Below are 56131 nucleotides of genomic sequence, written 5' to 3' on the forward strand. Positions count from 1 at the left end.
CTGCGCGGGACCAAGCGCGAGGACGTGGAGCGCGGCCAGGTTGTGACCCATGTGGGCAAAATCAAGCCTTACACCAAGTTCAAGGCGGAAGTGTATGTCCTGAGCAAAGAGGAAGGCGGACGCCACACCCCGTTCTTCACGGGCTACCGTCCCCAGTTTTACTTCCGGACGACGGACGTGACGGGCGTGGTGACCCTGCCTGAAGGCGTGGAAATGGTAATGCCCGGCGACAACGTGGCCATTGAGGCCGAACTGATTACGCCCATCGCCATGGAAAAGGAAGTGCGCTTCGCCATCCGTGAAGGCGGCCGCACCGTGGGCGCCGGCGTCGTTTCCGAAATTATAGAGTAGAGGATTACAGGTTTATACCATGTTAATGAATGACAAAATACGGATTCGGCTTAAGGCTTACGACCATAAGCTTCTGGACCAATCAGCCGCTGACATAGTCGATACCGCCAGACGCACTGGGGCCAAGGTTGTGGGGCCCATCCCGCTGCCCACGCGCATCAACAAGTACTGCGTTCTTCGTTCGCCCCACGTGGACAAGAAATCGCGGGAGCAATTCGAGGTAAGGACCCACAAAAGGCTGCTGGACATTCTGGAACCGACTCAGCAGACCGTGGATGCGCTTATGAAACTGGACCTCTCCCCCGGAGTGGATGTCGAAATCAAGGTGTGATTCGGGGTACGTCCATAGAAGAATATACTCTCCCGCCGGTCCCGGATCTCATGCCGGGGCGGCGTGGACAGATGTATTAAGTCAGGAAGTGACAGGCCATGAGCAAAGGATTATTGGGAAAAAAACTGGGGATGACCGGTCTTTTCTCGTCTAACGGGCGCCACATTCCGGTTACGGTGATAGAAGCCGGACCTTGCGTGGTCACCCAGATCAAGACCAAGGACAAAGACGGATACAACGCCCTGCAACTCGGTTTTGGGCCTAAGAAGGAAAGCCATACGAACAAGCCCGAGACCGGGCACTTTGAGAAAAGCGGCGGAACCGCTTATGTCATGGTCAAGGAATTCGCCGTTGACAATCCCGAAGACTTCGAACTGGGACAGGCCATCTCCACCGAGTTGTTCGCGGTGGGCGAAAAGATCGACGTCGCCGGCTTGTCCAAAGGGCGCGGTTTTGCAGGCGTCATGAAAAGACACGGCTTCGGCGGCGGCAGAATGACCCACGGCGGCCGCTGTAAACGCCGGCCTGGCTCCATCGGCTGCAGCGCCTGGCCTTCCAAGGTCATTAAAGGTAAAAAGCTGCCCGGCCATTACGGAGTGGAACGGAAAACCGTAAGGAATCTGGAAATTGTGGATATCCGGGCCGATCAAAATCTCATCCTCCTCAAGGGGGCGGTTCCCGGCGCCAAATCCGGCATGCTGGAGCTGAAGAAGTTGAAGTTCGGCGGCAAGTAAACCAACGGGGCTTGCATTTCTCAGTCCCTTCGCGTGAAAGCGATATGAGGCATAGTTATGGCAAAGGTAGAAGTTTGCAACATGAGCGGCGAAAAGGTTTCCGAAATTGACCTGGCCGACGAAATTTTTGGAGTGGAAGTAAAGGGCAGCGTGCTCCACGAAGTCGTGGTCATGCAGCTGGCCAACCGGCGCGCCGGCACGGTATGCGTCAAGAACCGCTCCGACGTTCGCGGCAGCACACGGAAGCTCTACCGCCAAAAAGGAACAGGCCGCGCAAGAAAAGGCGACATCAAGTCTCCGGTTCTGAGAGGCGGCGGCGTGGTTTTCGGCCCCCATCCCCGGGACTACTCCTATAAGGTGCCCAAGAAAGTGCGCAAAGCCGCCCTTAAAATGGCCCTTTCCTCCAAGCTGGCGGACAACAGCTTGAAGGTCGTGGACAACATGGATCTTCCGGAAATCAAGACAAAGGCCTTCGCTGAAGCCATGGCGGCCATGGGCGTAGACACCGCCCTCATCGTCACTACAGGCGAAGAAAAGAACCTGGAGCTTTCGGCCAGGAACGTGAAGGGCGTGAAAGTCATGCCCACCGCCGGTCTGAACGTATATGACATTCTGAAGTACGGCAATCTCATTCTCGCCCAAGGCGCCATCGAAGCCATTGAAGGGAGGTTGCTCTAATGAACGCATACGAGATCATCAGACGCCCGGTGGTGACGGAAAAAAGCACCATTCAAAAAGAAGAAAACAACCAGCTCACCTTTGAGGTGGACAAAAAAGCCAACAAGGTAGAGATCGCCCGGGCCATTGAAAAGATTTTCAAGGTCAAGGTGTTGGACGTGCGGACCTCCACGGTCAACGGCAAGTTCAAACGCCGCGGAAGAGTTCTGGGCAAACGCCGCGACTGGAAGAAGGCCATGGTCACCCTGGCCCCCGGCGCGCGCATTGATTTCTTCGACGGCGTATAGACAGGCAAGGTTTTAACTAGACAGGCATCTTGCCGCAATTTCGGTTGCGGCAAATTCAATTGGGAGGACGACCCATGGCGGTCAGAAAAACAAAACCCACTTCGCCCGGAAGGCGTTTTCAGGAATTCGGCACCTTTGAGGAAATCACCAAAAAGAAGCCCGAAAAAAGCCTGATCAAGGTGGTCAAGAAAAGCGGCGGCAGGAATGCCAACGGGCGCGTGACCTGCCGGCATCGCGGGGGAGGATCCCGCAGACAGCTCCGGATTGTGGACTTCAAGCGGAATAAAACCGGCATCCCCGCCAAGGTGGCCGCCATTGAATACGATCCCAATCGCGGCGCACGCCTCGCTCTTCTTCATTACGTGGACGGAGAGAAACGTTACATCATCGCCCCGGTCAACCTGACGGTGGGCGATGTGGTGGAAAGCGGACCCGAAGCCGACATCAAGCCCGGCAACGCGCTTCCCCTCAACAACATCCCTCTGGGCACCCAGATTCATAATGTCGAGTTGAAGGTCGGCAAAGGCGGACAGATCGTCCGCGGCGCCGGAACCTTTGCGCAATTGGTTGCCAAGGAAGGCAAGTACGCCCAGGTGCGCCTGCCCTCCGGCGAAGTTCGTCTGGTTCTGCTCAAGTGCATGGCCACCATCGGACAGGTCGGCAACGTGGAGCACGAAAACCTGGCCTTGGGTAAGGCCGGACGCAAGCGTTGGCTCGGCCGCAGGCCCAGCGTACGCGGCGTGGCAATGAACCCGGTTGACCATCCCATGGGCGGCGGCGAAGGCCGCTCCTCGGGCGGCCGGCATCCTTGCTCTCCCTGGGGCATGCCCACCAAGGGGTATAAGACCCGGAAGAACAAGACAACCGACAAGTTTATCGTAAGAAAGCGCAATAAACGCTAAATAGCATTCATTAGGAGTGGTTATGCCTCGGTCATTAAAAAAAGGGCCGTATATCGAGCCGAAGTTATTGAATAAGGTTATGGTTGCCCAGGAAAGCCGCAGCAAAAGGGTTATCCGCACCTGGTCCCGGCGTTCAACCATAATCCCGGAGATGGTGGGCCTGACCCTGGCTGTGCATAACGGCAAAAAATTTCTCCCGGTGTTCGTGACCGAAAATATGGTCGGCCACAAGCTGGGCGAATTTTCGCCGACAAGGACCTTCTACGGGCACGCCGGAGATAAAAAGACCCGGGGCAAGTAACAAGGCCCGGAAGAGGACTGATTAAAAATGCAAGTTAAAGCGACAGCAAAATACATGCGTGTTTCTCCTCAAAAGGTCCGCAAGGTCGCCGACGCAGTCAAGGGGAAACCGGTGGAAGCAGGGTTGAACGTATTGCAGTTCATGCCCCAGAAATCCGCAGCCATGATCGCCAAGGTCATCCGTTCAGCAGTGGCCAACGCCGAAGTGGGCGGAGTGGACGTGGACGACCTGGTCATCAAGGGCGTTACCGCCGATCAAGGGCCCACATTGAAGAGGTTCCGGGCCCGCGCTCAGGGCCGTGGGGCCAGAATCTTAAAACGCACCAGCCACATTACCGTGGTTTTAGAGCAATGATGCGCCGCATAAGGAGGAATACGTGGGCCAGAAGGTAAATCCCATAGGATTAAGGCTGGGAATCGTCAAGACGTGGGATTCCCGGTGGTATGCTGAAAAGGGAAAGTACGCAGAGTTCATCCGTGAGGATTTCAAACTGCGCAAGTTCCTTAAGAAGAAACTGCACCACGCCGGCATCTCCAAGATCGAAATCGAGCGCTCCGGCAGGCGTGTGCGTCTGCGCGTCTTTGCAGCCAGGCCCGGTATTGTCATCGGCAAAAAAGGTTCGGAAATCGAGCAGCTCAAGAAGGAACTGGAAAAGATGGTGGACAACGAAGTCCTCATCGACATCCAGGAGGTGAGGAAGCCGGAACTGGACGCTCAGCTTGTGGCTGAAAACGTGGCTATGCAGCTGGAACGCCGCGTGGCTTTCCGCCGGGCTATGAAGCGCGGCATCAGCTCCGCCATGCGCTTCGGCGCCCAGGGCGTGAAGATCATGGCCGCCGGCCGTTTGGGCGGCGCGGAAATGGCCCGCCGGGAATGGTACCGGGAAGGCCGTATGCCCCTGCACACGTTGAGAGCGGACATCGATTACGGATACACCGAAGCCAACACCACATACGGCGTGATTGGGGTCAAGGTTTTCATCTTCAAGGGCGAGATCCTGAAGAGCGACACGGAAGCCGCCAATCCTACTGCATAGTCGTTGGAATAGTTAACCCACGGCGCAACACTGCCGTGTGATAGGAGTATTTAGGTCATGCTTAGTCCTAAGAAAGTAAAACATCGCAAGGTGCAAAAAGGGCGCATGCAGGGAGTGGCCCGCAGGGGCGGCGTCCTGAATTTCGGGCAGTTCGGGCTCCAGGCGTTGGAATGCGGATACATTACCAACCGCCAGATCGAAGCCGCTCGTATCGCCATGACGCGCCACGTGAAGAGGGGCGGCAAAATCTGGATCCGAATCTTTCCGGACAAGCCCTTCACCAAAAAGCCCGCCGAAGTCCGGATGGGTAAAGGTAAAGGCGCCCCGGAAGGCTGGGTGGCCGTGATCAAGCCAGGCAAAATTCTGTACGAAATGGACGGCGTTTCCTACGAACTGGCTGCCGAGGCTCTGCGCCTTGCCGCGCATAAGCTGCCTATCAAGACCAAGATTGTGGCACGGAGCTAATCATGAAGGCAAAAGAAATTAGAGAAATGGGAGCGGATGAAATCCGCCGCAAAATAGATGACAGCACCCAGGAGATGTTCAATCTTCGGTTTCAGCATGCCACGGGCCAGTTGGAAAACACCGCCCGGCTGAATAAAGCCAAGAAGGAAGTCGCCCGGTTGAAGACTATTTTGAAGGAAGTGGAACAATAACCCTTTTCAGGCATACGGGTTTGCGGACTATGAAGGAACGAGGAAGTAAGAAAAGGATGGTGGGGACGGTTGTTAGCGACCGCATGGATAAAACGGTCGTAGTCCTGATCGAGAGAACCGTAAAGCACCCCCTCTACAAAAAATACATCAAGAGGCGCGCCCGTTACTCGGCCCATGACGAGTCCAATAGCTGCGGCATGGGAGACTTGGTTCAAATTACGGAATCCCGGCCGCTGTCCAAGACCAAACGGTGGCGAGTGACCCAGATTCTGGAAAAGGCGGTCTAGTTAAAGGGGTGATGAAATGATTCAGGCAGAAACCAGGCTAACGGTTGCTGACAACTCAGGGGCCAAAGTGCTCGGCTGCATCAAGGTTCTGGGCGGCTCCAAACGCCGGTACGCATCGGTGGGAGACATCATTGTGGTCTCCGTGAAGGAAGCCATTCCCAATTCCAAGGTGAAGAAGGGCGATGTTATGAAAGCCGTGATCGTTCGGACCAAGAAGGAAATCCGTCGTCCCGACGGAACCTACATCCGGTTTGACGACAACTCCGCGGTTTTGATCAATGCGACGAAAGAACCTATCGGCACCCGTATCTTCGGGCCCGTCGCCAGGGAGCTTCGTGCAAAAAGATTTATGAAAATCATTTCGCTGGCGCCGGAAGTGTTATAATTCGGTCAAGGGCGACGCAGGAGAGGCCAAGAAAATGAACAAGGCTTGCCCCATTAAAAAAGGCGACAGGGTCAAAGTCATTGCCGGCAGAGAAAAAGGCAAAGTAGGCAATGTGCTCAGGGTCCTGGCAGATAAAGAGAAGGTTATTGTCGAGAATTTGAATCTGGTCAAACGGCACCAAAAACCCGGCGGAATGACCAAGCAGGGCGGCATCATTGATATGGAGGCCCCGCTTCATTGGTCCAACGTCATGGTAATGTGCGAGAAGTGCGTGGCCCCTGTTCGCGCGGCCAACCGGGTGTTGGAAGACGGAAAAAAAGTCCGGGTTTGCCCCAAGTGCAACGAACCTTTGGGCTAAGACGCCGGTTGGCGGAGGAATAAAGATGTCAACTTTGAGGACGGAATATTTAGAAAACGTGGCGCCTAAGCTGCAGGAGGAGTTCGGCTACTCCAACGCAATGCAGATTCCCCGCCTCTCCAAAGTGGTCCTGAACATGGGCCTGGGAGAAGCGATCCAGAACAACAAGATTCTGGAAGGCGCCGTCGACGAACTCACCTTGATCTCCGGGCAAAAGCCCGTAGTGACCAAGGCGAAAAAATCCATCGCCGCTTTCAAGCTCAGGGAAGGCATGCCCATCGGCGTGACCGCCACCCTGCGCCGGGACAGGATGTACGACTTCCTGAACAAGCTGGTGAACGTCACACTGCCCCGCGTCCGCGACTTTCGGGGGATTTCCCCCAAAGCCTTCGACGGCAGGGGAAATTACACCCTTGGCATCAGGGAGCAGATCATCTTCCCTGAGATCAATTACGACAGGATTGACAAGGTCAAGGGCTTGAACATTACCATAGTCACAACGGCCAAGACCGACGACGAAGGGCGGAGGTTGCTGACGCTCTTGGGAATGCCGTTCAGAAAGTAGTTGACCGGCATAGCCGACGGTCAATCCAAGGAGGTAGTTTTGGCAAGGAAATCCCTTTGTGTAAAAGCGCAGCGCAAACCAAAGTTCAAGGTCAGGACCTACAACAGATGTCCTTTGTGCGGTAGGCCCAGAGGCTACATGCGGAAATTTGGCATTTGCAGGATCTGCTTTCGGAACATGGCTTCCGAAGGATTGCTTCCTGGCGTGATCAAATCGAGTTGGTAAACTGCACTTGTGCCAAAAGCCCATACCCGGGAAAAGGTCCCGGAAGTATGTTGTTAATGATAACGGAGAGGTTTGATGGGAATGACAGATCCATTGGCGGACATGCTCACCAGAATCCGGAATGGCGTTAAAGCCCGGTTTACTCAGGTGGACATCCCTGCCTCTAATGTAAAAATTGACGTGGCCAGGGTTCTGAAAGATGAAGGCTTCATCAAGAACTATAAGGTCATCAAGGACGACAAGCAGGGCATTTTGCGCGTGTACCTCAAGTATGGGCCCAGCCAGACCCCAGTTATTTACGGGATCGAACGGGTCAGCCGCCCAGGTCGCCGAGTCTATTTGAAGGCCAAGGATGTCAAGCCTGTCCTTCACGGCATGGGCAGCGCCATTCTCACCACGTCCCAGGGCGTAATGACCGACCGCGAGGCTAGGATTAAGAACGTGGGCGGTGAGGTGATCTGCAAAGTCTGGTAATGTCTTTTATCTCAAACATAAAAGGCCGCCGGATACTAGTATGGCCCGACGCTGTGCGTCATATGAGAAACAATAACCCAGGTTGCGGTTTCAATTGTTCAAGGAGTTTGCAATGTCCCGGGTAGGAAAAAAGCCGATTCCAATACCGGCAAAAACGAAAGTTACCGTGTCCAACGGCATGGTGACCGTTCAGGGAGAGAAGGGCAAGCTGGAACGCCCCCTGCACCCTGACGTAGAATTGAAGATAGAAGGCGACGAGATCACGGTTGTGCCCGTGGTTGAGAGACGGAAAATCACGGCGGTGCAAGGTCTTGTACGCAGCCTGGTCGCCAACATGGTCACCGGAGTGAGCACAGGTTTCAAGCGGGTTCTGGAAGTGAACGGCATTGGTTACAAGGCCGAACTGAACGGCCAGACCTTGAACCTGACCCTGGGCTTCTCCCACCCGGTGGATTTTCCTTTGCCCCAAGGCATTACCGCCGAGGTGGATAAAAAGAACAACATCACCTTGGAAGGCATCGACAATGAGCTGCTGGGACAGACCGCGGCTTCCATTCGGGCCTTAAGGCCGCCTGAGCCTTACAAGGGCAAGGGAATCAAGTACGCTGAAGAGCGCATCATTCGCAAGGCAGGTAAAACCGGCGCTTAGCGCGCGGTAATCTTGCCCCAAACTTTTAATGCGAAATATTGGGTAAAAGTCATGGCAAAACCGAGTAAGAAAAACAGAACCCACGAAAAACGCAAGGTGAGGGTCCGCAAGAAATTGTTCGGAACCCAGGATCGCCCCAGGCTGTCGGTTTTTCGTAGCGCCAAGCACATATACGCGCAGGTGATTATTGACGAGACCGGCCAGACCATTGCCGGCGCCTCTACCCTGGACAAAGAAGCCAAGGACAAGGGCGGCTTTGAGAACAAGGTCGAGGCGGCCAAGTTCGTGGGCAAGCTCGTCGCCCAAAGGGCCAAGGAAAAGGGTGTGACCAAAGTGGTATTTGACCGGAATGGCTTCCTGTACCATGGTCGCGTGAAGGCAGTGTCCACCGGCGCCCGCGATGGCGGGTTGGAATTTTAGGCCAAGGAGATTGGGTCTTGCAGAAACAACAGGAAAGAGACGAAAAAGAATTTATCGATAAAGTGGTGCACATCAGCCGTGTGGCCAAGGTCGTCAAGGGCGGCCGCCGTTTCTCCTTCTCCGCCGTAGTGGTGGTGGGAGACGGCGAAGGCAGAGTGGGCAGCGGCCTGGGCAAGGCCGGGGAAGTACCCGAAGCCATCCGCAAGGGCGTGGAAGCAGCCAAGCGCTCCATGGTTCGGATCCCCGTGGTCAACCAGACCATCCCCTTTGAGGTCGTGGGACGCTTCGGAGCCGGCAAGGTGCTCTTGAAGCCCGCCAGGCCCGGTACAGGCGTGATCGCCGGCGGCGCCGTACGCGCCGTGTTGGAAGCGGCCGGCATCGGTAACATCCTTACCAAGTGCCAGGGCTCCCACAACCCGCACAATGTGGTGAAGGCTACGATTGAAGGCCTGAAATCTCTGGAAACCCGGGAGGCTGTGGCGGCCCGGCGGGGCGTGAGTCCTGAAACTCTGATGCCCTAATCAGGCCTTAGCAAGGACAAGGGAAGAACGATGAAGCAGAAAATCAAGGTGACGCTGGTCAAGAGTATGATAGCCAGACCCGAAAAGCACCGGAAAGTCCTGCGCGGCATGGGTCTCACCAAATTGAATAAAACCGTGGAACTGGAAGACACTCCGTGCATTCGCGGCATGATCCACAAAGTTTCGCATCTGGTTTCAGTTAAGGAGTAGCAGGCATGAAGCTCAACGAACTCTCCCCCCCTAAAGGGGCGCGGACAGCAAAAAAACGCAAGGGCCGCGGCCCTGGATCCGGCCTGGGGAAAACCGCAGGCAAGGGACACAAAGGCCAGAAAGCCCGTTCCGGCGGCGGTGTGCGTCCAGGTTTTGAAGGCGGCCAGATGCCTGTGCATCGCCGGCTGCCCAAACGTGGGTTTTGCAACATTTTCGCCAAAAAAATCGCCGCGGTCAACGTTCGCGATTTGGCCCGTTTTGAAGCCAACTCTGTGGTGGACGCCGCCGCATTAAGAGAGGCCAGGCTGATTTCCGGCAAGGTGGACGGGGTCAAGATCCTGGGTCATGGTGAAATCACCCAGGCCCTGACCGTCAAAGCGGACCAATGGAGCGAGTCGGCCAAAGCAAAAATCGAAAAGGCCGGCGGGAAGATCGAGGCAGCTTAAATTATGGTAGGCGGTGGTTTTCAGAACATTTTCAAGATCCCGGAGTTAAAACGCCGCGTATTGATTACCGCAGCCCTTCTGGCTGTGTATCGCATCGGCGTGCATATACCTACTCCCGGAGTGGACGGCAACGCGTTGGCGGCTTTTTTCGCAGCGCATCAGGATACCATTCTCGGGCTCTTTGACATGTTTTCCGGCGGGGCGCTTGAACGGTTGTCCGTTTTCGCCCTCGGCATTATGCCTTACATCAGCGCGTCCATTATTCTCCAGCTCCTCACGGTGGTCATTCCGCATTTGGAAAGGCTGTCCAAGGAAGGGGATGCGGGACGTAAGAAGATCACCCAGTACACCCGTTACGGTACGGTGCTCCTCTCCATTATTCAGGGCTTCGGCATAGCCGTGGGCCTGGAGCAAATGGCCAGCTCCGCCGGGGAGATCGTGCCTGTCGGCGGATGGGGCTTCCGGATCATGACCGTGATCACCCTCACGGCCGGCACCGCCTTTATCATGTGGCTGGGCGAAACCATCACAGAGCGCGGCATTGGAAACGGCATCTCGTTGATCATCTTCGCGGGCATCGTGGCCAGAGGCCCCGCCGCCGTATCCAAGACCATCACCCTGGTCGGCGCCGGCACTCTGGGCGCCTTCACGGTCGCGGGCCTGGCGATTTTCATGGTCGCGGTCATCGGGTTGATCATCTTTGTGGAAACGGCCCAAAGGCGCATACCCGTGCAGTACGCCAAACGGGTTGTAGGGCGCAGGCAGTACGGCGGACAGAAAACCCATTTGCCGCTCAAGATCAACCAGAGCGGCGTTATTCCGCCCATCTTCGCCTCGTCGCTCATGATGTTTCCGGCCACCATCGCCCAGTTTTCGGGAGTCGAAGCCCTCAACAAGTTCGCTGAGTGGCTCACCCCCGGAACCGGCATCTGGGAAATTCCCTATGTGGCCTTTATCTTCTTTTTCTGCTATTTCTATACGGCTGTCACCTTTAATCCGGTGGACGTGGCGGATAACTTGAAGAAATACGGCGGGTACATTCCGGGCGTGCGCCCCGGCAAAAGGACGGCGGATTACATTGACAAAGTCCTGACCCGCATCACCCTTGGCGGGGCCATCTATGTGTCGGCCGTGTGCGTTATGCCCACAGCGTTGATGGTAATGTTCAAGGTTCCCTTTTATTTCGGCGGCACCGCTCTGCTCATCGTGGTAGGCGTGGCCCTGGATACCATCGCCCAGATGGAATCCCACATGATCACACGGCATTATGAGGGGTTTCTTAAAAAGGGCGGAAAAACGCGGGGACGATAGCTGAATTATGCTGGTTCTTAAGTCTCGCAGGGAGATTGAACTGATAAGGAACGCCAACCAGATTGTTGGCACAGTGTTGAAAAAACTGGCGTCCATGGTCAAACCGGGTGTCTCCACCCTTGAACTGGACGCTTTAGCCAGGAAGATGTGTAAGGACTTCGATTGCAAGCCCGCCTTCCTGGGATACAGGGGGTTTCCTTTCGCCCTGTGCGCCTCCGTGAACGAACAGGTGGTTCACGGATTTCCTTCCGACAAACCGCTCCAGGAAGGGGACATCCTCTCCATGGATTTCGGGGTGCGGAAGGAAGGCTATTTCGGCGATTCGGCCGTTACGGTGGCTGTGGGTTCCATTAGCCGGGACGCGCAGCAGCTTATGGACGTGACCGAACAATCCCTCTACGCCGGAATAGATCAGGCCCGGCCCGGAAACCGCGTCTCGGACATTTCCGCCGCTGTGCAGGAATGCGTTGAGGCGGCGGGTTTCTCGGTCGTCCGCAGCTTTGTGGGGCACGGCATAGGAAAAGAGTTGCATGAAGAACCCCAAGTGCCGAACTTCGGCGCCCCCGGCCGAGGTCCTCGATTGAAGGCTGGCATGACCATAGCCATAGAGCCCATGGTGAATGCCGGAAGGTACGAGGTGGATGTTTTGGATGATGGTTGGACCGCAGTGACAAGGGACGGGACCTTGTCTGCCCATTTTGAGCATACCATTGCTATTTTGGAAGACGGTCCGGTGATTTTGAGCGCCGTAGACGGGAGCGAGTAATGGCCAAGGAAGATGCCATTGAGGTTCAAGGGACGGTAGTGGAAACGCTGCCCAACGCCATGTTCAAGGTGGAATTGGAAAACAAACACCAGGTGCTGGCCCATATTTCAGGCAAGATGCGTATGCACTTCATCAAGATCCTGCCTGGGGACAAGGTGACAGTGGAACTATCCCCCTATGATTTAACCCGGGGGCGCATTACTTACAGGTTCAAATAACCATCGCTAAGGAAGCACAGCCGCTCCATCGCTTAAGGCGAAGAGCGCTCTTCTTTACCAGGAGATGACAATGAAGGTCAGGGCATCAGTAAAACGGATTTGCAGCAAGTGCAAAATTGTTAAGCGTAAAGGCGTTGTCAGAGTGATCTGCGAAAACAAGCGCCATAAACAAAGACAAGGATAGGGGAAAAGCCAAATGGCACGTATCGCGGGCGTAGACTTGCCGAAGAGAAAGCGTATAGAGATTGGCCTTACCTATATTTTTGGTATCGGTCGCTCCACATCCTCTAAGATATTGGAAGAGCTGGGCATCGACCCGGACACCAAGACAGATGATCTTACCGAAGGCCAGGTCAATGATATCAGGAAACTGATAGACAGCAAATACCGGGTTGAAGGCGAGCTCCGGACTCAGATCTCCATGAACATCAAAAGGCTCATGGACCTGGGTTGCTACCGGGGTCTCCGTCACCGGAGAGGCCTGCCTGTACACGGACAGAGAACGAGCACCAATGCCCGGACCAGAAAGGGCCCCCGTAGGGCCGCGGTCAAGAAAAAGGGCGGAGCCAAAAAGAAGTAACCTTAACTTATTGGTGGTGAAATGGCTAAACGAAAGGTTGCGCGTAAGCGGGACAAAAAGAACATACCCAGTGGAGTGGCTCACATTCAGGCCACCTTTAATAACACCATAGTGACCATCACAGATCCTTCCGGAGCCGTGGTGTCCTGGTCCAGCGCCGGTGTTGTGGGCTTCAAAGGCTCACGGAAAAGCACTCCGTTCGCAGCTCAGCTTGCTGCGGAGGACGCCGCCAAAAAGGCGATGGAGCACGGCATGCGGAATGTGGAAGTGTATGTGAAAGGACCAGGTTCGGGCAGGGAGTCCGCCCTTCGGGCCCTTCAGGGCGCCGGGTTGAACGTGGTCATGCTTCGGGACGTTACTCCCGTTCCTCACAATGGATGCCGCCCCCGCAAAAGGCGCAGGGTTTGATCTTTTTGGCGTTATAAAAAAAGGAGGCCGTTTTGGCAAGGTATCGTGGTTCGGTCTGCAGGATCTGCAGGCGCGAAAACTTAAAGTTGTTCTTGAAAGGGGACCGCTGTTATTCCGATAAATGCGCCTTTGATCGCAGGAGCTATCCTCCCGGACAACACGGACAGCGGCGCACCAAGGTTTCTGATTACGGAATCCAGCTGCGTGAAAAACAAAAAATCAAGAGAATGTACGGCTTGACCGAAAAGCAGTTCCATCTGACCTTCAAAAAAGCTGACCGCGCCAAAGGCATTACAGGTACAAACCTGTTGGTCAACTTGGAGAGAAGATTGGACAACGTGATTTACAGGCTGGGCTTCGCCGATTGCCGCACTCAGGCAAGGCAGATGGTCCGCCATAATCACTTTACGGTCAACGGCCATAAGGTAAATATCCCTTCCGCCCAGGTTAACATCGGCGACACGATTGAAGTGCGTGAAAAAAGCCGGGCCGTGGCAGTCATCACCAATGCCATGGAAGCCGTGGCCCGCCGGGGTCTGCCCCAGTGGCTGGAATTGGATAAGGCGAATTTCAAGGGCGTTGTGAATGCGTATCCCGTCAGGGAAGATCTGACCATGCCCATGCAGGAACAGCTCATCGTGGAACTCTACTCCAAGTAGTTGGGTCTGCCGGGTTCATCCATCCTGGGGCTGCCGCGCTATCACCGCTATGCAGCCCCGGCTGGTTAACACAGGGCGGCCCAAGGGCGGTCGCCGTCCCACGTACGCAAACTTCGAGAGGTGATAATGACCGTAAACGAGTTGATGTACATGAACTGGCGGGAGTTGATCAAACCCCAGCGGGTTCAGGTGGAAAGCTCCCCGACGCATGGAAAATTCATCACCGAACCTCTGGAGAGGGGCTTCGGGTTGACCCTGGGCAACGCGCTCAGAAGGATCATTCTGTCCTCGTTGCACGGAGCGGCCATTGTTTCGGTCAAGTTCGACAACGTCATGCATGAGTTTTCCGCCATTCCAGGCGTTCTGGAAGACGTGTCGGAGCTTATCCTGAATCTGAAAGAGGTCCGGTTGACCATGACGGAAACCGGCCCCTGCCCGCTCAATCTGGAAAAGCAGGGTCCCGGCGTCGTAACCGCAGGGGATTTGATCAGCCCCAACGGCAAGGTTCAGGTGCTGAATCCGGACTTGTACATAGCCACCATTTCCGACGACAGCGTCTTCCGTATGGAGATGCAATGCCAGGTCGGCAAAGGCTATGCCATGGCGGAAGCCAATAAGAATGAAGATGATCCCGTTGGGACCATTCCTATAGATTCGGTTTTCTCCCCCATACGCCGGGTCAACTACGTAGTGGGCAACGCCCGTGTGGGCCAACGCACCGACTACGATAAGCTGACTCTGGAGGTATGGACCGATGGCAGCCTGACCCCGGAAGACGCCGTGGCCTACGCCGCCAAAATCCTGAAAGAGCAGATCAGCATCTTCATCAATTTTGACGAAGAGATGGAGCCGGAACAGGAAGTGGAAGCCGAAGAAACCGACGCCCCGGAATTCAATGAAAATCTGTACCGGAGCGTTGACGAACTGGAACTTTCCGTGCGCAGTGCGAACTGCCTGAAGAACGCCAGTATTCACAAGATTTTTGAGCTTGTCCGGAAGACGGAAAGTGAGATGTTGAAGACCAAAAATTTCGGGAGAAAATCTCTCAACGAGATCAAAGAGGTTCTCTCCGAAATGGGACTTTCCTTTGGCATGAAGCTGGAAGGCTTTCAGCCGCCCGAGGAAAGCGATGAAGAAGGAGACACCGAAGACTCATGAGACATCAAAAAGGCGGAGTAAAGTTAAATCGTACGTCTTCCCATAGAAAGGCCATGTTCCGCAACATGGTGACCTCCCTTTTTGAAAACGGGCAAGTGAAGACGACAGACGCCAAGGCCAAGGAACTGCGCCGCTGGGCCGACCAGATGATCACCCTCGCAAAGAGGGGCGATCTGCACGCCCGGCGTCAGGCAATGGCGGTTATTCGCAATAAACAAGTGGTGCACAAGCTGTTTGAAGCCGCCAACGAAAGATTCGGCGAAATCAACGGCGGCTACACCCGCATCACCAAAATAGGCATGCGCAAAGGCGACGCCGCTCCCATCTCCCTGGTGGATTTTGTAGGCGGCGACGAAGTGGAAAAGGGCGAAAAAGGCTCCTGGTTAAGCCGCTTCACCGCTTTGGGCAAAGCCAAGGCTGACAAAGAAGCCAAACCCGCCGCTCCCGCCAAGGAAGCCGCTCCTGTAGAAGAAGCTCCGGTCGCCGAGGCCGTGGAAGCTGCTCCTGCAGAAGAAGCTCCTGCGGAAGAAGAAGCTCCTGCGGAAGAGGAAGCTCCCGCGGAAGAGGAAGCTCCCGCGGAAGAGGAAGCTCCTGCTGAAGAAGAAGCTGCAGAGGAAGAGGCTCCTGCCGAAGAAGAGGAAAAAGCCAAGGAATAACAAGGCTTTTTGCAGATATACAACGAAAAAAGGCGGCTTTGTAAGCCGCCTTTTTTCATTTCAGGGCCCCCATAACCCGGCCTTGGGGGGTGAGCTTTTCGGCCTTCACCCTGACCAGGCTGGACTTGACCGGCGGCGAATCCGCAGAAAAAAGTACAGGGACGTAATTGCGCGCCACCCCCTTATGCAGGCCGGTCTTGGCATCCTTCCTGCCTTCCACGCAAACCTCCACGGTCTTGCCGATGATTCCCGCATGAAAGGCCAGGCGCTTCAGGCCCCCCAGGTCGCGAATGATTTTGGTCCGCTTGGCCAATACGTTCGGCGGAACCTGGTCCGGAAATTTGGCCGCCGGCGTGCCTTGCCTTTGGGAATAAGGGAATACGTGGAAATAGGAGGCGGGAAGCCTTTCCAACAAAGATAACGTCGTTTTGAAGTGCTCTTCGGTCTCCCCGGGAAAGCCAACCAATACATCCACGCCGATTCCCGCTTCGGGCAGCGCTTCTCTGACGTTGCGGACAAGCTCCTCGAAAAACTCCGCGGAGTAGGGCCGGTTCATTCTTTCCAGGATGTCGCTGTCACCGCTTTGCAAAGGCAGGTGAAGGTGCGGGCAGATCCGTTTTGAGTCGGCCATAAGGTCCAAAAGATCCCGGCTGACTTCCCTGGGCTCGATGGAGCTTAGGCGGAGCCTGCCCGACTCCATGCGGCCCTCCAATTCCTTCAGTAAAGAAACCAGGTCCCTAGGCGGGTCCAGGTCCTGCCCGTAATAGCCCAGGTGGATGCCGGTAAATACAATTTCGCCGAATCCCTGGCCGGTAAGGTGGGCGACGTGCCGCAGGACGGCGTCCCAGGGCATGCTCCGGCTTGGCCCCCGGGTGTATGGCACAATGCAATAGGTGCAGAAAGCGTTGCATCCGTCCTGGATTTTTAAAAAAGGCCGGCTTCTGGCGCCCGGCGCTGGGATGTCCGGAACCGGAAAGTCGTGGTGGGAGCGAATTTCGCCGCACAGCATCTCGGCGGATTTCCGCGGGGTTTCCTTTTCTATGATTTGCGGGATGAGGCTCCTTTGGGTGTTGTCCACCACAAAGGAAACCCCTTTGATGCTTTTAAGGGTCTCAGGCTCGCTCTGCGCGTAGCACCCGGTTGCAAGCACCAACGCCCCTTTGTGAGCCTTGATCGCCTGTCTGAGCGCCTGTCTGGACTGCGTAGAGGCTTTATGGGTGACGGTGCAGGTGTTCACAACCACCACATCCGCTTTTTGCTTGTCGCCCACCCGCTTCATTCCGGCCTTCTCCAGAATGCAGGCCAGGTTGTCCGACTCGTATTGGTTCACCTTGCAGCCCAAGGTGTTTATGTAAAATGTCTTCGGCATAAGAGATCTTGGTCCGTTTATGGGTTTAGCGGCTTGTCAATCCATCCGGCGCCTAAAACTTCGTCTTCCTGGTAAAACACCGCGCCCTGGCCGGGAGTGACGGCTGATTGAGGTTGGTCGAACCACACGTTGACGGATTCGTCCTCCAAAATTTCGATGGCGGAGGCCGCTTCCTTGTGCCTGTATCGAATCCGCACGGCCGCCTTAAATGCGTTTTCCCTTGGAGGGATGATCCAGTTGACGCCCGTAACGTGCACCCCGCGGGACAGCAGGCCGCTTTTAAAGCAGACGGTAATGCGGTTGGCGCCGGGATCGATTGCCTGGACGTAATAGGCCTCGGAGGCCGGGATGTTAATGCCCCTGCGCTGTCCGATAGTAAAGGCGAAAACGCCCTGGTGCCTGCCGATGACCTCGCCCCGGACGTTCACCACGTCGCCCGGCCTGGATTGAAAGCCCGGCTGATTCTGCAAAAATTTCCGGTATCTGTCGTCTGCAATAAAGCAGGTCTCCTGGCTTTCGGGTTTGGTGTATTGGTCCAGGCCCAGTTCTATCGCTTTGTCGCGGATTTGCTCTTTGGTGAATTCGCCGAGAGGAAAAACGGCTGCCCCCAGTTGGGCCTGGGACAGCAAGCCCAGAAAATAGGACTGGTCCTTCTTGGGGTCCGCGCCCTTGACAAGACGGAAGCGGCCGGCGGAATCCCGGCGCACCCGTGCGTAATGCCCGGTGGCGATTTTTTCTGCGTTAAAGCGGTTGCGGGCGGCGTCCAGGAGGGCGCCGAACTTGACGGTCCGGTTGCATACCATGCAGGGGTTGGGGGTACGGCCCTTGAGATAGGTATCCACAAAGGGCGCGACAACGCGGGTTTGAAACTCTTCCTGCAGGTTGACGACTTCTATGGGGAGATCCAGTTCTTTTGCAGCCCGGGCCAGCGGTTCGGGAACTCCGTCCAGGCCGGGAGGGGCGTCCTCGTTTTCAAATCCCGTGACGAAGTGGATTCCCACCATGTCCCGGCATGTCTGTTTAAGCAGATAAGCGGAGATCATGGAGTCCACGCCTCCGCTCATGGCTATGGCGATCCGGGAAGCCATGGGAGGCCCTATACTTCAGGCAACAGGTCGTCTACGGGATGCAGATTCATGGCTCTGGGCGGGCAGACCCGCACGCACAGCTTGCATACGCTGCATTTTTCCTGGTCAAAAACCACGTGCATGTCCGGCCGGGAGACGGCCAAGGCGCCCGTGGGGCAGACCGCCGTGCAGGTTCCGCAGTGGGTGCATACCTCTTCGTTGCGGCCGATTTCCTCTTCCGTCTTTTGGACCTTGATCCCTTCCTGCTTCAAATAGGCCATGCCCCGTTCGAAATTCTGGGGAGTTCCGAAGAGCTGCAGAACCATCACCCCTTCCTTGCGGGGGTATATGGTGGCGTTGAGGATGTTAAAGGTCAGATCGTACTCTCTGGCCAGGTTGCACACCACCGGGCTGTCGGCCCGGCCTTTGGGAAATCGAAGAATGAGCATTTTGGAATAGGTGTCTTTAACCATCTAATAAGCCTCCTGCCGGCTGTTTCTTCCATGGGTTGAGCGGCGACGGCGCCGCCCGGGCCGGGAGACGGGTTTCATCTCAACCGGGCCTGAATCGTCAATTGTAGGCAGAGGGGCGAAGATTGTCAATCGGCAATTGCGGGTTTTTCCAAACAGGATCAGACAAGCATGGCAAGGGCCAGCCGGTACACCTTCACAATGCCCCACAAGCCCAATCCCATGAGCACAAAAGAAGAAAAAATGATGATCCTGCCCCGTTGCAAGGCCTCGCGCCCCTGAATCAGGACCGTGTCCCGGATCACCCGGATGCCCGGAGGCGGAAATCTGCCGTAGGTCAGGGTGAGCTTGCCCACGGCCATGAGGTACAGGCCCAGGGGAAACAGGGTGAGGAATAAAATCATCAGGCCCCCGAACAACACGTGCATGATCATCTGGGGTCGGTCTCCGGTCCTTCCCGCGAAGTCCAGCAAGGAGGGCATGAACGCAAAGGCAATCAGCCCGCCCAAAGCCATCCCGAAAAACAGATACCGGAGCATGCGGTTTCGGTACTTTTTGTCTGCCCGTATGATGATTTTGTCCATGTTGCTTCCGCCGGAAAAGGAAAGAGTTCGGCCCTTATCATACTCCTTACGGCCTGACTTCTCAACGAAAATCGGCCTGGATAATCCCGGCGCCCTATGTTAATATTGTTTTACAAGAATCATTACAATCATCGCAAAGGAACTCAGGCTACGGCCAATGGGGGGTAAATGAGCCTGACCCGGCGGAGTACCTTTTTAGGATTTGTTCTGGCGATTATCGTGTTTGGGGCCTTTTATCCCGCCTTGCAAGGGGGATTTATCTGGGACGACGACCATTACGTGACCGCCAATCCCGCGCTGACCGCACATGACGGCCTGTCCCGCATCTGGTTTGACAGGGAAGCCACGCCCCAATACTACCCCCTGGTTCACACCCTGTACCGGCTGGAGCACAAGCTCTGGGGATTCAACCCGTTAGGATACCATGCAGTAAACCTGTGCCTGCACATCCTGGCGGCCCTGCTTTTGTGGCGGGCGCTTTTTCTGCTGCAGATTCCCGGAGCCTGGCTGGCTGCGCTCTTGTTCGCCGTGCATCCGGTTCAGGTGGAGACCGTGGCCTGGATTACGGAGCGCAAGAACGTCCTGTCCGGCGTGTTTTATCTGGGGTCGGGCTTGTGTTTACTTCGATATTTTTTCCCCTCCGGCGATAAAGCCCCGTCGTCTCCATGGTATTGGGCGGGGCTTGTCCTTTACGTCTGCGCGCTGTTAAGCAAAACCACATCGGCGACCCTGCCTCTGGCCATGATGGTTGTCCTTTGGTTCAAACGGGGCCGGGTCTCCTTAAAGGAGTCGGCCTGCCTGGCGCCTTTTATCTTCCTGGGCCTTGTTTTCGGGCTGCACACAGCCTGGCTGGAGGTGCATCACGTGGGCGCCTGGGGCGAGGATTGGGCCTTGAGTCCGGTGCAGAAAATCATTTTGGCCGGCCGGTCGTCCTGGTTTTACGCCCTCAAGCTGCTGGCGCCGGTGAACCTGGCCTTTAACTATCCCAGGTGGGACCTGGATGCGTCCAGGTGGAGCCTGTATCTTTACCCTGCAGGAATGATTTTGCTTGCCGGCCTTCTTTGGCGCCTTGGAAAGCGCATATCCCGGGGGCCGTTGGCCGGGATGCTGTTTTTTCTGATTGGGCTTTTCCCCGCTTTGGGCTTTTTCCGGGTTTATCCATTCCGCTATTCTTACGTGGCGGACCATTTTCAATACCTGGCCTGCATAGGGCTTTTGGCTTTGGCCGGGGCGGCGGCCGCCCGGCTTTACAAAAGACGCCCTGTTCCGGCGGGGGTTTTATCCTTTTTGGCTGCAGCCGTGCTGTGCGTGCTGACCTGGAACCAAGCCTCGGTGTTCAAGGATTCTCAAACCCTGTGGGAGCGCACATTGGAAATCAACCCCCACTCCTATCAGGCCCACAACGACCTGGGCGCCATCCTGGCGGGCCAGGGGAACCTGGATGAGGCCGTGGAGCATTTCAGGCAGGCTGCGGCCATTCAGCCAAATTACCCGGAAGCCTGGAACAACCTGAGCCAGGCGGGATTCGCCGCGGGAGACTACGCCAAAGCGAAAGCCTTGGCGGAAAAGGCTTTGAGCCTGGATCCCGTCAACTCGCTGGGGCACTGGAACGCGGGCATGGCCTGCCTGCGTTTGCATGACCGGCATTGTGCGTTAAAGCATATTGCCTGGGCGACGGCGTCCGACCCGGACTGGGGGCGGGCCAACCTGATGCTGGCCAAATTGCTGGCTGGGGAAGGCCATCCGGCAAAAGCGCGGGTGTTTTTGGAAAACGCATTGGCCGTCATGCCGGAAAGCCTGGACGCGCACCTGGTTTTCGCCCAGGTTTGGGAGGATTTGGGCGAGTATCGCCAGGCGCTTGGGTTGTACGACCAGGCCTTGCTGCTGGACCCGGATAACCCGGCGGTTCTGTACGGCAAGGCCCAGGCTTTGTTCCACGCCGGATACCGGACCGAAGGCGCGGCCCTCATGGAGTTTTTGACGGCCTCAGCCCCGGATAATCCCGGAGTCAATTACAATTACGGGCTCATGCTGCTGGCCCTGGGCGACGGGGCCCGGGCGCAGGCTTACCTGGAAAAGGCCCTGGCGGCCAAACCGGATTTTTGGGAGGCCCGAAAAGCCCTGGAGATCGCCCGCCGGAAAAAGAACCCGTTGCAATAGACGCGTAAAACCTCTATGCCTGGAGCATGATTGCATCAAAGCACGGGAGGAATACATGAAATCGTATCGCAAGGAACTATGGTTTGAAATCCCCGCCCGCCGGGGTTTTGTCAACATCACCCGCACGGTCCAGGAATGCGTGGCGGACAGCGGCGTCCAGGAAGGCCTGGTTTTGTGCAACGCCATGCATATCACGGCCTCGGTTTTCATCAACGACGACGAGTCCGGCCTGCATCACGACTATGAAGTGTGGCTGGAGAAGCTGGCGCCCCATGCGCCCGTGGATCAATACCGCCATAACGTGGGCGAGGATAACGCGGACGCCCACATGAAACGCCAGATCATGGGCCGCGAGGTGGTGGTCGCCGTCACGGAGGGCATGCTGGATTTGGGAACCTGGGAGCAGATTTTCTACGGCGAATTTGACGGCCGCCGCCGGAAAAGGGTGTTGGTCAAGATTATCGGAGAATAGATTTTTGGAAGACGCCGCGAATCAGGGGATAACGGCAAAGGGCGGGGGAGGGCGGCGAGGCTGGATGGCGCTTTTGGCGGCGGTTTTCGCAACCGCCTTTTTGGTGCGGCTGTTTTACTGCCTGGAAATCTCCCGGACGCCCTTGTTTTCACTGCTAATGAACGACGCGGCCTCCTATGACGCCTGGGCCAGGGAGATCGCCTCGGGCGCCTGGTTGGGAGACGATGCTTTTTATCAGGCGCCCTTGTATCCCTATTTCCTGGGCGTTTTGTATAAATTATTCGGCCCCAACCTTTTCGTCGTGCGCATGGTCCAGATTGTTCTGGGCGCCTTCACATGCGTGCTCACGGCCCAGGCGGGCAAGTGGTTTTTCTCTCCAATCGCCGGAGCGGTTGCGGGCTTTCTTATGGCCCTATACCCTCCGGCCGTCTATTTTGACGTACTCATCCAGAAAACCGTGCTGGCTCTGTTTTTTACAGCCCTGTTTCTGGCTTTGGCGGGCCGGGCCATAGGAGACCCTTCCGAATCGCGATGGCTTGCAGCGGGATCGGCCCTGGGCGCCCTATGCCTGGTGCGGGAAAACGCCTTGCTGCTGGTTTTTTTGGCGGGCCTGTGGATCCTGCTTCATTTTCGGGGTCGCGGAATAAAAAAAAGCATAGCTCTGGTCGCCGCCTTTGTCCTGGGCGTTATGTTGATCCTTGCGCCCGCGGCGATTCGAAACGCCGCCGTAGGCGGAGAGTTCGTCCTGACAACCTCCCAGTTCGGCCCCAATTTTTACATAGGCAACAACCCGGAGGCCAACGGCATGTACATGCCCCTGGTGGAAGGCCGGGGCATGACCGAGTTCGAACGGGAGGACGCCACCCGTCTCGCCCAGGAGGCGGAAGGGCGGGAGCTGACTCCGGCCCAGGTTTCCCGCTATTGGACAAGCCGGGCTTTGGACTTCATCCTGTCCAGCCCCGGCCATTGGGCCGCGCTGATGCTGCAAAAATCCTGGCTGTTCTGGAACGCAACCGAGCTGCCGGACACCGAATGCCAGTACACTTACGAGAAGCATTCCCGCATTCTGGGCGGCCTTGCCGAAAACTTTCATTTTGGAATACTGCCGCCCCTGGCGGTTTTCGGATTATGCGTTGGCATTCGGGACAGGAAAAGCCTGGGCCTGCTATATGTTTCGGCGGCGGGTTTTTTCGCCTCCACCATTTTGTTTTACGTGTTCGCCCGCTACAGAGCGCCCATTCTCCCTATTCTGGCCCTATTCGCAGGGGCGGGATTGGCCGGGGCGGCGCCGATGCTTATGGCTTGGCGCATCAAGCCGCTTGCGCTTTGTCTGGCGCCGGCGCTTGTCATTGCTCTGCTGGTCAATCAGCCTTTGCCCTTTAAGCATCAAATGACGGCCAGGGCCTTTTATAATGCGGGAACCGCTCTTTACAACCAGGGCCGGGAAAATGTATCTATTCCCTATTTCCGGGAAGCCATTCGCCTGGACCCGGAATTCGCCTTCGCCCATTACAATCTGGGCCTGGCCCTGGAACGGCTGGGCAGGAACGGCGAAGCTCTGATACATTACACCCAGGCGGTGCGTTTGAACCCGGATGCGGACAGGCACCGGATTCGCCTGGATATGCTTAGGAAAAAAATGAACGGCGCGGATGAATGAGGCCGGGCCGTCAGCATCCAAAATCGGGAGACACAACATCATGCCGGAAAAACTGGAAAAGGAACTGAACGAGGCCCTGGATTACGCCATGCAATATATGGAGGAAGTCACGGGCAAGGCCGCCAGCCAGGAGGAATTGGCCCGGGCTCTGAAAAAGTATTTTGTCTTGAACGAAATCAAGGCCTACATCGAAATGGAGCGTAACGGGTGATTTTACATTTTGTGTGTTAAAGGTTCCCTGTCGAGTATTGCCTGTTTGAAATTGTTTTGGTTTCAAATGGTTATGTATGTATTCCCACGCGAAGCATGGGAGCGAGATAAAAAAAGGCAGTCAAGCCGGGGATTAAGGCCCGGCGGGACTGCCTTTGATTTTTATTGATTGCAAACCTGTCTTATTTGATCATGGCCATGAGGCTTCTGAAATTGGACAGGGAGTACAGGTGGGAATAGATCCAGGCCAGGTAGCCGGTGCGGACCAGGTTGACGATTTTTTCGTCGTCCAGGTTGAAAATTCCCATTTCGTCCACCATCAGCAGGCGGCCGAACCCGATTTTTTCGCCCTTGGGCAGGGTGATGTTAGCGGAAACGTCTTTGAACAGTTCATATTCCTGGAGCAGCTTGACCATTTCTTTGGTGGCCTCGTGCTGCACCTGGTAATTTTGAAGGAACTGCACCACTCTTTTGAACTCGTCCGTCTGTTTTCCGTCATCGTCAAACAGGGCCATGCCTTCGCTTTTGCCGAAGCCCTCGAAGTTCGAGTCCACGCAAACGGCGTAGGAGGCGTCTTCGCCCACGTTGGAAGCCAGGACAAAAGGATAACGGCGGAAATAGGCAGGCATATAAGTCCCCTCTTTCCATTTGCCATCCTTGCCCACAAACAGGTTTTCTTCGTTACGCAACCCAAGAATAGCCACAGGAACTATCTGATCTTCCCCCGCACGCGTGAAAACAACCGGAAAAAACTTAGCGGCTTCCAAAAACTCCTGTCCTACGATCACAACGGAGTTCAGTTTGGATGCAAAAGAGTAATCTTTCACCGGGGCCACTTTGACCGATTTGTGCGTCACGGAGTTAAGAAAGATGGGGTTTTTGTAAATGCCTTGTTCTGCCATACCAGGTTTCTCCTTTCAATTCATCTGGAATACGATTGCGCAAAACCCATGGATAGATGGTTGGAATCAGAATCCTGTCTACCACACTGATTGCTTGCGGTCAACCGCCATATACATTTTAAATACTTGACCATTTACATTCTCTCTACTAAAAGAAAGCGATGCAAAAGGCAACGTTTTTTATGTGAACTGTTAGGTATTTCACAATACCGGCTTGGTTCCCATCCCACACTTCCATAAAGCAATATCGTGAAAGGCGAAAAAATGACCGAGGAAATCGTACAGCGCACTTCCTATGACGACGTCCCTTACGAAAGCAATCCTTTCCCGCAAACGCACCCGCAGCGCCTGGCGGCCCTGGCCGCGCTCTTCGGCCTGAATCCCCCGGACATCCAAAAATGCCGGGTGCTGGAAATGGGATGCGCGTCAGGCGGCAACCTGATTCCCATGGCCTGTCATTTTCCCGAGGCGGAATTTGTGGGCGTGGACCTGGCCCTGGAGCAGGTGAAGGCGGGCCGCAAGGTGATCGAGGACCTGGGCCTGAAAAACGTCCGCATTGAAAACGCCAGCATCATGGACATTGACGAGTCCTGGGGAAAGTTCGATTTTGTCATCTCCCACGGCGTCTTTTCCTGGGTGCCCGGGGAGGTGCAGGAAAAAATGATGGCCGTGTGCTCTGAAAATCTCACGGACGGCGGCCTGGCCTACCTTTCTTATAATGTGTATCCCGGCTGGCACATGCGCGGCATGATCCGCCACATGATGCTGTACCACACGGCCCAGTTTGAAGATCAGCCGCGCAAGGTGCAGCAGGCGAGGGCTTTGGTGGACTTTTTGGCCAAATCCGTTCCCACGGAAAACAACTACTACGGCCTGCTTCTGAAAAGCGAGATGGACCTTTTGAAAAAGAGCAAGGACTATTACCTTTTTCACGAGCACCTTGAGGATCGGAACGAGCCCATGTATTTCCACCAGTTCGCCGAAATGGCCAACAAGCACGGGATGCAATACCTGGGAGAATCCGATTTCAGCACCATGCTCACGTCCGGGTTTTCCAAAGAGGTCAGCGAGACGCTCAAGCGGATTAGCAAAAACATCATCCAGACCGAGCAATACATGGATTTCGTGCGCAACCGCATGTTTCGCCAGACCATCCTGTGCAAGACCGGAAGCGCCGTCAATCGCAACGTGACGGCCGGCCGCCTTGAAAAATTCCTTTTTGCTTCAGCGGCCAAGGCTCAGGACGATTTGACCGATTTGTCCGCGGAAACCCGGATTACCTTCAAAAGCCCCAAAGGCCCCTCCATTTCCATATCCCGGCCTATTACCAAAGCCGCCCTCTTTGCGCTTAAAGAAGCCTGGCCCAGGGCCCTGGGCATCGATGAATTGGCGGCCGCCGCCAAAAAGAAATTGATGGAGGGGGGGATAAAAGACGCCGAAAAAGTGGAAGAGGCGCAGTTCAAGCAAGTTCTTCTCGCAGACATGCTGCAATGCATGACCATCAGCCTTGTGGAATACCATCTATGGCAAGGCGATTTTGTCTCTGAAATCAGCGAAAAGCCCAAGGTCAGCCCGTTGGGCGCTGTATACGCCAAAATGCGTCCCCGGACGGTCAATCAGCGCCACGAAACCGTGCCTCTGGACGCGGCTTTGATCAACATGATTCCTTTAGTGGACGGAACCCGGGACAAGGCGGCGCTGGTGGAAGGCATGGTCGCCTTGGTGAAAGAAGGCGTCCTTTCCCTCAAACGTGAAGGCAAACCCGTTGAGGATTCGGAATTCATTCAAACCACCATGGAAAAGGTGGTTGAGAACGGCCTGACATACCTGAAGAATAACGCGCTGCTGGTGGCTTGATTCCTATCAGGTTGCTGGGGTTCTGATCTATTTGCGGCATTATCTGCTCAAGCTGCCTGAGTCAATACGAAATCGTACGCACTGAAAAATCAACCCCGTATGCATTAGGGTTGAGATCAAGCAAGAACAACCAAAACCGCCGGGCCGGACAAATTTCCGGTCCGGCGGTTCCGTTTCCCTTTATTTTACCAAAGCATGGCGACGGCGTCCTCCAGGGACATCTGCACGGACCTGCCCCGCACCGTGACGGTGACGCAGGGATTGGCGCAGCTCGTGCCTGAGAAATCAACCTCCACGCCGCTGATGGCCATGGTCCTCCCGTTGGCAATGCTGCAGGCCGAGTCGCCGGTTATGTTCTCCAAGGTGCAGTCACAGGTTCTTTCGTCCACCCATGTCGCCTATCACGGCCCCTTGGGCGGCCGGCAGGCGCATCAAAGAAGCCAGAATAGCCTGAAAAGCCTTTTTCATGGATTCCTCCTAATGTTGAAATGGTAATATATTCGATTTATTAACATAGATAATGTTGAAGACTTGTGCTCGTCAAACCATTGGCAAAAAAAGTTGACCCCCATTTTTTCGATCTGTATTATCGAAGTTCAATTTCTGTAAAAATTTAGGGAGATATGCTGTGTCTCCCAGGTGAATCGGCCAAATCTGTTTTGCCGGATAGAGTGATGCGCCGTTTTGGTTGAAAATATGGACCAGCCAGGTCCATTCCCGCCCAAGCCGTATTGATGAAGAAAAGACTGATCCGTAATCAAGGAGGTTCCCGACATGAAAGCACGCTTGACCCTTGCCTTGCTGTTTTGCCTGCTAACCGCCTTTCCCGCTTTTTGCTTTGCTTCCGCCCTGGGACTTCCCCAAACGGGGCAGGAAAATTGTTACAATGAAGATGGCGGCTTAGTCAATTGCAACGGCTCCGGCCAAGACGGCGACTTTAAGGCAGGAGTGGCCTGGCCGAATCCCCGGTTTACGGACAACGGCGACGGCACCATCACCGACAACCTGACCGGCCTTATGTGGCTGAAAAACGCCAATCCCGGGCAGACCGTCGAAGACCCGAACGACCCGGGCAATCCGGTGGGGTCCTGCTTTGCACCCAGTTCGCCCACCATCTGCTACGGCTACATGACATGGCAGGAGGCCCTGGATTTTATTGCAGGGATCAATGCGGGGACTTACGATCTCAATTCCTGCGCCAACGCAGAGCTTAATTGCATCGCCTACTCAGCAACCTACACGGACTGGCGGCTGCCCAACATCAACGAACTCAACAGCCTCTACAACGCAGGCGCGGCCGATCCCGCCGCCTGGCTGCAAGGCCAGGGCTTTGAAAACATTCCTAATTCTCTAGGTTCCGCCTACTGGTCTTCCACGACCGACTCCCAGAACGCCAACGACGCGTGGGCCTTTGATTTTCAGGCGGATGGATCCGGCAGCAATACCATTGTCATTTATCAAAAGACCAATGGACTCAGTCTTGCCTGGGCGGTGCGAGGCGGCCCCAACGGAGTTGCCGATCCCGCCCATCCTGCCAATGTGGCGAAAACCGGCCAGACTCTGTGCTATGATGAGCAGGGGAATGTGCGTAACTGCTCCGGGACCGGAGAGGACGGAGAATACCAGCACGGCGTAACCTGGCCTTCGCCCCGGTTTACCGATAACCAGGACGGCACCATCACCGATGAATTAACCGGGCTCATGTGGCTCAAGGATTTCGACTGCGTGGGCGGCTCGGGAAACATGGAGTGGCAGGAAGGTCTGGACGCCGTCAATACGTTCAATTCCTCCCCCGGAACCTATTCCTGCTCCGGCTACACGGCCAATTACAACGATTGGCGATTGCCCAACCGCACGGAACTAACTAGCTTGCTGGCTTGGTCCCGTCCGGTGTTGAACAGCGCATTGCCCGCCGGGCATCCTTTTCTCAATGTAGAACCTAACTGGTATTGGTCATCCACCACCTTTGAAACATCGCCCTCCAACACGTACTCCGTCAACTTGCGGTACGGCAATATCCCCCGCAGCGGAAAGGCCAACGATCAATGGGTGACCGCCGTGCGCGGCCAGTCCACCACGCCCGTCCCGCCTCCTGTGGGAGACGTGGACGGAGACGACCTCGTAACCACGGAGGACGCCATTGCTCTGCTGAAACTGCTTAACGGGATCGATCCCGGCGTCACCATCGACATGGAGCTTGCAGACGCCAACGCGGACGGCGTTCTTAGCCTGGAAGACGCGCTCTACATCCTCAAGGATGTGGGCGGGCACGGCCATTTTTTCACCAAGGACGAACTGGAGGAGTTGCAAACGGTGGAAGACCTATTGAACCTTGCGTCTTCGTCCCTGGTGAACAGCCAAAACGGCTGGGAGGATCTTGGAAGCCTCAACGAAATATTAGTGGATCTGGGGGTCCAGGACGTCTCGGGCGACGGCATCGTGGCTGTGGCGAACAGTCTGCGGGACGTGCTGGCCAATGCATCGGAGTGCGGCGCCTATGAGCGCGACGGCAATACTTTTACCTTTACCTTTTCCAGCGCTCCCGCGTGCGGCTCCATATCCGGCGTCCTGGTCATCACTCCGACGTATTCCGCGGAAACAGGCATTCTGTTCGAGGTGGACTGCCAGAACCTCAATACCGGGGAATGCACCATTGACGGCCATTCCACCACCAAGGTGGAGGCCAATGCCAGCCAGGTGGTCGTCACCCAGGATATTGAAGACCTGACGGTGTGCGGAACCGCCCTCAACGGAACCATTACCGTGACTTACAACACCGCCTCCATGTCCGTGGAATCCGTTGTCCTGGAAAATGTGCTGTACTCCTATACGGTTGAAGGCGTTCCCGTGACCGTCGCCATTGACAACATGACGTACACCGGGGCGACCCAGACGTTTACGGGAACCATGCAGATTCAATACGGAGACGACTCCTACACCCTGACAATAACCAATTTGGTGATTGACCAGACCTGCGGCATTCCCACCAGCGGAACCATTACCGTAAATGGGCTAACCTTTGACTTCTCGCAAACCACGTGCGAAAATCCGACAGTACAGACCACGGTTCACGGCATCCCGTTTACCATGGATCTGGATGACGCCATTGCGTATTTCAACTCTTTGTAAAAGGAGCGCCCATGCAGGATATTCTGGAAGCAATCGCCAAAAAAATCGCGGAAGGCGGAAGAAACATCGCCTTTACCGGCGCCGGCATCTCCACGGAGTCGGGAATTCCGGATTTTCGCAGCCAGGGCGGCATCTGGGATCAGTACCGGCCCGTGTATTTTGACGAGTTCATGGCCTCCCGGGACGCCAGAGTCCGCTATTGGGACCAGAAAATCGCCATGTGGGACGGCCTGGAAAAAGCCAGGCCCAACGCAGGGCATCAAGCCCTGGCCAAGCTCTACGGCATGGGCCTGCTGGAGGCGATCATCACCCAGAACATCGACGGCCTGCATCAGGAGTCGGGCATACCCGGAGACAAGGTCATTGAGCTTCACGGCAACACGCGCCGGGTCAGGTGCATGACCTGCGGAGAAACGTCCACCGTGGCCGAGGCCAAACAGCGCATCCTGGACGGAGATCCCGCGCCCGAATGCCATTGCGGCGGATATTTGAAGCCCGACACCATATCCTTCGGCCAGGCCATGCCGCAAAAAGAGGTGGAGCAGGCCGCCCGGCTTTCGTCGTCCTGCGACTTTTTTCTGGTTGTGGGGTCCACCCTGGTGGTGCATCCCGCGGCCATGATGCCGGAGTACGCCCGGCGCGCCGGGGCCTATCTGGCCATCGTCAACCTGTCGGACACGCCTTACGACAACGCCTGTCAGGCCTTGGTCAGGGAAAAAGCCGGGCCCGTCCTGCAAACCATCGCCGACCTGGCGGAGGAGTACAGATAGAATTTAAAACAGGGCTTTGGTTGTAAGAACCGGGCGTTCACAGGGGACGCCCGGTCTAATGATCGGTCATGGTTAGCGGCGCGGCTCCCGCGCCTATCTGAAAGACGCGTGACGGACCTAAGATGTTGGGTTCGAAGTCCAAAGACCCTATTGCCGGGGTAGCGCTAATAAAGCGGACTTCTTAACCCAACCTGTTATTTTTACATGAAAAGACGTAGGTTGGGTTGAGCTTGCGAAACCCAACAAATGCAAGCTGCAATCCTCCGGTAAATTCACCATCGCCCAAACAGCCTGTCAGTGGGCAGCCCCGGCAAAGCCCGAGCCTGCAGGGCGCGCAAGCGCAGTAGGCGCGGTTTTTTTCGACAATAAAACTCCAACATCTCAGGCGAACGGACGATCCATCCAACACGGGACAATACCAGGAGTTCAATCACTTTCCTTTGTCCGTAGTCTTTATGAAATCCCATTAATTTTTAAATGCTTATATATGTATTTCCACGCAAAGCATGGGAAGGGGTCCTAACCTGCGGAGTCCGCCCGGCGGCCATCCCCGACTTCTGCGATCTTACCCGGCCGCGCCTTTTGGCCTCCGGGAATGCATTTTGAAGTGCTTGAAATCCAGATTGATTTGTATGTGCGAGAGTCGTTTGAAGCCTGTTCCGATGATGGGAAACTGTAAAACGCAGGGCAAGCCCTGAATCTACACTGCTCCTTTAGGTTGTTCAGGTGGAATTTTATTTGTAGGGCGCAGGGGGGCCCTGCCCAGGCCGCGCTACGGATTTACCCTTCGGTTTTTTCTCGCATCTAATCATAATGTTTTTTTCGTAACTTGCCGTAACCCACCCACTCAACATCGATGTTGTTCTTACGCAGGAAGTCAATAAATGCTTTTTCTGTATTCATCCCCCGAATTATTGTTCCGTCTGCAAGAACGTAATTGATCTACCATGTCATTCTGACACTTTTTAAGTCCGACAAAGGGATGTGAACCGGCTCTTTCTTAAAAAAAGTCCAAAGAGTCAAATGGTTATCATGCATGTTGAGAATTGTTTTATACGCCATTTTATGAAGCATGATCCGAATTAGACCGTATAGCGGCAAAAATACAATCACTCCTACACACGTTATTACAGCAGGAAACATTTTTATTACATCGGGATAAAACTTGAAACGGGCGATGAATTCAGCCGCGCCGGCTGCTACAAGGCCCAATAGGATGACAATATGGCAATAATTGAAAAATAATGCCATTGGTCCGAAATCAAACTCATAAAGGTCAGATTCCTTATTTTGCATAAAAGCTCCTCCCACGAAGGTCCACAATTTTTCCAATAGGTTGACAGAGGCGAGAGATTTTTTCTTAAATAATTGAAATTAAGTATAATATAGCTTGTATCGCGCGTCCCTATTTTAACACCTTGATAATCACCAGGGTGATGTCGTCCTCCTGGTTTACGGGCAGGCGGAAGGCGCCCACGGCTTCAAAGACCTTGTCCATGATGACCTGGGCGGGTTCATGGGCGTTGTCCGCAATGATCTGCTTGAAGGCCTCCTTGCCGAACATGTCGCCCTGCTGGTTTCTGGCCTCCCAAACGCCGTCCGTGCCCACGGCTATGATCTGGCCGGGGTGGATTTCCCGCTCATATTCTTTGTATTCATAATCCTCAATGCCGCCGAGGAAAATGCCTTCGCCGTCCAGTTCGGTGAACTCCCCGGTGTTGGAGTCCAGGACCAGAGCTGGATCGTGCCCGGCTCTCAGCCATTTGACCTGCTTCTTTTGGGTGTCCAGGTCCATGTAGAAGAGGGTCATGAAACGCCCGGAGAGGCCCACGTCGCGGGTGAGCAGTTTGTTGACGTCCGACACGATGCTGGTGATGCTGCCCCGCATGCTGGAGCGCTGCCGGAACAAAGCCCTGGCCGTAGTCATGAGCAGGGCGGAAGGAATGCCGTGGCCGGACACGTCGCCCACCACCACGGTGATTTTATGATCGTTGGTTTCGTCAAATTCCAGGTAATCGTAATAATCGCCGCCGGTTTCGTCCGAATAGACGATGGCGCCGGCGATGTCCAGGCCCGTCACCAGGGGGGCGTCTACGGGCAGCAGGTTTTGCTGGACTTCGTGGGCGAGCTCCAAAGCCTTTTTCAAGCGCACGTTTTCCCGCAGCCTGGGCACCATTTCGTTGAAGGCCGTGATCAGTTCGCCCCGTTCGTCGCTGATTTCAAAGTCCATGTGCACGGAAAAATCGCCCCTGGCCAGGCGTTTGACCGCGTCAATCATTTGATAGATGTGCTTGGTGAATATACGGGAAATGATCATGGCGCCGATCACGCCCAGCAGCAGCGCCCAGCACGCGGCGATGAAATTCACCAGCAAATGCTTGCGGGTCAGGCTGTCCACCACTTCATTGGCTTTGTCGATGGAGGAGTTGATGGAGCTCATGGGGGTCACCAGGAGCTTGTAATATTTTCTTCCCACGGGGGCGAAGGCCCAAATGGAGTCCTTGCCTTTGCAGCGGAGGCGGGCCACGCCGGTATTGCCCTGCTCCATGGATTTCAGGATCGTATGGAAAATTTCCTTGTCCTGGGAGTCCAGCCACTCGGTGAAGATCATGCCGGTCCAGTCCCGCGTGGCGGTCACGTAATCGTCATGGGCCAGAACCAGGGCGCCAAGCTTTCCGTTGTCAGGATTGTTCTGCACAAGCAGGTCGTAGGTTTCCACGGTTCCAATCCACGAGGACGGCATGGCCGCCATGTTCAGAACTTCCTCCAAGAGCACGTCCATGCATAGAACCCCCACCACCTTGCCTTCCGGATCGTGGATCAGGGTGGAGGCTGCAAAGACCACCTGGCCCGTCACTTCGTCCACCATGGGGAAGGTCCAGGTCACGGGGGTGTCCGGGCTGGTTTGGGTGAGCGCGGCCCTGTACCAGGGCTTAAGCCGGGGGTCGTAGCCCTCGGGAAATTCTCCGTGGCCCGGATAGGCCGCAAATAAGCCGCTTTCCAGGGCTATGCAGGCGGTTGCACGGGATTCGCCGTCTTTGTAAGCGCTTATAAATTCGTCCCTCAGGCTTGCCAGAACCGCCTTGTCCACGGGATGTTCATCAGGATTCACCCCCGGCGCCGCGGCGATGACGGGATAATCCAGGCTGATGGAATACGGCGTGATCTGGCCGTCCATATGCCGTATTTCATATCCGTCATGGGGGGCCAAATCAGGCGGGGCTTTGGCAGGATCGTTAAAGTCCTCTTTCCAGTAGAAAGAGGCGTCCGATGCGGGGGCGGGCATGACGTACAGATATTCCGCCTTGCGCGCCATGGAAGCCATGCGGAACTCCAAGGCGGCTTCCAACCCCTTTTGGATTTCAGCCGTGTTGCGCACCGTGACTTCCAGAGCCCTTTCCGAAAGCTCCAGCAGGGCCGCGCGGCTGTCGCGCGAAAGCATATTCCCCGCCGTTTTGGTAGCCTTTTGGCTGATAGCGGTCACAACCATGAGCGGAACAAGGGAAAAAATCATTAAGAGGAGAAAGACTTTCCATCTTAATTTCATAGAACGCCTCCAGACCCGATAGATGCTTGTTCATATCATAAAACCCAAAGGATGCAAGACAATCCGTTCCAAGTTTTTTTAGCGCCTTGACCCAACGAAGGTCCTCCACTATATTCGCCTTTTGAAGTCGCCAAAACAGAAACAAAAGGAATAACATCATGAGCCAGGCCCTTGAAAATACCCAAATTCCCGACTCCTCCGCTTACATGATCAACAACGAGCCCTTTTATTTGCCGGTGGCTGATGAAAAGCCTCTTTTCACCGCCGCGTACAACGCCCGGCTGCCGGTCATGCTTAAAGGCCCCACAGGATGCGGAAAAACCCGGTTCGTGCAGCACATGGCCTACAAGCTGGGCAGGCCTTTAGTCACCGTCTCGTGCCATGAGGACTTGTTCGCCTCCGACCTCCTGGGCCGCTACCTTTTAAAGGACGACGAAACCGTGTGGGTGGACGGCCCCTTGTCCCGGGCCGTGCGCATGGGCGCCATCTGCTACCTGGACGAAGTGGTGGAAGCCCGCAAGGACACCACCGTGGTCATCCATCCCCTGACCGACGATCGCCGGGTGCTTTCCCTGGACAAAAAAGGCGAGGTGGTGGAGGCGCACCCGGATTTTTTGCTGGTGGTTTCTTACAACCCCGGCTACCAGTCCGTGGTCAAGGACCTCAAGCAGAGCACTCGCCAGCGTTTTGTGTGCCTGGAGTTCGAATATCCCGCCCAGGAGGACGAGGCCAAAATCGTGGAAAAGGAAGGGGGCGTGGACGAGGAAACCGCCCTTTCCCTGGTGGGCCTGGCCCATCGCATCCGCAACCTCAGGGAGCAGGGCCTGGCCGAAGGCGCCAGCACCCGCCTGCTCATCTACGCGGCTCAGTTGATCCGGCAGGGCATCTCCCCCAAGAACGCCTGCCTGACCAGCATGTGCCTGCCCATCACCGACGATCCGGGGCTGTCGGAAACCATAGTTGATCTCATCGAAGACCTGTTTTAGAGGATGGGGCGAAGCATGGGTCAGCCCGGCGTAAATGTACAGGAAGATCTGGCCAGGATTCGGGCCTTGATGGAGCCGCTGTCCATCGCCGATCCCGAAACCGCGGAACTGGTCCGGGGTCTTCTCCTTTCCAAGACCCGGCTGGAGCGCATTCCCCGACTGGCGGAATTCGGCATTAAGGCCCTGGCTTCGGAAACCGCCTTCGGCAAAGCCTTTTGCCTGGGCATGGCCCGGATTCTGGACGAGCCGGACCGGCAGTTCACCCTGTATTGCAACCTGGTCAATCATGCGGGCCGGGAAGGCGCCACCCTGGGCAAGCTGGCGGCCGAATCCATGCCTTTGGCGATTCTGTCCGGCAAGAAGAACATGGCGGCCAGGCTGATCGCCGCCATTTACTCCGTAAAAAAGTGGAGCACCCACGCCATGGAGCGGCCCTTGGAGGCTTTCTCCTGGCTTATGCACCGGGACGACCCGGATTCCGCCGCTGCGTACCTCTATCTGGTCCGCATTGTGTTCCGTCAAAGCATGACTTACCATCAGCGCCTGCTGTTTTCCCAATTATTGCCAAAGGCCGCCAAAAGCCTGCCCAAAGCCAGGCGATGCTTTCAGATGCAGGCCCTGGCCAAGGTCGCCAAGGCCAGCCTGGATTGCATCGAGCCCCTGTGCGACGGGCTGGAAAAAGGCGTGCACCTTTTGGATAAGGAAGCGCTGGATGTTTTTACGGACGAAGGCCTGGGCCGGCTATCCCACAGCCGGGACGCGGCTATGAAGTTTTTGCGCCTGGAGTCCAAGCTGGGCGCAGACTCCTTTTCCAGCCTGCAGGTTACGGTTTCCCTGGAATCCAACCGCCAGGTCATCACCCGGTATTTGCGCGCCAGGACCGGCAAGGGCCTGAACGTCAAGCCCATCGAGCCCCTCCACAACCGGGGCGTGGGCCGTCACACCCTGTCCATTACGGACGGCAGGGCCGTGTATCTTCCGGGGGAAATGGGTTTTTTTCCGGATAAGGAGAACAACACCGCCTTGTACAAAGCCCTGGCCCGCCTGGAAGCCGGCTTGTGCGAGTTCGAAACCTATGATTTTGACCTCACAAAGGCTGTGTTTGCCTGCCGGGCCCGGGGCCTGGAATTCAACCTGCCTGAAACCCGGTCCCAATACTCGGACCTGTTTTTGTTTTTGTCCGAATTCGACGTCTTTCAGATCGCCCGGGACCTGTTCGCCGCCCTGGAGCACGCCAGGGTAGGGCGGCTGCTTTTGGAAAAATACCCCGGCTTCGCGAAAAGTGCATTTCCCTATATGATAACGGAAATGGAGCGCATCCTGGAGCAGGGCGCGCCTCCCATGACCTGGCTTTACGCCTCCGCAGCGCTATGCATGGATGTGGAAAAATTCCAACTGGATGACGACGTTGCGCGTATCATCCAAACTTCTTTGGAGGCCTTTCAATCCATGCAAGGCGATCCGCCGGACGTGCACCAAAGCGCGGCGCTGACCGCCGGTCTTTACGGCCCGTGGCTGGGGTTTTTGCAGTCCTGGTACGGAGTCATGATGGCCAGGGATCTGGCCAAGGAGTACCAGCCCATGCAGGTTCCCTTCGGCCGGACCATCCTGGCGGGCGGAAACGCGCCCATGCCGGAAAACGATCGCCGGGCGGCCCAGTTGATGGCCAAGCTGTCGCAAATGGGCGTGTACGCCCTCCGGTCCGATTTGAAAAAACGCATGGATTCTCAGCATGGAACCCTGACGGAACAGGACCTGCGCGACCTCATCATGCAGCCTCCGGAACAGGGGGCGACCGAGCCCCAGCCCCTGGAGCCCGGGCAGGAGGAGCGCATGGATTTCTCCTCCCTCAGGGACTCGGGCGACCTGGCCCACTCCCTGCCCCAAGAGGAAGACCTGAACGCCCCGGTCTTCTGGTACAAGGAATGGGATCACAACTCCCAGGATTACCTGCCCGACTACTGCCGGGTGGTGGCGGCGCCCGGCCTGCCCAGCCATGCGGAGTTTTACGACGCGTCGCTCAAGGAGCACTCCGGGCTGGTAAAAAACATCCGAAAGAGCTTTGAACTCTTAAGGCCCCAGGGCCTGGCCATTCTCCGCCATTGGGTGGAAGGGGACGATTTTGACTATCGGGCTTTGATCGACTACGCCGTGGACCGCAGGATGGGCAGAACCCCGTCCGAAAGGCTGTACATCAAACGGGTCAAGCAAATCCGCGACGTGTCCGTGCTGCTTTTGGTGGACCTTTCCCGCTCCACCAGCAACCTGGCGGCGGGCTCCGAAAAAAGCGTCCTGGACGTGGAAAAGGAAGCCATCGTCCTGTTTTGCGAAGCCCTGGGCGCGGTGGGGGACTCCTTTGCCATCGCAGGCTTTTCCGGCGCCGGCAGGCTGAGGGTGGACTACACCCGGATCAAGGATTTTGAAGAGGCCATGACCCCGGAGGTCAAGCAGCGCATCAGCGGCATGGCGCCTTCCCGCAACACCCGCATGGGGCCGGCCATCCGCCACGCAGCCCACGTGCTTTCCCAGGTTCCCTCCAAGGTGCGTTTGATGATCGTGCTGAGCGACGGCTTTCCCAACGACCTGGAGTACAAGGGCCAATACAGCATTGCCGACACCCGCAAGGCCATCGCCGAGGCCCGGTCCCAGCAGGTCCACGTGCACGCCATTACGGTCAACCTGCAGACCAGCATCAACCTGGATCTCATCTACGGCGGAGTGCACCACAACCTCATCTCCGACGTCCGCGAACTGCCCCACAAACTGCCCAGAATTTATCGGACCCTGACGAGGTGACCGTCATAACCCCTTTCAGACGTGAGTCTGTAAATAGTCAACATGCTCTCTGAGGTCTGGGCGGGTAACTGCTTTGAGAGGATCCAAAAGCACCTGCATTCCCTCCCGGCGGGCCAGTTTGAGAGCCGGGACCACATCCGAATCCCCTGTTATCACGACCAACTTGTCAGCCAGTTTTTTTATGGCGATGGGGGTGATATCCAACCCCATCTTCATGTCCACGCCCTTCTGGGTAATTGCCGGCTTGACGTCGTTTTCATCAAGGTCATCAATGGAGATTTTCTTGGAAATGAGGCTTTTCAATCTATCTTGATTTAGCACCCAGGCATTGTTTTGCCATACAAAGCTGCCCAGTCTGAGGGCTACGTTTGGTGTGCTCCTCAGGGACTCAAGAAGGGCGATTTGTTGGACGGCAACTGACGTCTTTTCAAAATCAACCTGCTTTTTGGAAACGGGATTGTGGCCCTTTTTGGAGAGGGGATTCGTATCGTAGTAGAAAATTCTGTACAATTGATCGTCTTTTAAAAGGTGCTTAAGGCAGTATTTGCGTATGTTCTCGCCATTGTACAGGAAGGTTTTCAGTTGGTAGATGCGCTTTCTCATAAACCAGCCATCAATCACAAAAGCTACCTTTTGCATTATTATTCCACCAAATAATAATGCCCTTTGGTCGATTCCGGAAATTTTTAGCATCCGGAATGTCGCAAAGGGCGGTTAGTAACTTTCTGAGATGGAAATGGTTCTTTCCATGTGCAAATAGAGTAATGCTTTGGCAGGATGCTGTCAATAGAAAAAAATATGCAATTTCAGGGGACTATGCTTTCCGCAAAGAGACGGGACAAGCGCTGCGCCACAACCTCATCTCCGACGTCCGCGAACTGCCCCACAAACTGCCCAGGATTTATCGGACCCTGACGAGATAAGAATTCCTGAAAAAATACAACAATCACGCCCATGGGCTTTTTGGGGATATCTCACAGCCTTTGGAGTTTCACCAAGAGGGGGTCGCGGCTCCAGCAAACAGGAGCAGACGGTTTCGCAATCGTGCGCCGCCGGCCAATCAATGCCTGCGGAAAAAAACGCCGCATCTTTAATCTTGATCAGAAAAGATTACGGATGTTAAGATTATGTTTGAGACAATTCCCGTAGACAGGATTCATGATTGCGAGATCGTCCCGCAGTGCGCTGACAGGCGTCCCTGGTTCAGGGAGCAGGGGGAGTTCCATTTGCTTCCTGAGTGGATTCTGGATTCGGGACTGACCGCCATGGTGACGGTCAAGGCCAACGCCGGAGCCCAGACCGCTCGGCATCATGAGTTTTTGGAGTATATGGCTGACTGCGTCGTTTACCTGGACCAAAGGGTTTCGGAACAGGTGGTCACAAGGCGGTTGCGCGAGGTGAAATACCGGGGCTCCGCCTATGGAAGGAACGCGTATCCTTTTGGAATTACCGGCAGAGGTTTGTGGATCATCCCGGTAACCCAGGCCGATATACAGCACCGGACCTTTGGAGAGTCCATTCTTTCGGGCGTCGAGGGGCTGGACATTGTTTACGGCAACTTGAGCGATAAGGAAAAAATTTTAGCCCTGTTTGGAGAGAAGCACGATGACGTTCAAGGCTCCGCCGTCCTATGAGGAACTGCAAAAGAGGCTAAAACGCGCTGAGGACGCCCTGCAGGCCGTTCGGGACGGTCAGGTGGACGCCATTGTGGGAAATAATCAAACCCTGGTGGTGCGTCTGGCGGAAGCGGAGGCCCGGGAAGCGCATATCAAGAATGTTTTGCTGACCATTCGCAGCGTGAACAAACTTTTGGCCTCCGAGGAGACCCCCCTGGGCCTGATAGACAAGGCCTGCACGCAGCTCACGGCCGGTCCAAGCTACCAGAACGCCTGGATCGCCCTGGTGGACTCCCAAACCCATGGGGTGACGGCCGTTAAATCCGGCCGGGCCAGCGGCGGCTTTTTGCAGTTGGAACGGCATCTGATGCAGGGTGAATATCCCCGCTGCGTGCGGCAAGCCCTCCTGGCTGATGAGGTGACGGTGGTCCGGAACGCCCGGCGGGATTGCCCCGAGTGTCCGCTGACCCAGGAGTACGGGGGATGGGCGGCCTTTACCTGCCGTTTGGGATACAAGGATCGCATCCACGGCGTGTTGTCCGTCTCCGTTCCCGCGGAACTGGCCGGCGATCAGGAGGAGCAAGTCCTGTTCAGGGAGCTTGCCAATGACATAGGGGCCGCCCTGGACAAAATGACGGCCCAACAACAGGCGGAAAAACGAATAGCCCTGTTGGGGCGCATGCTGGACCTGGCTCCGGCCTCCATAACCATCCATGACTATGAGGGCCGGTTTTATTATGGAAACCAAGCCACATATACCTTGCACGGCTACGCTGACGAGGAAGAGTTTTTGAACACGGAATTGCATGACCTGGATGATCCGGAGACCCGGGCCATGCTGCCGGAGCGTTTTCGGAAAATCCGGGAGAAGGGGGAAGCGCGTTTTGAAGTCCTCCACCACCGAAAGGACGGATCCACTTTTCCCCTGGAGGTGCTGGCAAGATCCATTGAGTGGAACGGCAAGCCCGCCATTTTAAGCGTCGCCGCCGACATTACGGAACGCAAGAAAGCCGAAGAGACCCTGCGGGAAAGCGAAAGCAGGGTGCGGACCAAGCTGAACGCCCTCCTTGATCCGGAAGGCGATATTGGGCGTTTGAATCTCGCCGACGTTTTGGACGTTGATCAAATACAATCCCTGATGGACGATTTTCACGCATTGACGGACATCGGCGTGGGCATTATCGACCTGGAGGGAAATGTCCTTGTCGGGACAGGCTGGCAGGATGTCTGCACCAAATTCCACCGGGTTCATCCCGAAACCGCCCTAAATTGCCGTGAAAGCGACACGCTTCTCGCATCCAACGTGGAGCCGGGGACCTTCAAGTTGTATAAATGCAAGAACAGCATGTGGGATATGGCGACCCCGATTGTCATTGGCGGGAAACACGTCGGCAATCTCTTCCTCGGTCAATTCTTTCTGGAGGATGAAACGCCCGACGTTGCGGCCTTCCGGGAACAGGCGCACTGTTACGGATTTGACGAGGAGGCATATCTTAAAGCCTATCTGGCCATCCCTCGCTGGTCGCGGGAAACGGTCGAGCAAGTCATGACCTTCTACTGCAACCTCATCAACCTCATCTCCCGCATGTCCTACGCCCACATAAAACTGGCGCGGACGAGCGAGGCCCTGCGTCAAAGCGAGCAGTTGTTCCGTTCTTTCGTGGAGAATGCCAACGACATTGTATACGCCCTTTCCGCGGAAGGCCGGTTTACTTATGTTTCCCCAAATTGGCTGGAGTTTATTGGGGAACCGGCGGAACGAGCCGTGGGAAAGTCCTTCGAGCCTTATGTCCACCCCGAGGACGTCCACCTGTGCCGCGCCTTCCTGGAAAAAACGCTGAAAAATGGCGGCAGGCAGGGCAGTCTGGAATACCGGGTGCGGCATCACGACGGGTCCTGGCGGTGGCACGTGTCCAAGGGATCGCCCAACAGGGATGAATCCGGGAGCGTCACGGGGTATGTCGGCATTGCCCGGGATGTGACCGAAGCAAAGCAAGCCGAAGAAGCGCTGAAAGCCAGCGAAATGCGTTTCAAGGAGATGCTGCGGAACGTGACCTCTGTGGCGGTCCAGGGGTACGCCCTGGACGGCGCGGTAAGCTATTGGAATCATGCCGCGGAAACCTTTTACGGCTACACCGAGGAAGAGGCGCTCGGCCAAAACCTGATCGATCTGATCATTCCGCCCGCCATGCGCGAAACCGTGCGAGCGGAGATGCGCCGAATGGCCGAAACCGGAAAGGCGATTCCGCCGTCCGAGCTGGAATTGATGCGCAAGGACGGATCGCCCATCCAAGTCTATTCATCCCACGCCCTGGTCCGCGTGCCGGGGCGGGAGCCCGAGTTATTCTGCATTGATATTGATCTCACCGAACATAAACTGGCCGAAGAAAAGCTGCGGGAAGAAAGGGAGCAACTGCTGGCCATATTCAACAGCATTGACGAGGTTATCTACATCTCCGACCCGTCAACCCATGAGTTGTTGTATGTCAACAGCTATTTCCAGCGAATGCTGCCCGCCGATTGCCTCGGCGCGAAGTGTTACAAAATCATACAAAATCGGGATTCGCCATGCCCTTTCTGCACCAACGATATTATACTGAAGCAAAAACCCGCTTCCCATCACTGGGAATTCCATAACAAGCATGTTGACCGGCATTACGCGATAGCGGATCGCATCATCAGCTGGCCGGATGGCAGGGACGTCCGCTTTGAAATTGCCATCGACATCACCAAACGCAAGCATTTGGAGCGGCGCAATCAGGTCCTGGCCAATATTATCAAACGCAGTCAGGATTTCATTGGCGTGGCGGATATGGACCAGGCGGCTTACTTCGTGAATCCAGCGGGGCAGGCGATGGTTGGGCTGGATGGGGAAGAGGCGGTCGCGCAAACCAGGATCGAAGATTACTTCCTGCCTGATGACTTGCCGTACCTCCGGAACACCATTCTTCCCGCCGTTATGCGGGATGGCCGATGGGCGGGGGAGTTCCGCTTCCGCCATTTCAAAACGGGCGAAGCGATTCCCGTTCTTTACGACCTTTTCCATACCGAAGACATTGCGACCGGCGATATGACCAACATAGCCACCATTACGCGCAATATTACCGAGCGCAAGCAGGCCGAGGCCGAGCGGGAAAAACTCCATGCCCAGTTGACGCAAGCGCAAAAAATGGAGTCCGTGGGCAGGTTGGCGGGGGGAGTGGCTCATGATTTCAACAACATGTTGAATGTGATCATCGGATACTCGGAGCTGGCTTTGGACGGCATGCCCCAGGCCCATCCCTTTTATGAAAGCTTCAGGGAAATCCTGGACGCCGCCATGAGGTCCTCGGAAGTCACCCGGCAGTTGCTGGCGTTTGCACGGAAGCAGACCATCGCCCCCAAAGTTTTGGATCTGAATGAAACCTTGGAAGGCATGCTGAAAATGCTGCGCAGGCTGATTGGGGAGGACATCCGGATGATCTGGAAACCCGGGACCGAGACACGGTATGTATGCATGGACCCGTCCCAATTGGATCAGTTGCTCGCCAACCTGTGCGTCAACGCCAGGGACGCTATCGCCGACGGCGGAGAAATAATCATAAGCACTGATAACGTGTATATTTCGGCAAAGGATTGCAGCGCAAATCCTGACCTTAACCCCGGCGACTATGTGCTTTTAAGCGTGCAAGATAACGGCTGCGGCATGGACCGGGAAACCATGGCCAATATTTTCGAACCCTTTTTCACCACCAAAAAGGCGGACCGGGGGACCGGTCTGGGACTGTCCACCATATACGGCATCGTCAAACAAAATAATGGCGCCGTTTTGGTGGAAAGCGAGCCGGGCAAAGGCGCCTTGTTTAAGATCTATCTGCCCAGGCATGGCTCGCCGGAGACTGCGTCAGAGGCTTTGAAGGCGGATGATCCCCTTGAGGGAAAAGGGGAAACCGTACTGCTGGTTGAGGATGAAAAAGCCATCATTTCCATGGCTAAAAGCATGTTGGAAAGATCCGGCTACCGGGTGCTGACGGCTTCCTCTCCCCAGAAGGCCCTGAACCTGGCCGACGAGTTCCAGGACGGCATCCAATTGCTCATCACGGATGTCATCATGCCCGGCATGAACGGCAAGGATCTGGCCGAGGAGCTCAAATCCCGGAATCCGTCCCTGAAAGTTCTGTTCATGTCCGGGTACACGGCCGACCTGATCGCCCGGCACGGCGTCCTGGAGGGGGAGGTGCACTTTCTGGAAAAGCCGTTTTCCCAAAACAAGCTGGCCGAACAGGTGAGAAAAGCCCTGGAAAGCTGAGCAATTCAAGCCCTGAGCCCACTAACAGGCCCGTCCGGCTTATCGGGAGGCGCCCCGGATAAAGTTCAGGGTGCGGCCTTTGAGGACGATGGCGTCTTCCGGGCACATTTCCTGGCAGCAATAGCAGTTGATGCAGATGTTTTTGTCCGCCTTGGGATAGGATTTTTTCGCCATGGTCATGGCCTTGGTGGGGCAGTGCTTGACGCACAGGCCGCACTGCTTGCATTTGTCTTCCTGGACCTGGGGCAGGCAGTTGATCCACTTGGATAAAAACCGGTTCAAAACCATGCCCATGACGCCGGGGACGAAGGTCACGGGCATTTTAAAATCGGGAATGGGGACGATTTCCGTGTTCAGGGAGATTTGATCCAACTCGATGGCGCCCAGGCCTTTTTCCGCGGCGATGTCCAGATGCAGGATGGATCTGGGATTCCCCCCGATCATGGTCACTGCAACGGCGTCCAGGCTCACGGCGTTGCCGCTGGCCAGGATTTTCCCCACGTTCCGCAGGCTTCCGTGATGGGGGCCGTTTCCCTCCATGGCGACCACGGCGTCCATGATGGTCAAATCCGGCGGCCGGACGGAGAAAATATCCACCAGGGCCTGGGAAAAGCGTTTGGGCGTCACCGCCTGGGAATGCACCCGCATTTTATCTCCGCCCACCACGTAGCCGAAGGTGTTCTTCACCGCACCGGTGTAAAAGGTCAGGCCGTGGGTTTTCAGCTTGGGCAGGTTGATCACCAGATCGGCCGTGAGCACCTCGTTGGATATCATGACGTGGGGGACGTCCTGGGAGGGCAGGCTGGTTTTGACCGGGCTCTGGCCCAGGTGCACAAAGGCGCCGCCCGCGGCGCCGGAAATCCGGGCGGTTTCCGCGGCTTTTTCCGACCTGCCGTAGCCGAACACGCCGGGATTGTCGCCCACCATCACCTCGGCGCCTTTGGCCTTCAGCATTTCAACCACCGTTTTCACCAGCATGGGATGGGTGGTCACGCCTTTTTCCGGCGGCTCTCCGGCCAGGATATTTGGCTTGACCAAAACGGTCTTCCCCTCCAAATCCAGGGGGAATTCCCGGAACACGGCCTCCACCGCATCCTTTAGGGATTTCTCGTCGTAGGCCGCATCCAAAATCATCACTCTGTTGTCAGCGTTCATTTTCTCCCCCTTTCCGGCGAATATTATTTCGTTCGCTCCACCCCGGTTGCGCCGATTCTGAAATCAGGCGCACAACGCATTTAATCTGTTGGATTCATTCATACGCCGCTTGGCGGCAAGAGTCAAATTGCTCCATAACGGAAAAAAGATTGTTATATGATGTACATCATGCACAGGCAAACAAACTGGCATATGATTTGCCATTAAAAAACATAATTGCTTGAAAAATCCCTTGTCCTATTGTACGAATCTATACTGAGGATTAAGCCAAGCATAATACATAAATTGCTTTTAAAAGCGGGAGATCCGCCGGCGGCGAAGTGTGCATTGCGTTCCCGCAGCGCCGGCTCCCCGTGACTGTAAAAAAGGCAACATTTTGTATCACCCTGAAATTATGTCAATATCCTAATGCCAACAACAAAGGAGATCCGCCAATGAAACGCCTGCTGCTTTTCACAATCGCCGCCATGTGCATTATGTCCTTGAGCGCCCCCGCCTTTGCTGCATCCCCCTTGCTGCCTTTTGCAGCCACCGGGGACCTCTGGGTTTTGGACGACAACAGCGGCTGCGTCTTTGCCATAACTCCTGAACAGGAAGTTTCCGTGGTTATCGAACCGGGCGACGTCATTTCCGCCACCGGCTGGACGTATTTTGATTTTTACGATACGGGAATCGCCTTTGACGCCGCCGGCGCCGCCTATTTCGCCGCCAAAAGCGACGGCCTGGAATACGAGGAAAGCGTCATTTTTAAGTATGAAAACGGCGCACTGAGCATCCTGGCTGACAGCGCCGCCATTATGGCCGTGACCAACGACCCCGACGGCTACTGCTCCATAAAGGGCCTGGCCTTCGGCAGCGACGGCGCGCTTTACGCCAATGACGACGCCAGCGAGCAGGTAATCAAGGTGTGCCCCGAGACCGGGGACGTCTCCCTGTTTGCAAGCAACGCCGACCTGCGGGCTGCAGCGACGAATAATGGAGTGGATGAATCCTGGGTGGACTTGAACAGCGGAATCATCGGCGGCCCCGGCGGCGTGATTTACACGGCCACGGACGATTCCATGAACTGGGAATATCCTATAACGGGAGGCGTGATCACCTATACTTCCGTCAACACGATTTTCTCTTTGGGAAGCGCCATCAGCCCCACGGTGTTAGTCACGGAAGCCCCGCCTTACGACTCGGGAAACCCCTTCAGCGACCTGGACGCCTTCATGACCCGGGGGCCGGACGGGTTCCTGTATATCAGCGACGATTCAGGCGCCCAGGATATCCTGCGGGTGGACCCGGATACCGGCGATGTTTCCGTTTTTCTCACCGAAGAAGTGATTTCCCAAACCATGGGCATGGGCTACGGACCGGACCTGGAAGGCGGCATCGCCTTTGACGGCAGCGGCAATTTTTATGTGGCGGAGCAAAACTCCGGCACGATTCTGAAATTCTCCCAGAACCGGAAATCGTGGTCCGGCGTGGTTTGGGTCGCCATGTCGGTTTTTGAAACGCTCACCGGCGAAGAGCCTGTTTTTGACGGCGGCATCGCCTTTGTTCCCGTGAAGGTGGAAGAGGACGAGCCGGAGTTTATTTTTCACAATAATGATGGACCGCTTTTTTGTTTTGTACAGACCGCCGGGGAAAAGGCGGCTTCCGGGGGCGCGGCGCCCATGGCCTTTGCCGTCCTGTTGGTTCTGGCTGCGGGATTATGGCTGGGGCTTGGAAACAGGAAATAGACCAAGGTAAATAGCGAAGAAACTCAAAAACCGGGAAAGGGGCGGCCCTTTCCCGGTTTTTATGTCCTGCGGCTTGCGGTCGATCCTGAAAAGAGGATCGCCCTTGCCGGGATGACGGCGCTTTGGGCGTCGGGAAACACTTGGAGAGATTGGAGGCCTGTTCTTGTTGGGTTTCGCGCGCATGTTTTCGGCGTTGATCATTACTCCGGCGAGAACTGGACATCCTTTTTTCGAAAAGTACTGCGAGCTTTACCCAACCTACTATTTTTATGGGTAAAAAGTAGGTTGGGTAGAGCGCTGAAACAGAATTTTGAACGGAAAAAATGCCTCTTGCTTAAACGCATTATAAAGTTTGCATCGCCGCTGCGAAACCCAACAATGCAGGGCGGATGCTATGGCCGCCATTTTTCGTGGTCCCCATGGAGGGAGGCGGGATGGAGTTATGGGGACATGACCTTATCTCTGTAGCAGCGCTGAATTATCCAACAATAAGATTGAGATAAGGATCGTGTCCCCCTTAACTCGCACTCTAAGAGACGGGGCCCCCGTGTTATTTTGAAATTTTACCAGGGTTAATCTTGAATGCCTGGAGAATGAACATAATAAATATTTGAATGACAGCAACTGGGTATCAGTCCATCTCCTCCCTGGCCACGTCCGCGTCAAAGTCCTCGTCCACGTTGGCGAAGGCGTCCTCTCCGTAAAGGCCCTGAAAGGTCTTGATCATCTCGGCCAGGGGAACGTCGTCGTATTCGCCCCGGAAGTTGATGTAATCCATGTGCTTGTTCCCGTCCAGGTCAAAGGGATGGTAAATGGAGTCGTTCTCCCCGTCGAACTCCAGGGTTCTCAGGCGGAATTTTTCGCATAACTCCACGTTGAACGCAGGCGTGGCTTTCACCCATTTTCCGTTCAAATAAATGGTGTTGTACCCGTGCCAGTGAAACACGTTGGTCTGCATCTGCTCGCGCATGCGTTTGGTGGAAAGATGATTGCGCACGTCCGCGTAACCCACCCGGGCCGGAATGCCCATGACCCGGCAGCATGCGGCCAGCAGGGCGGCTTTGGGCACGCACCACGCTTCGCCGACTTCCAGGGTGGTGGAGGCTTTCAAGCCTTCCACGGTCAGGACGAATTTGTAGGGATTGTACCGGATGCCGTCCCGGACCGCGTAATACAGGCTGACGGCTTGATCCACGGGATTGTCGGATTTCCCCGCGTTTTCCCGGGCGAAAGCGATGACGGATTCATGATCGGAATTGATGATGGGCGTGGGCTGCAAGTGTTCTTTTTGCGGATTCATTAAACTCCCCCGTTGAAATTGCGGTTTGCACAACACAAATGATGGCGGAACATCTATCTTTCGGGCTTTTTTTGAGGGCTATACAACTGTGTAAAGAAATACCGCCTTTTTAGAACCCTGTCCACCCATTATTCAGCAGCAACGAGGATTACAGCAATGCATCGTCGAAATTTATCTATGTTCCGGCGATCACCCGGATGGTGGTGTACACGAGGTAAATGCTCAGCAGGCCTCCGCCCCAGATGCGCGGGCTTAACCTGGTCCAGTTGATAAGGGCGTAAAACAGCACCGAGCATGCGGCGACCAGGCAGTAGTCCATGAGGATGCCGGAGTCCGTAGTCAGGCCCTTGCCGTAAACGATCAGGGTTCCGCCGATCACCAGGAAGATATTGAAGATATTGCTGCCCAACAGATTGCCGACGGCAATGGCGTTTTCGCCCCTTCGGGCGGCGATGATGCTGGCCATGATGTCAGGGATGGAAGTGCCGACAGCCACGATGGTGAATCCGATGATGGCGTCGGAAATGCCCAGGATTTCGGCAATGGAGACGGCGGCCCTCAAAACCAGTTCCCCGCCCAGGTAAAGCAGGGAGGCTCCGAGAATCAAGAGAAATATTCCGGACCCCAGGCGTTTGGGCTCGTTGCTTTCCACGTCCGTCCCGCTCAGGGTGGATTTTTTGGAGTAAAGATAGGCGCCGATGAGGCAGAGCAGGGGAGCGGCCGCAAATAACGGCAGGGAGTGGTCCGGCGTGAAAAAGAAAAACAGAAGCATCAAAACAGGGCCGATGCAAAAATAAATCAGGTCCGCCCGGAAAACCTCCCGGGACACGGCCAGCCTGCTGAACAACCCGCACAAGCCAAAGCCCACGCACAGGTTCGCCAAATTGCTGCCTGAAATATTGGAAAGGGAAAACGCCGTATACCCGCGGGAGGCGGCCAGAAGGTTGACCATCAGCTCGGGGGAGCTGGTGCTGAAGGCCACCACGGTTAGTCCTAAAAAAGCCTTGGCCAGGTTCAGGGCGTTCCCGATTCTAATCGCTCCGGTTACGGTCCACTGAGCCCCAAAATATAGACACACGAATCCTAAAGATACCTTCAAGATGTCAAATAACACTGTCGATCACACCCCTGCCGGATTCCGCCTGGTTCTCCGGCCCGCTTACAACGGGTCTATTTGTCGGAAAATCTCTTAAGGTAATCACCCGCCCGGCAATGGACGGCCGCCCTATTTTTGAATGGCAATCTGCCAGATGCGAAGGCAAATAGCAATAAAAATCCAAGAGAACATGGGGTCAAATCTACGTTTGACGTTTGAGAATCATGGGCGCCTTCCGCACTCCACAACCCGGCCTTTTTCCAACCGCAGCACATGGGTGATGGACCTGGGCGTTTCGTCCACATGGTGGGAGATGAAAATCATGCCCATGGAAGTCTGCGTGCATAAGCCGTCCAGGATGTCTATAATCCGGGCGCGATGCCTGGCGTCCAGGCCCTGGCAGGGCTCGTCCAGGGCCAGGAGGGCCGGATTTTTCACCAAAGCCCTGGCCAACAGGGTCAAACGCCGTTCCCCCGTGGACAAAGCCAAAAAGGAGCGATCCGCCAAATGCTCCAGGTCGAATCCCGCCAGCCACTCACGGGCGTTTTGCTCCTGCTCCGGGCTGCACGCATGGTACAAGCCCACGGTATCGAAAAACCCCGAGCACACCGCCTGAAGACAGGTGACGTCCGGGCCGTGGTAGATCTGCGATTCCGGCGAAACGCATCCGATGCGCCGCTTGATCTCCCAAATGCTTTCCCCCGAACCCCGTTTGACGTCAAACAGGCTGATGTCATTGGCGTAGGCCTGGGGATTGTCCGCCAGAACCAGGCTCAGCAAGGTGCTTTTGCCCGCCCCGTTATGCCCCAGCAGGGCCCAGCGCTCCCCCGGCTTCATGACCCAGTCCACCTGATCCAGCACGACGTCCCCGCCGTAGGATATGGAGACCTTTTTCATGTCCACCAGGGTTTTAAACCCTTCGGCGGGATTTGTATCAGGGGCGGGAAGCCGGAATTCCGTTTTGGGGAAAGGTGCGGCGGACAAGGCGGCTCCGGCTACCGGCATTGTTTCCTTGGGTCCCTGAAAAACCACCCGGCTGTCTTCCACACAAAGCACATGGCCGCTGCAGTCCAGGATTTCGTCCTCCCGGGACGTCAGCATGACAAAGGGCGGAGTTCCGGTTTGGGCCATGTCATTGAGGGCTTGGGCCAGGGCGTCGCGGGAGGCCGCGTCCAGGCCGGTGAAGGGATCGTCCAGGATCAGCAACCTGGGCTTTTTCAGCAAAGCCCGGGCGATCAGCACCTTGCGGGCCTCCCCGTTGGATATATGGATAAGCCGCCTTGGCAGCAGATATTCAATTTTGAAAAGCGCCAGGGCCTGTTCCCAGGCGTCCCGGTTAATATCCCCGGCGGGCTCGCCCGTCTCCCGCATCTGGAACCGATTGGCCCGCGCCTTGCCTTTGAGGTAATCCTCCACCGTGGGCGCGTCCTGTTCAAAGCTCTGCCACCTGGCCTGATGGTAGGAGGCGTACCGGCGCATGAGGCTTTTTTGATCGTCCTGGGAAATGCGTACGATTTCGTTGGGTTTGAGGAAGGTGCGCGGCTTGGCCTCGGGACCGTCAAAATAAAACAGAATGCGCCCCCGGACAAGCGGGATGCTTCGGAACAAGGCCTTGGCCAAAAAGGACTTGCCCGAGCCGCTGGGGCCGAAAACCGTCCAGTTTTGACCGGCTTCCAGGGGCCAGTTCAGGCCGTTGAATAAGATTTTGCCGTTGGCCTGCAGGCTGACGTCCTCAAAAACGGCCAGCGGAGCGGGGGAGTTGTCTGGTTTGGAAGGCATGGGGCGAGGCTTCAATCCCCTTCCATCCTGTTGACGATCAGATCCGCTTCCTTCAGGATTTTCAATTCCACATAATCGTACCGGGACCGGGAATGATGATTGCCGATGATCTCGCAAACTTTTTGGATTTTTTCCGCGGGAAAATCAATGCGCCCAAGCAGTTCCTCGGCCGCGGGAGGGCCGAAGTCCTCCTGGGTCTTGCCGTTGTTGTATCCCAGCTTGGCCTCGGAGGGCTTGATGCCCACGTCATGGAGCAGGGCCGAAGCGATGACGATTTCCTGATCCGCGCCTTCGTGCTTTTCCATGGCTTTTTCCGCGTATTTCAGCACTTCCAGGGCGTGATTGATCCTCCGAAAATCTTCTTCAAAGAAATCCGTGAGCAGCTTGGCGATTTTTCCTTTGCAATAATCCATGGGCGATCCTCTTCCCGTTTATAATAAGTCTCCCTCCACACTTTATCCAATGGCTTTACGGCAATGCGATTAAAAACACAACCCCTTGCTCGCAGTGAAAAATAGCAAAGGCATTCCTCTTAATGGAGGTCGGAACGTCCACGAAGGTATGAACGGACGCTTGTCTCGCTTTAGGCCCTTCATCCCAAATCAAATGTTGCCTGCCAAAGGAGAACTTGCAGCCCGTATGTATCGGGCGGCTCAGGCAGTGCCGTTTACTGCCTGAGTGCAAAGCACGGAAGGCTTGAGGAAAGGCTTATGGAATCCAAAGTTTTTCATAAACCAGTGATATTGAAAAAGGCCGGTTTCATGTATATCCGTTCGCCCGCCGGCCATGCCGGACCTTGATTATCCTCTCCGGCCGCGCCTTTTGCGCTGACGCGCCCAGGAAAACGAGTTTCCTGGGCCACCCATGTCAGCTACGGCTGCCTGCAATATGAACGGCATCGAAATAGTGATCCTATGTCAGCCGGCAATAAGGAGGCGTCATCTGGCGATTTCATTGATAGTTCAGACACGTAGGCGCTTTATTTGGCCCTTTTATACTGGGCTACCTGGCGGCAGGCGGCAACCAGGTTTCCATCTTCGTCCCAGACCTCGCCGTCCTCCTGCAAAAATCCCCGGCTCATGAAATAGGTGCGGAACTGGCATTTGAGCCATTTTGTTGCGGGAACCTGATACAAGCTCGTGGAAAGCTCCACCGTGGGAACCCAGGCCACTGCCCCCAGGGAAGCCAGGACCGGCGGAGGAAAGGCGTCCGCCATGAGCAGGATCGACAGGGCGTCAAAAGGCCGGTCGTCCTTGAATTTAATCCAGCCTTTCATCTCGGATTTTTCGGAGAGCTTGCCCGACACCCAGCCTGCGCATTCCGGGTCCAGGCGCATGTCCACGTTGTCGAGCAGAGTGTATGTGGGGACGGAGGGCGCCGCCAGGCAATGGTCGAGCGGCGCTAATTCGGGGGCGCTTTTTTCGCAGCGGTCGTAGGTTCTGTCCATGTTGGAGGGGCGAAAGGTTCCCATGGCCCTCACGCGCTCCTTGCCGTCCTGGATCAGCCTTGTCTGGTAGCGATCCATGTTCATGGAGGACGCGAAATTCTCCACGGCAAGATCCACGGGACCGGGCTTCAACCGGGAAAGATAGGTGGCCGTCACCACCAGAATATTTTCGTTCTTGCTCTCCTGGAGCATGGCGTTGGTCAGAAGCGCCATGAGATATCCGCCGTTTGGAATGCCCGCAATGGACCAGTTATCTGAAACATTTCCCGCGAATAGCGCCTCGCCCTTCGGGGTGACCGTTATATCTTTATCAAATGATGTCATGCCTGATTTTCCTCGCTGTTGTTCATGACGCACGGCCTAAGACCGGCCGGCAAAAGTAGGCCATAGTACATAAAGGCGGATGTCTGGGTCAAGGCGGGATGCGTTTGGCGCCGCAGAAACGGGTATGCTACATGAGAATTTGTTCGCTCGCCGACCATACCAGATTTCGATTATCCCCATGGGTCGCGCCTTTTGCGCTTGCGCGCCCAGGAAAGCGGGTTTCCTGGGGCGCCCGGGCTGTGGGACTCCCAGATTGTTATGGAGTGATGAAGGTTGTGCAGCTGCATTTGACTTTTTATCCGAAGAAGAGTGTTGGTCACCACAGGCGATGGTTGCAGTCTGAAAAGTCAGGGGCGGCCCAGATAAGAAAATTTCCTGGGCCGTCCAAAAAAATATAAAACTTACTTGGCGCGTTTGAATTGGGCCACCTGGCGGGAGACGGCGATGAGGGTTCCGTTTTCGTCCCAAAGCTCTCCGTCTTCCTGCAGGAAGCCCCGGCTCATGAAGTTGGTGCTAAACCGGCATTTCAGCCATTGGGTGGAGGGGATCTCGTACACGTTCACGGAAAGCTCCACCGTGGGCACCCATCCGGCCATGCCTTTGGTCGCCATGATGGGAGGAGGAAAGGAGTCTGCCATAAGCAGTAAGGACAAATGGTCAAAGGACCGGTCGTTCTTGAATTTGATCCAGCCTTTCATCTCGGATTTGTCTGAAAGATCCCCTGAAAACCAGCCCGCCGTGGACGGATCCAGGCGAACGTCCATATTTTCGAACAAGGTGAAGCTGGGCATGACGGGAATCTCAATGCACTGGCTCACGGGCGCCAGTTCGGGCGCCTGCTTTTCGCATCGGTCTTCGCTCCGATCCATGTTGGAGGGCCGGAAGGTTCCCATGGCTCGGATGCGCTCCTGGCCGTCCTGGATCAAGCGGGTTTGATACCTGTCCAGGTTCAGGGACGAGGCGAAGTTCTCCACAACAAGATCCGCAGGTCCGGGCTTTAGTTTGGAAAGATAGGTGGCGGTCACCACCAGGATTTTTTCGTTTTTGCTTTGCTGGAGCATGGCGTTGGTCAGCAGGGCCATCAGGTATCCGCCGTTGGGAATGCCCGCAATGGACCAGTTGTCCGTCACCTTGGCCGCAAATATGGAATCCCCCTTGGGGGAGACTGCTATGTCTTCATCAAATCGGTGCATGATAAAGTTTTCCGCCTTTCTATATTGTATGGTTTTAGCTTATTAACACAATTTCGATAATAAGAACCAACAATATTATACACCGGCGGCGCCGGGTCAAGGCGGGCGATCCATAAGGCGAGATCCTATTTCCGGGGGTGGATGGGCAGATTGGCGCTTGCCCAGGCGTAGGTCAGGACGCCCGCTGAAATGATTCCCAGAGTGATCAGCACTTCCAGGGGGTGGGGATAATAGCTTTGCCAGCGTTGAACCTGTAGGCCGATGACGGCCACGTTCACCCGGTTGATGATAAGCCCGCAAACCACCAGGCCGGAGGCCGCGGCCAGCCCGCTTTTTTTCCGGACAAAGCCGGGGGTGAGATACAGGACCAGCGGCGCAACAACGCCTGCGCCCATCTCAACCCACCACATGACGGATTGCACATTGGGAATGAACAAACGGCGCCAATCCCCGTAAGCCAGGATGTCCCCGGCTTTCATGGCCAGGTAGATAATGAGGAAAACCGGAACGATCCGGGCCATGTCGACCAAAGGAGAAAAGGGCGCCTTATGCCCCAAAAATCTCTCTCCGGCTAGGGATTCCAACGCAACCATGGCCATTCCCGCTGCAATGGCGGAAATCAAAAACATGATGGGCAGCAGCGGCGAGTGCCAGAGGGGATTCAGGGAGTGGGCGGTCATCAAATACAAGCTGCCCAGGGACGATTGATGCAAAAAAGACAGCATCACGCCGGACGCGATCAATAAAATGGGCGTTTGCCTTTGGCGTCCCATGACTCCTTTTCGCATGAGGATTTCCCAGGCCAGTAAAAGGCCGGCGACAATGGCAAGCCAGATCCAGGAATAGGTCATAGCCAAAGTGAAGATGGAAAGCAGGACAATAACCAGCCAGGGGGAGAGGCTGCGCCACAGGCGCTGCGCCCGGTCCATGGAGTATTTTTCAAACACCGGCGGCAGAAGCTCCAGGGCGAGCACTAGGGTGTACAGGGCCGCGCACCAGCCGATTTCGTATAAAGGCGAGTTATGATTGCCCACGAAAATGTACAGCATGTGCCAGGGCCTGCCCATGTCCACAATCAGCCCCAGGACGAACATCACATATCCCAGAAACGCGGTCAAAACAGCGGGTCTGGCCAGCTCCGCAAACCGTTTTCCTCCGAAAATGTATACAAGCCCGGCCGTCACAAAGCCGCCGGCGGCCAGGGCCACCCCCGCCAGAATGTCTATGGCCACCCAAAACCCCCAGGGATGCCCGTCGGTCAGATTGCTGACCGCGCCGATGCCCGCCCAAAAACGATAGATGACGGCGGCCAGGCCCAGGCAGGCCAGACCGCCTAAAAGCGCCGGGCCGGGATGGATGGGAGCGGTTTTTCGGTTCATGATTCGTCCTCGGAGTTTTCCTTGTATGATTCCAGCCTGCGATTGATAACCCAGTACAATGCGCCCAGAGCCAGGGCGCTGCCGGTGATGGCGAAGGGGATGGCCGCCATGGCGGTTTTCACCTCGCTGGAAAAGGGCTTGTCCGGAAGTCCGGTTGCAAAGCCCATTTTTTCGAACGGGGCTTTGGCCAGATACAAAACGCAGGCGCCGCCGGCTTCCTTTTCCCCGTAAACATGGGAGACGTAACGGTTGGGGCTTTTGGCAATCCGTTCTTTGGCCAGGGACAGCAACTCCTCGCGGTCGCCGAAGATCAAAGCCTTGGTTGTGCACGACTGGGAGCAAGCCGGTTCCGAGCCCACGGCGATGCGGTCCGCGCACATGGTGCACTTGCGGATTTCCGGGTTGGGGTCGTTCCATTCGAACCGGGGGGCGTTAAACGGGCAAACCACCTGGCAATACCGGCAGCCGATGCACCGGGATTCGTCGTAATGCACCGGGCCTTCGGCGGTTTTCGTCAGGGCTCCGACAGGGCACGCGGTCACGCAGGCGGGCTCCAGGCAGTGGTTGCACTGCCTTCTGCCGAATACCCAGTCCATGCCACGGCCGTTTTCCACTTCATTGAAGGTTATGAGGTTCCAGGTTTGGGTCGAGCGGTGCGCCGGATTCTGGTAGCCGCCCCCGTGAAAAAAGGAGGTTTGCTCGGCGTCCAGGCGGTTCCACTGCTTGCAGGCCACCTGGCAGCCCCGGCAGGCTACGCAAAGCGTGGTGTCCATGAGCAATGCTTTCATGCCGGGCTCCTTTCCGCCTTTTTAATTTGGCATAAAAAGGCTTTGAATTCGGGAATCATGGTGTTGGCGTCGCCCACGTTGGGGGTGAGCATGTTGGCGCTGTCCCCCTTGGCGATCCCCTGGTATCCGAAGTGCCAGACCAGCCCCGCCTGATGCACGGTGCGGCCTTCCAGTTTGAAGGAGGGAATGCGGGAGCTCACCAGGGCGTATACTTCGATTTGGCCCCGGGCCGACTCCACAATGATTTTATCGCCGTTGGAAATCCCGTGCTCTTCCGCAAGCCCGGTTCCGATTTCCGCAAACACGTTGGGAACCAACTCCGCCAACCAGGGGGTATTGCGGGTCAATGCGCCGCCCAGCCAATGCTCGGTCATGCGATAGGTCGTAGCGACAATGGGGAATTTCTCCCGGTCTCCAAACGGGCTTTTATCGCCCGGCTTTTCGCGCCAGATTTTCACCGCCGGGTTGTTTTGGCTGCGGGACATGGG

The 56131-nt window shown here is 55.9% G+C and carries 62 protein-coding genes (1 of these 62 cut by a window edge); 43 read left to right on the forward strand and 19 right to left on the reverse strand.

Features of this window, described 5'->3' with window-relative positions:
- The 31 genes from BUE18_RS21855 to rplQ all read left to right on the forward strand — a co-directional run.
- On the forward strand, positions 1–351 hold a 351-nt coding region (locus BUE18_RS21855), incomplete at its 5' end, for an EF-Tu C-terminal domain-related protein (protein WP_483188883.1).
- Positions 352–370: 19 nt separating this feature from the next.
- Positions 371–682: a 30S ribosomal protein S10 gene (gene rpsJ, locus BUE18_RS21860; protein ID WP_012611044.1), complete on the forward strand. Its 312-nt coding sequence runs from the start codon at positions 371–373 to the stop codon at positions 680–682.
- Positions 683–780: 98 nt separating this feature from the next.
- Positions 781–1416, forward strand: coding sequence for a 50S ribosomal protein L3 (gene rplC, locus BUE18_RS21865; protein WP_073478305.1), 636 nt, complete (start codon positions 781–783; stop codon positions 1414–1416).
- Positions 1417–1473: 57 nt separating this feature from the next.
- Positions 1474–2094, forward strand: a complete 621-nt coding sequence (gene rplD / locus BUE18_RS21870; protein ID WP_012611042.1) for a 50S ribosomal protein L4 — start codon at positions 1474–1476, stop codon at positions 2092–2094.
- The gene (gene rplW, locus BUE18_RS21875) at positions 2094–2381 is read left to right on the forward strand and encodes a 50S ribosomal protein L23 (protein WP_073478306.1); all 288 of its coding nucleotides are present in this window, start codon (positions 2094–2096) and stop codon (positions 2379–2381) included. The genes rplD and rplW overlap by 1 nt, the downstream gene beginning before the upstream one ends.
- Positions 2382–2455: 74 nt before the next feature.
- Complete coding sequence (gene rplB / locus BUE18_RS21880) at positions 2456–3283, forward strand: 50S ribosomal protein L2 (RefSeq protein WP_073478307.1); 828 nt, start codon at positions 2456–2458, stop codon at positions 3281–3283.
- A 22-nt stretch (positions 3284–3305) separates the two neighbouring features.
- The gene (gene rpsS, locus BUE18_RS21885) at positions 3306–3584 is read left to right on the forward strand and encodes a 30S ribosomal protein S19 (protein ID WP_012611039.1); all 279 of its coding nucleotides are present in this window, start codon (positions 3306–3308) and stop codon (positions 3582–3584) included.
- Positions 3585–3611: 27 nt separating this feature from the next.
- A complete protein-coding gene (gene rplV / locus BUE18_RS21890) occupies positions 3612–3938 on the forward strand; it encodes a 50S ribosomal protein L22 (protein ID WP_073478308.1) in 327 nt (108 codons plus the stop codon).
- Positions 3939–3960: 22 nt separating this feature from the next.
- Positions 3961–4620 carry a 30S ribosomal protein S3 gene (gene rpsC, locus BUE18_RS21895; RefSeq protein ID WP_012611037.1) on the forward strand — a complete coding sequence of 220 codons (660 nt, stop codon included), beginning with the start codon at positions 3961–3963 and terminating at the stop codon, positions 4618–4620.
- Between the two features lie 57 nt (positions 4621–4677).
- On the forward strand, positions 4678–5085 hold the full coding sequence (gene rplP / locus BUE18_RS21900) for a 50S ribosomal protein L16 (RefSeq protein ID WP_073478309.1): 408 nt from the start codon (positions 4678–4680) through the stop codon (positions 5083–5085).
- 2 nt (positions 5086–5087) lie between these two features.
- The gene (rpmC, locus tag BUE18_RS21905) at positions 5088–5276 is read left to right on the forward strand and encodes a 50S ribosomal protein L29 (RefSeq protein ID WP_073478310.1); all 189 of its coding nucleotides are present in this window, start codon (positions 5088–5090) and stop codon (positions 5274–5276) included.
- A gap of 56 nt (positions 5277–5332) precedes the next feature.
- The gene (gene rpsQ / locus BUE18_RS21910) at positions 5333–5563 is read left to right on the forward strand and encodes a 30S ribosomal protein S17 (RefSeq protein ID WP_425290531.1); all 231 of its coding nucleotides are present in this window, start codon (positions 5333–5335) and stop codon (positions 5561–5563) included.
- Positions 5564–5579: 16 nt separating this feature from the next.
- Positions 5580–5948, forward strand: a complete 369-nt coding sequence (gene rplN, locus BUE18_RS21915; protein WP_012611033.1) for a 50S ribosomal protein L14 — start codon at positions 5580–5582, stop codon at positions 5946–5948.
- A gap of 34 nt (positions 5949–5982) precedes the next feature.
- On the forward strand, positions 5983–6306 hold the full coding sequence (gene rplX, locus BUE18_RS21920) for a 50S ribosomal protein L24 (protein ID WP_073478312.1): 324 nt from the start codon (positions 5983–5985) through the stop codon (positions 6304–6306).
- A 25-nt stretch (positions 6307–6331) separates the two neighbouring features.
- Complete coding sequence (gene rplE, locus BUE18_RS21925; protein WP_073478313.1) at positions 6332–6871, forward strand: 50S ribosomal protein L5; 540 nt, start codon at positions 6332–6334, stop codon at positions 6869–6871.
- Between the two features lie 39 nt (positions 6872–6910).
- Positions 6911–7096 (forward strand): type Z 30S ribosomal protein S14, encoded by a 186-nt coding sequence (locus tag BUE18_RS21930; RefSeq protein WP_073478314.1) that lies wholly within the window; start codon positions 6911–6913, stop codon positions 7094–7096.
- A 75-nt stretch (positions 7097–7171) separates the two neighbouring features.
- Positions 7172–7570 (forward strand): 30S ribosomal protein S8, encoded by a 399-nt coding sequence (gene rpsH, locus BUE18_RS21935; RefSeq protein ID WP_012611029.1) that lies wholly within the window; start codon positions 7172–7174, stop codon positions 7568–7570.
- Positions 7571–7682: 112 nt separating this feature from the next.
- Positions 7683–8219, forward strand: coding sequence for a 50S ribosomal protein L6 (gene rplF / locus BUE18_RS21940; protein ID WP_073478315.1), 537 nt, complete (start codon positions 7683–7685; stop codon positions 8217–8219).
- A 51-nt stretch (positions 8220–8270) separates the two neighbouring features.
- Positions 8271–8639, forward strand: coding sequence for a 50S ribosomal protein L18 (gene rplR, locus BUE18_RS21945; protein WP_073478316.1), 369 nt, complete (start codon positions 8271–8273; stop codon positions 8637–8639).
- A 17-nt stretch (positions 8640–8656) separates the two neighbouring features.
- Positions 8657–9160, forward strand: a complete 504-nt coding sequence (rpsE, locus tag BUE18_RS21950; protein WP_073478317.1) for a 30S ribosomal protein S5 — start codon at positions 8657–8659, stop codon at positions 9158–9160.
- A 30-nt stretch (positions 9161–9190) separates the two neighbouring features.
- Positions 9191–9370, forward strand: a complete 180-nt coding sequence (gene rpmD / locus BUE18_RS21955; protein WP_012611025.1) for a 50S ribosomal protein L30 — start codon at positions 9191–9193, stop codon at positions 9368–9370.
- Between the two features lie 5 nt (positions 9371–9375).
- A complete protein-coding gene (rplO, locus tag BUE18_RS21960) occupies positions 9376–9816 on the forward strand; it encodes a 50S ribosomal protein L15 (protein WP_073478318.1) in 441 nt (146 codons plus the stop codon).
- Between the two features lie 3 nt (positions 9817–9819).
- Positions 9820–11127, forward strand: a complete 1308-nt coding sequence (secY, locus tag BUE18_RS21965; RefSeq protein WP_073478319.1) for a preprotein translocase subunit SecY — start codon at positions 9820–9822, stop codon at positions 11125–11127.
- A gap of 7 nt (positions 11128–11134) precedes the next feature.
- The gene (gene map, locus BUE18_RS21970) at positions 11135–11893 is read left to right on the forward strand and encodes a type I methionyl aminopeptidase (protein ID WP_073478320.1); all 759 of its coding nucleotides are present in this window, start codon (positions 11135–11137) and stop codon (positions 11891–11893) included.
- Positions 11893–12111, forward strand: a complete 219-nt coding sequence (gene infA / locus BUE18_RS21975; protein WP_012611021.1) for a translation initiation factor IF-1 — start codon at positions 11893–11895, stop codon at positions 12109–12111. The genes map and infA overlap by 1 nt, the downstream gene beginning before the upstream one ends.
- Positions 12112–12181: 70 nt before the next feature.
- A complete protein-coding gene (rpmJ, locus tag BUE18_RS21980; protein ID WP_073478321.1) occupies positions 12182–12295 on the forward strand; it encodes a 50S ribosomal protein L36 in 114 nt (37 codons plus the stop codon).
- 12 nt (positions 12296–12307) lie between these two features.
- Positions 12308–12691, forward strand: coding sequence for a 30S ribosomal protein S13 (gene rpsM, locus BUE18_RS21985; protein WP_012611020.1), 384 nt, complete (start codon positions 12308–12310; stop codon positions 12689–12691).
- Between the two features lie 21 nt (positions 12692–12712).
- Positions 12713–13099 carry a 30S ribosomal protein S11 gene (rpsK, locus tag BUE18_RS21990; RefSeq protein WP_012611019.1) on the forward strand — a complete coding sequence of 129 codons (387 nt, stop codon included), beginning with the start codon at positions 12713–12715 and terminating at the stop codon, positions 13097–13099.
- A gap of 32 nt (positions 13100–13131) precedes the next feature.
- Positions 13132–13758 (forward strand): 30S ribosomal protein S4, encoded by a 627-nt coding sequence (gene rpsD / locus BUE18_RS21995; RefSeq protein WP_073478322.1) that lies wholly within the window; start codon positions 13132–13134, stop codon positions 13756–13758.
- Positions 13759–13884: 126 nt separating this feature from the next.
- Entirely contained in the window at positions 13885–14916 is a 1032-nt protein-coding gene (locus BUE18_RS22000) for a DNA-directed RNA polymerase subunit alpha (RefSeq protein WP_012611017.1), read from the forward strand.
- Positions 14913–15572 (forward strand): 50S ribosomal protein L17, encoded by a 660-nt coding sequence (gene rplQ / locus BUE18_RS28820; RefSeq protein ID WP_073478323.1) that lies wholly within the window; start codon positions 14913–14915, stop codon positions 15570–15572. The genes BUE18_RS22000 and rplQ overlap by 4 nt, the downstream gene beginning before the upstream one ends.
- Before the next feature lie 55 nt (positions 15573–15627).
- Here the strand turns inward: rplQ and mtaB are convergent, their stop codons facing one another.
- From mtaB to BUE18_RS22025, 4 genes are all read right to left on the reverse strand, one after another.
- A complete protein-coding gene (mtaB, locus tag BUE18_RS22010) occupies positions 15628–16941 on the reverse strand; it encodes a tRNA (N(6)-L-threonylcarbamoyladenosine(37)-C(2))-methylthiotransferase MtaB (protein ID WP_073478324.1) in 1314 nt (437 codons plus the stop codon).
- 17 nt (positions 16942–16958) lie between these two features.
- Positions 16959–18029, reverse strand: a complete 1071-nt coding sequence (gene mnmA / locus BUE18_RS22015) for a tRNA 2-thiouridine(34) synthase MnmA (protein WP_073478325.1) — start codon at positions 18027–18029, stop codon at positions 16959–16961.
- Between the two features lie 8 nt (positions 18030–18037).
- Positions 18038–18481, reverse strand: coding sequence for an NIL domain-containing protein (locus BUE18_RS22020; RefSeq protein ID WP_073478326.1), 444 nt, complete (start codon positions 18479–18481; stop codon positions 18038–18040).
- Between the two features lie 158 nt (positions 18482–18639).
- A complete protein-coding gene (locus tag BUE18_RS22025; protein WP_073478327.1) occupies positions 18640–19062 on the reverse strand; it encodes a hypothetical protein in 423 nt (140 codons plus the stop codon).
- Between the two features lie 168 nt (positions 19063–19230).
- On the opposite strand from BUE18_RS22025, the gene BUE18_RS22030 reads away from it, so the two are divergent.
- The 4 genes from BUE18_RS22030 (at position 19231) to BUE18_RS28055 (ending at position 23565) form a co-directional block, all read left to right on the forward strand.
- A complete protein-coding gene (locus BUE18_RS22030) occupies positions 19231–21222 on the forward strand; it encodes a tetratricopeptide repeat protein (RefSeq protein WP_073478328.1) in 1992 nt (663 codons plus the stop codon).
- A 55-nt stretch (positions 21223–21277) separates the two neighbouring features.
- Positions 21278–21694 carry a secondary thiamine-phosphate synthase enzyme YjbQ gene (locus BUE18_RS22035; RefSeq protein WP_073478329.1) on the forward strand — a complete coding sequence of 139 codons (417 nt, stop codon included), beginning with the start codon at positions 21278–21280 and terminating at the stop codon, positions 21692–21694.
- Positions 21695–21758: 64 nt separating this feature from the next.
- Positions 21759–23354: a tetratricopeptide repeat protein gene (locus tag BUE18_RS22040; protein WP_073478330.1), complete on the forward strand. Its 1596-nt coding sequence runs from the start codon at positions 21759–21761 to the stop codon at positions 23352–23354.
- A gap of 40 nt (positions 23355–23394) precedes the next feature.
- Entirely contained in the window at positions 23395–23565 is a 171-nt protein-coding gene (locus BUE18_RS28055; protein WP_170868432.1) for a hypothetical protein, read from the forward strand.
- 181 nt (positions 23566–23746) lie between these two features.
- Here BUE18_RS28055 and BUE18_RS22050 read toward each other — a convergent pair whose 3' ends face one another.
- Complete coding sequence (locus BUE18_RS22050; RefSeq protein WP_073478332.1) at positions 23747–24466, reverse strand: SapC family protein; 720 nt, start codon at positions 24464–24466, stop codon at positions 23747–23749.
- A gap of 264 nt (positions 24467–24730) precedes the next feature.
- Between BUE18_RS22050 and BUE18_RS22055 the strand changes: the two genes are divergently transcribed.
- Positions 24731–26323 (forward strand): methyltransferase regulatory domain-containing protein, encoded by a 1593-nt coding sequence (locus tag BUE18_RS22055; protein ID WP_073478333.1) that lies wholly within the window; start codon positions 24731–24733, stop codon positions 26321–26323.
- A gap of 185 nt (positions 26324–26508) precedes the next feature.
- Here BUE18_RS22055 and BUE18_RS27670 read toward each other — a convergent pair whose 3' ends face one another.
- Positions 26509–26712, reverse strand: coding sequence for a hypothetical protein (locus BUE18_RS27670; protein ID WP_139264852.1), 204 nt, complete (start codon positions 26710–26712; stop codon positions 26509–26511).
- A gap of 385 nt (positions 26713–27097) precedes the next feature.
- Between BUE18_RS27670 and BUE18_RS22060 the strand changes: the two genes are divergently transcribed.
- Entirely contained in the window at positions 27098–29452 is a 2355-nt protein-coding gene (locus BUE18_RS22060; protein ID WP_073478334.1) for an Lcl domain-containing protein, read from the forward strand.
- Positions 29453–29463: 11 nt separating this feature from the next.
- Positions 29464–30222, forward strand: coding sequence for an SIR2 family NAD-dependent protein deacylase (locus tag BUE18_RS22065; protein ID WP_073478335.1), 759 nt, complete (start codon positions 29464–29466; stop codon positions 30220–30222).
- 942 nt (positions 30223–31164) lie between these two features.
- On the opposite strand, the gene BUE18_RS22070 is transcribed toward BUE18_RS22065, so the two are convergent.
- The gene (locus BUE18_RS22070; RefSeq protein ID WP_073478336.1) at positions 31165–31518 is read right to left on the reverse strand and encodes a hypothetical protein; all 354 of its coding nucleotides are present in this window, start codon (positions 31516–31518) and stop codon (positions 31165–31167) included.
- A gap of 109 nt (positions 31519–31627) precedes the next feature.
- A complete protein-coding gene (locus BUE18_RS22075; protein WP_073478337.1) occupies positions 31628–33769 on the reverse strand; it encodes a SpoIIE family protein phosphatase in 2142 nt (713 codons plus the stop codon).
- 158 nt (positions 33770–33927) lie between these two features.
- Between BUE18_RS22075 and BUE18_RS22080 the strand changes: the two genes are divergently transcribed.
- Both BUE18_RS22080 and BUE18_RS22085 read left to right on the forward strand, forming a co-directional pair.
- Positions 33928–34755, forward strand: a complete 828-nt coding sequence (locus tag BUE18_RS22080) for a CbbQ/NirQ/NorQ/GpvN family protein (protein WP_073478338.1) — start codon at positions 33928–33930, stop codon at positions 34753–34755.
- A gap of 15 nt (positions 34756–34770) precedes the next feature.
- Positions 34771–37551 carry a nitric oxide reductase activation protein NorD gene (locus tag BUE18_RS22085; RefSeq protein WP_073478339.1) on the forward strand — a complete coding sequence of 927 codons (2781 nt, stop codon included), beginning with the start codon at positions 34771–34773 and terminating at the stop codon, positions 37549–37551.
- A gap of 15 nt (positions 37552–37566) precedes the next feature.
- Here BUE18_RS22085 and BUE18_RS22090 read toward each other — a convergent pair whose 3' ends face one another.
- The gene (locus BUE18_RS22090) at positions 37567–38244 is read right to left on the reverse strand and encodes an NYN domain-containing protein (protein ID WP_083611218.1); all 678 of its coding nucleotides are present in this window, start codon (positions 38242–38244) and stop codon (positions 37567–37569) included.
- A 434-nt stretch (positions 38245–38678) separates the two neighbouring features.
- Between BUE18_RS22090 and BUE18_RS22095 the strand changes: the two genes are divergently transcribed.
- Together BUE18_RS22095 and BUE18_RS22100 are read left to right on the forward strand one after the other, a co-directional pair.
- The gene (locus tag BUE18_RS22095) at positions 38679–39185 is read left to right on the forward strand and encodes an ATPase domain-containing protein (RefSeq protein WP_073478340.1); all 507 of its coding nucleotides are present in this window, start codon (positions 38679–38681) and stop codon (positions 39183–39185) included.
- The gene (locus BUE18_RS22100; protein ID WP_073478341.1) at positions 39157–43455 is read left to right on the forward strand and encodes a PAS domain S-box protein; all 4299 of its coding nucleotides are present in this window, start codon (positions 39157–39159) and stop codon (positions 43453–43455) included. Before BUE18_RS22095 ends, BUE18_RS22100 begins: the two co-directional genes overlap by 29 nt.
- Before the next feature lie 39 nt (positions 43456–43494).
- On the opposite strand, the gene BUE18_RS22105 is transcribed toward BUE18_RS22100, so the two are convergent.
- Positions 43495–44610, reverse strand: coding sequence for a DUF362 domain-containing protein (locus tag BUE18_RS22105; RefSeq protein WP_073478342.1), 1116 nt, complete (start codon positions 44608–44610; stop codon positions 43495–43497).
- 434 nt (positions 44611–45044) lie between these two features.
- On the opposite strand from BUE18_RS22105, the gene BUE18_RS22110 reads away from it, so the two are divergent.
- Positions 45045–46337 (forward strand): NHL repeat-containing protein, encoded by a 1293-nt coding sequence (locus tag BUE18_RS22110; protein WP_073478343.1) that lies wholly within the window; start codon positions 45045–45047, stop codon positions 46335–46337.
- A gap of 631 nt (positions 46338–46968) precedes the next feature.
- Here the strand turns inward: BUE18_RS22110 and BUE18_RS22115 are convergent.
- The 9 genes from BUE18_RS22115 to fdnG form a co-directional block, all read right to left on the reverse strand.
- The gene (locus BUE18_RS22115; RefSeq protein ID WP_073478344.1) at positions 46969–47637 is read right to left on the reverse strand and encodes a transglutaminase-like domain-containing protein; all 669 of its coding nucleotides are present in this window, start codon (positions 47635–47637) and stop codon (positions 46969–46971) included.
- A 175-nt stretch (positions 47638–47812) separates the two neighbouring features.
- Positions 47813–48751 carry a sodium:calcium antiporter gene (locus BUE18_RS22120; RefSeq protein ID WP_073478345.1) on the reverse strand — a complete coding sequence of 313 codons (939 nt, stop codon included), beginning with the start codon at positions 48749–48751 and terminating at the stop codon, positions 47813–47815.
- A 204-nt stretch (positions 48752–48955) separates the two neighbouring features.
- Positions 48956–50512 (reverse strand): ATP-binding cassette domain-containing protein, encoded by a 1557-nt coding sequence (locus tag BUE18_RS22125; protein ID WP_139264854.1) that lies wholly within the window; start codon positions 50510–50512, stop codon positions 48956–48958.
- An 11-nt stretch (positions 50513–50523) separates the two neighbouring features.
- Complete coding sequence (locus tag BUE18_RS22130) at positions 50524–50925, reverse strand: HD domain-containing protein (protein WP_073478347.1); 402 nt, start codon at positions 50923–50925, stop codon at positions 50524–50526.
- Positions 50926–51491: 566 nt separating this feature from the next.
- On the reverse strand, positions 51492–52283 hold the full coding sequence (locus BUE18_RS22135) for a thioesterase family protein (RefSeq protein ID WP_073478348.1): 792 nt from the start codon (positions 52281–52283) through the stop codon (positions 51492–51494).
- A 401-nt stretch (positions 52284–52684) separates the two neighbouring features.
- The gene (locus BUE18_RS22140; RefSeq protein ID WP_073478349.1) at positions 52685–53476 is read right to left on the reverse strand and encodes a thioesterase family protein; all 792 of its coding nucleotides are present in this window, start codon (positions 53474–53476) and stop codon (positions 52685–52687) included.
- A 125-nt stretch (positions 53477–53601) separates the two neighbouring features.
- Positions 53602–54855, reverse strand: a complete 1254-nt coding sequence (gene nrfD, locus BUE18_RS22145) for an NrfD/PsrC family molybdoenzyme membrane anchor subunit (protein ID WP_073478350.1) — start codon at positions 54853–54855, stop codon at positions 53602–53604.
- Positions 54852–55643, reverse strand: a complete 792-nt coding sequence (locus BUE18_RS22150; RefSeq protein WP_073478351.1) for a 4Fe-4S dicluster domain-containing protein — start codon at positions 55641–55643, stop codon at positions 54852–54854. Before BUE18_RS22150 ends, nrfD begins: the two co-directional genes overlap by 4 nt.
- Positions 55640–56131, reverse strand: the 3' portion of a protein-coding gene (fdnG, locus tag BUE18_RS22155) for a formate dehydrogenase-N subunit alpha (RefSeq protein ID WP_083611219.1). 2544 nt of this gene lie beyond the right edge of the window; 492 of the gene's 3036 nt are visible here — the last part of the coding sequence; its start codon lies off the right edge, out of view; the stop codon is at positions 55640–55642. Before fdnG ends, BUE18_RS22150 begins: the two co-directional genes overlap by 4 nt.

This window comes from Desulfatibacillum alkenivorans DSM 16219, from assembly GCF_900142135.1.
Taxonomy (GTDB): domain Bacteria; phylum Desulfobacterota; class Desulfobacteria; order Desulfobacterales; family Desulfatibacillaceae; genus Desulfatibacillum; species Desulfatibacillum alkenivorans.

Bases quoted from the DNA above. Each gene is read 5' to 3' on its own strand.
- rpsJ (WP_012611044.1), top strand. From the start codon at position 371: ATGTTAATGAATGACAAAATACGGATTCGGCTTAAGGCTTACGACCAT.
- rplC (WP_073478305.1), top strand. From the start codon at position 781: ATGAGCAAAGGATTATTGGGAAAAAAACTGGGGATGACCGGTCTTTTC.
- rplD (WP_012611042.1), top strand. From the start codon at position 1,474: ATGGCAAAGGTAGAAGTTTGCAACATGAGCGGCGAAAAGGTTTCCGAA.
- rplW (WP_073478306.1), top strand. From the start codon at position 2,094: ATGAACGCATACGAGATCATCAGACGCCCGGTGGTGACGGAAAAAAGC.
- rplB (WP_073478307.1), top strand. From the start codon at position 2,456: ATGGCGGTCAGAAAAACAAAACCCACTTCGCCCGGAAGGCGTTTTCAG.
- rpsS (WP_012611039.1), top strand. From the start codon at position 3,306: ATGCCTCGGTCATTAAAAAAAGGGCCGTATATCGAGCCGAAGTTATTG.
- rplV (WP_073478308.1), top strand. From the start codon at position 3,612: ATGCAAGTTAAAGCGACAGCAAAATACATGCGTGTTTCTCCTCAAAAG.
- rplP (WP_073478309.1), top strand. From the start codon at position 4,678: ATGCTTAGTCCTAAGAAAGTAAAACATCGCAAGGTGCAAAAAGGGCGC.
- rpmC (WP_073478310.1), top strand. From the start codon at position 5,088: ATGAAGGCAAAAGAAATTAGAGAAATGGGAGCGGATGAAATCCGCCGC.
- rpsQ (WP_425290531.1), top strand. From the start codon at position 5,333: ATGGTGGGGACGGTTGTTAGCGACCGCATGGATAAAACGGTCGTAGTC.
- rplN (WP_012611033.1), top strand. From the start codon at position 5,580: ATGATTCAGGCAGAAACCAGGCTAACGGTTGCTGACAACTCAGGGGCC.
- rplX (WP_073478312.1), top strand. From the start codon at position 5,983: ATGAACAAGGCTTGCCCCATTAAAAAAGGCGACAGGGTCAAAGTCATT.
- rplE (WP_073478313.1), top strand. From the start codon at position 6,332: ATGTCAACTTTGAGGACGGAATATTTAGAAAACGTGGCGCCTAAGCTG.
- rpsH (WP_012611029.1), top strand. From the start codon at position 7,172: ATGGGAATGACAGATCCATTGGCGGACATGCTCACCAGAATCCGGAAT.
- rplF (WP_073478315.1), top strand. From the start codon at position 7,683: ATGTCCCGGGTAGGAAAAAAGCCGATTCCAATACCGGCAAAAACGAAA.
- rplR (WP_073478316.1), top strand. From the start codon at position 8,271: ATGGCAAAACCGAGTAAGAAAAACAGAACCCACGAAAAACGCAAGGTG.
- rpmD (WP_012611025.1), top strand. From the start codon at position 9,191: ATGAAGCAGAAAATCAAGGTGACGCTGGTCAAGAGTATGATAGCCAGA.
- rplO (WP_073478318.1), top strand. From the start codon at position 9,376: ATGAAGCTCAACGAACTCTCCCCCCCTAAAGGGGCGCGGACAGCAAAA.
- secY (WP_073478319.1), top strand. From the start codon at position 9,820: ATGGTAGGCGGTGGTTTTCAGAACATTTTCAAGATCCCGGAGTTAAAA.
- map (WP_073478320.1), top strand. From the start codon at position 11,135: ATGCTGGTTCTTAAGTCTCGCAGGGAGATTGAACTGATAAGGAACGCC.
- infA (WP_012611021.1), top strand. From the start codon at position 11,893: ATGGCCAAGGAAGATGCCATTGAGGTTCAAGGGACGGTAGTGGAAACG.
- rpmJ (WP_073478321.1), top strand. From the start codon at position 12,182: ATGAAGGTCAGGGCATCAGTAAAACGGATTTGCAGCAAGTGCAAAATT.
- rpsM (WP_012611020.1), top strand. From the start codon at position 12,308: ATGGCACGTATCGCGGGCGTAGACTTGCCGAAGAGAAAGCGTATAGAG.
- rpsK (WP_012611019.1), top strand. From the start codon at position 12,713: ATGGCTAAACGAAAGGTTGCGCGTAAGCGGGACAAAAAGAACATACCC.
- BUE18_RS22000 (WP_012611017.1), top strand. From the start codon at position 13,885: ATGACCGTAAACGAGTTGATGTACATGAACTGGCGGGAGTTGATCAAA.
- rplQ (WP_073478323.1), top strand. From the start codon at position 14,913: ATGAGACATCAAAAAGGCGGAGTAAAGTTAAATCGTACGTCTTCCCAT.
- mtaB (WP_073478324.1), bottom strand. From the start codon at position 16,941: ATGCCGAAGACATTTTACATAAACACCTTGGGCTGCAAGGTGAACCAA.
- mnmA (WP_073478325.1), bottom strand. From the start codon at position 18,029: ATGGCTTCCCGGATCGCCATAGCCATGAGCGGAGGCGTGGACTCCATG.
- BUE18_RS22020 (WP_073478326.1), bottom strand. From the start codon at position 18,481: ATGGTTAAAGACACCTATTCCAAAATGCTCATTCTTCGATTTCCCAAA.
- BUE18_RS22025 (WP_073478327.1), bottom strand. From the start codon at position 19,062: ATGGACAAAATCATCATACGGGCAGACAAAAAGTACCGAAACCGCATG.
- BUE18_RS22030 (WP_073478328.1), top strand. From the start codon at position 19,231: ATGAGCCTGACCCGGCGGAGTACCTTTTTAGGATTTGTTCTGGCGATT.
- BUE18_RS22035 (WP_073478329.1), top strand. From the start codon at position 21,278: ATGAAATCGTATCGCAAGGAACTATGGTTTGAAATCCCCGCCCGCCGG.
- BUE18_RS22040 (WP_073478330.1), top strand. From the start codon at position 21,759: ATGGCGCTTTTGGCGGCGGTTTTCGCAACCGCCTTTTTGGTGCGGCTG.
- BUE18_RS28055 (WP_170868432.1), top strand. From the start codon at position 23,395: ATGCCGGAAAAACTGGAAAAGGAACTGAACGAGGCCCTGGATTACGCC.
- BUE18_RS22050 (WP_073478332.1), bottom strand. From the start codon at position 24,466: ATGGCAGAACAAGGCATTTACAAAAACCCCATCTTTCTTAACTCCGTG.
- BUE18_RS22055 (WP_073478333.1), top strand. From the start codon at position 24,731: ATGACCGAGGAAATCGTACAGCGCACTTCCTATGACGACGTCCCTTAC.
- BUE18_RS22060 (WP_073478334.1), top strand. From the start codon at position 27,098: ATGAAAGCACGCTTGACCCTTGCCTTGCTGTTTTGCCTGCTAACCGCC.
- BUE18_RS22065 (WP_073478335.1), top strand. From the start codon at position 29,464: ATGCAGGATATTCTGGAAGCAATCGCCAAAAAAATCGCGGAAGGCGGA.
- BUE18_RS22070 (WP_073478336.1), bottom strand. From the start codon at position 31,518: ATGCAAAATAAGGAATCTGACCTTTATGAGTTTGATTTCGGACCAATG.
- BUE18_RS22075 (WP_073478337.1), bottom strand. From the start codon at position 33,769: ATGAAATTAAGATGGAAAGTCTTTCTCCTCTTAATGATTTTTTCCCTT.
- BUE18_RS22080 (WP_073478338.1), top strand. From the start codon at position 33,928: ATGAGCCAGGCCCTTGAAAATACCCAAATTCCCGACTCCTCCGCTTAC.
- BUE18_RS22085 (WP_073478339.1), top strand. From the start codon at position 34,771: ATGGGTCAGCCCGGCGTAAATGTACAGGAAGATCTGGCCAGGATTCGG.
- BUE18_RS22090 (WP_083611218.1), bottom strand. From the start codon at position 38,244: ATGCTAAAAATTTCCGGAATCGACCAAAGGGCATTATTATTTGGTGGA.
- BUE18_RS22095 (WP_073478340.1), top strand. From the start codon at position 38,679: ATGTTTGAGACAATTCCCGTAGACAGGATTCATGATTGCGAGATCGTC.
- BUE18_RS22100 (WP_073478341.1), top strand. From the start codon at position 39,157: ATGACGTTCAAGGCTCCGCCGTCCTATGAGGAACTGCAAAAGAGGCTA.
- BUE18_RS22105 (WP_073478342.1), bottom strand. From the start codon at position 44,610: ATGAACGCTGACAACAGAGTGATGATTTTGGATGCGGCCTACGACGAG.
- BUE18_RS22110 (WP_073478343.1), top strand. From the start codon at position 45,045: ATGAAACGCCTGCTGCTTTTCACAATCGCCGCCATGTGCATTATGTCC.
- BUE18_RS22115 (WP_073478344.1), bottom strand. From the start codon at position 47,637: ATGAATCCGCAAAAAGAACACTTGCAGCCCACGCCCATCATCAATTCC.
- BUE18_RS22125 (WP_139264854.1), bottom strand. From the start codon at position 50,512: ATGCCTTCCAAACCAGACAACTCCCCCGCTCCGCTGGCCGTTTTTGAG.
- BUE18_RS22130 (WP_073478347.1), bottom strand. From the start codon at position 50,925: ATGGATTATTGCAAAGGAAAAATCGCCAAGCTGCTCACGGATTTCTTT.
- BUE18_RS22135 (WP_073478348.1), bottom strand. From the start codon at position 52,283: ATGACATCATTTGATAAAGATATAACGGTCACCCCGAAGGGCGAGGCG.
- BUE18_RS22140 (WP_073478349.1), bottom strand. From the start codon at position 53,476: ATGCACCGATTTGATGAAGACATAGCAGTCTCCCCCAAGGGGGATTCC.
- nrfD (WP_073478350.1), bottom strand. From the start codon at position 54,855: ATGAACCGAAAAACCGCTCCCATCCATCCCGGCCCGGCGCTTTTAGGC.
- BUE18_RS22150 (WP_073478351.1), bottom strand. From the start codon at position 55,643: ATGAAAGCATTGCTCATGGACACCACGCTTTGCGTAGCCTGCCGGGGC.